The organism is Chromatiales bacterium (genome assembly GCA_014762505.1).
In the GTDB taxonomy this organism is placed as follows: domain Bacteria; phylum Pseudomonadota; class Gammaproteobacteria; order SpSt-1174; family SpSt-1174; genus SpSt-1174.
Genome location: JABURS010000029.1, coordinates 56,701 through 113,336, shown reverse-complemented (window position 1 = coordinate 113,336; position 56,636 = coordinate 56,701). Strand labels below are relative to the sequence as shown.

Annotated in this window: 54 protein-coding genes and 1 tRNA gene (2 of these 55 only partly in view); 35 read left to right on the top strand and 20 right to left on the bottom strand. The window is 65.8% G+C overall.

Going from position 1 to position 56,636, the window contains the following annotated elements; translation table 11 throughout:
- The 5 genes from HUJ28_03820 to HUJ28_03800 all read left to right on the top strand — a co-directional run.
- Window positions 1-54, top strand: partial view of a hypothetical protein gene (locus HUJ28_03820; GenBank protein MBD3618576.1) — the 3' portion only. 507 nt of this gene lie to the left of the window's left edge; 54 of the gene's 561 nt are visible here — the last part of the coding sequence; the start codon falls outside the window, past its left edge; it ends in the stop codon at window positions 52-54.
- Window positions 55-81: 27 nt separating this feature from the next.
- Window positions 82-1,053: a prolyl aminopeptidase gene (gene pip / locus HUJ28_03815; protein MBD3618575.1), complete on the top strand. Its 972-nt coding sequence runs from the start codon at window positions 82-84 to the stop codon at window positions 1,051-1,053.
- Complete coding sequence (locus HUJ28_03810; GenBank protein ID MBD3618574.1) at window positions 1,050-1,496, top strand: D-tyrosyl-tRNA(Tyr) deacylase; 447 nt, start codon at window positions 1,050-1,052, stop codon at window positions 1,494-1,496. Before pip ends, HUJ28_03810 begins: the two co-directional genes overlap by 4 nt.
- A gap of 186 nt (window positions 1,497-1,682) precedes the next feature.
- The gene (locus HUJ28_03805; protein MBD3618573.1) at window positions 1,683-2,981 is read left to right on the top strand and encodes an ammonium transporter; all 1,299 of its coding nucleotides are present in this window, start codon (window positions 1,683-1,685) and stop codon (window positions 2,979-2,981) included.
- 3 nt (window positions 2,982-2,984) lie between these two features.
- Window positions 2,985-3,674 carry a hypothetical protein gene (locus HUJ28_03800; GenBank protein MBD3618572.1) on the top strand — a complete coding sequence of 230 codons (690 nt, stop codon included), beginning with the start codon at window positions 2,985-2,987 and terminating at the stop codon, window positions 3,672-3,674.
- A 21-nt stretch (window positions 3,675-3,695) separates the two neighbouring features.
- Here the strand turns inward: HUJ28_03800 and fnr are convergent, their stop codons facing one another.
- Complete coding sequence (fnr, locus tag HUJ28_03795; GenBank protein MBD3618571.1) at window positions 3,696-4,460, bottom strand: fumarate/nitrate reduction transcriptional regulator Fnr; 765 nt, start codon at window positions 4,458-4,460, stop codon at window positions 3,696-3,698.
- A 157-nt stretch (window positions 4,461-4,617) separates the two neighbouring features.
- Between fnr and hisB the strand changes: the two genes are divergently transcribed.
- The 10 genes from hisB (at window position 4,618) to HUJ28_03745 (ending at window position 11,729) form a co-directional block, all read left to right on the top strand.
- A complete protein-coding gene (gene hisB / locus HUJ28_03790; GenBank protein MBD3618570.1) occupies window positions 4,618-5,211 on the top strand; it encodes an imidazoleglycerol-phosphate dehydratase HisB in 594 nt (197 codons plus the stop codon).
- A 74-nt stretch (window positions 5,212-5,285) separates the two neighbouring features.
- A complete protein-coding gene (gene hisH, locus HUJ28_03785; GenBank protein MBD3618569.1) occupies window positions 5,286-5,936 on the top strand; it encodes an imidazole glycerol phosphate synthase subunit HisH in 651 nt (216 codons plus the stop codon).
- A 27-nt stretch (window positions 5,937-5,963) separates the two neighbouring features.
- Window positions 5,964-6,710 (top strand): 1-(5-phosphoribosyl)-5-[(5-phosphoribosylamino)methylideneamino]imidazole-4-carboxamide isomerase, encoded by a 747-nt coding sequence (gene hisA / locus HUJ28_03780; GenBank protein ID MBD3618568.1) that lies wholly within the window; start codon window positions 5,964-5,966, stop codon window positions 6,708-6,710.
- 7 nt (window positions 6,711-6,717) lie between these two features.
- Window positions 6,718-7,485 (top strand): imidazole glycerol phosphate synthase subunit HisF, encoded by a 768-nt coding sequence (hisF, locus tag HUJ28_03775; protein MBD3618567.1) that lies wholly within the window; start codon window positions 6,718-6,720, stop codon window positions 7,483-7,485.
- A 214-nt stretch (window positions 7,486-7,699) separates the two neighbouring features.
- Entirely contained in the window at window positions 7,700-8,086 is a 387-nt protein-coding gene (gene hisI, locus HUJ28_03770; GenBank protein MBD3618566.1) for a phosphoribosyl-AMP cyclohydrolase, read from the top strand.
- Window positions 8,083-8,406: a phosphoribosyl-ATP diphosphatase gene (locus HUJ28_03765; protein ID MBD3618565.1), complete on the top strand. Its 324-nt coding sequence runs from the start codon at window positions 8,083-8,085 to the stop codon at window positions 8,404-8,406. Before hisI ends, HUJ28_03765 begins: the two co-directional genes overlap by 4 nt.
- Before the next feature lie 59 nt (window positions 8,407-8,465).
- On the top strand, window positions 8,466-8,705 hold the full coding sequence (gene tatA, locus HUJ28_03760; GenBank protein MBD3618564.1) for a twin-arginine translocase TatA/TatE family subunit: 240 nt from the start codon (window positions 8,466-8,468) through the stop codon (window positions 8,703-8,705).
- A 59-nt stretch (window positions 8,706-8,764) separates the two neighbouring features.
- Window positions 8,765-9,169, top strand: a complete 405-nt coding sequence (tatB, locus tag HUJ28_03755) for a twin-arginine translocase subunit TatB (protein MBD3618563.1) — start codon at window positions 8,765-8,767, stop codon at window positions 9,167-9,169.
- Window positions 9,150-10,088, top strand: coding sequence for a twin-arginine translocase subunit TatC (tatC, locus tag HUJ28_03750; protein ID MBD3618562.1), 939 nt, complete (start codon window positions 9,150-9,152; stop codon window positions 10,086-10,088). The genes tatB and tatC overlap by 20 nt, the downstream gene beginning before the upstream one ends.
- Before the next feature lie 93 nt (window positions 10,089-10,181).
- Window positions 10,182-11,729, top strand: coding sequence for a 2,3-bisphosphoglycerate-independent phosphoglycerate mutase (locus tag HUJ28_03745; protein MBD3618561.1), 1,548 nt, complete (start codon window positions 10,182-10,184; stop codon window positions 11,727-11,729).
- A gap of 78 nt (window positions 11,730-11,807) precedes the next feature.
- Here the strand turns inward: HUJ28_03745 and HUJ28_03740 are convergent.
- The 13 genes from HUJ28_03740 to HUJ28_03680 form a co-directional block, all read right to left on the bottom strand.
- Window positions 11,808-11,884, bottom strand: a tRNA-Ile gene (locus HUJ28_03740).
- 66 nt (window positions 11,885-11,950) lie between these two features.
- Entirely contained in the window at window positions 11,951-13,816 is a 1,866-nt protein-coding gene (gene rpoD, locus HUJ28_03735; protein ID MBD3618560.1) for an RNA polymerase sigma factor RpoD, read from the bottom strand.
- Window positions 13,817-13,943: 127 nt separating this feature from the next.
- Window positions 13,944-15,701, bottom strand: coding sequence for a DNA primase (locus HUJ28_03730; protein MBD3618559.1), 1,758 nt, complete (start codon window positions 15,699-15,701; stop codon window positions 13,944-13,946).
- A gap of 68 nt (window positions 15,702-15,769) precedes the next feature.
- The gene (gene gltB, locus HUJ28_03725; GenBank protein MBD3618558.1) at window positions 15,770-20,233 is read right to left on the bottom strand and encodes a glutamate synthase large subunit; all 4,464 of its coding nucleotides are present in this window, start codon (window positions 20,231-20,233) and stop codon (window positions 15,770-15,772) included.
- 162 nt (window positions 20,234-20,395) lie between these two features.
- A complete protein-coding gene (locus tag HUJ28_03720; protein ID MBD3618557.1) occupies window positions 20,396-21,967 on the bottom strand; it encodes an AAA family ATPase in 1,572 nt (523 codons plus the stop codon).
- A 7-nt stretch (window positions 21,968-21,974) separates the two neighbouring features.
- Window positions 21,975-23,156 carry a deoxyguanosinetriphosphate triphosphohydrolase gene (locus HUJ28_03715; protein MBD3618556.1) on the bottom strand — a complete coding sequence of 394 codons (1,182 nt, stop codon included), beginning with the start codon at window positions 23,154-23,156 and terminating at the stop codon, window positions 21,975-21,977.
- A gap of 3 nt (window positions 23,157-23,159) precedes the next feature.
- Entirely contained in the window at window positions 23,160-24,242 is a 1,083-nt protein-coding gene (aroB, locus tag HUJ28_03710) for a 3-dehydroquinate synthase (GenBank protein ID MBD3618555.1), read from the bottom strand.
- Window positions 24,243-24,289: 47 nt separating this feature from the next.
- The gene (gene aroK, locus HUJ28_03705) at window positions 24,290-24,823 is read right to left on the bottom strand and encodes a shikimate kinase AroK (GenBank protein MBD3618554.1); all 534 of its coding nucleotides are present in this window, start codon (window positions 24,821-24,823) and stop codon (window positions 24,290-24,292) included.
- 69 nt (window positions 24,824-24,892) lie between these two features.
- The gene (locus HUJ28_03700; protein ID MBD3618553.1) at window positions 24,893-27,070 is read right to left on the bottom strand and encodes a type IV pilus secretin PilQ; all 2,178 of its coding nucleotides are present in this window, start codon (window positions 27,068-27,070) and stop codon (window positions 24,893-24,895) included.
- A 17-nt stretch (window positions 27,071-27,087) separates the two neighbouring features.
- Window positions 27,088-27,612, bottom strand: a complete 525-nt coding sequence (locus tag HUJ28_03695) for a pilus assembly protein PilP (protein MBD3618552.1) — start codon at window positions 27,610-27,612, stop codon at window positions 27,088-27,090.
- Window positions 27,613-27,656: 44 nt separating this feature from the next.
- Complete coding sequence (gene pilO, locus HUJ28_03690) at window positions 27,657-28,265, bottom strand: type 4a pilus biogenesis protein PilO (protein ID MBD3618551.1); 609 nt, start codon at window positions 28,263-28,265, stop codon at window positions 27,657-27,659.
- Window positions 28,262-28,873, bottom strand: a complete 612-nt coding sequence (locus HUJ28_03685) for a PilN domain-containing protein (GenBank protein MBD3618550.1) — start codon at window positions 28,871-28,873, stop codon at window positions 28,262-28,264. Before HUJ28_03685 ends, pilO begins: the two co-directional genes overlap by 4 nt.
- On the bottom strand, window positions 28,873-29,931 hold the full coding sequence (locus HUJ28_03680; protein ID MBD3618549.1) for a pilus assembly protein PilM: 1,059 nt from the start codon (window positions 29,929-29,931) through the stop codon (window positions 28,873-28,875). Before HUJ28_03680 ends, HUJ28_03685 begins: the two co-directional genes overlap by 1 nt.
- 182 nt (window positions 29,932-30,113) lie before the next feature.
- On the opposite strand from HUJ28_03680, the gene HUJ28_03675 reads away from it, so the two are divergent.
- Window positions 30,114-32,618: a penicillin-binding protein 1A gene (locus HUJ28_03675; protein ID MBD3618548.1), complete on the top strand. Its 2,505-nt coding sequence runs from the start codon at window positions 30,114-30,116 to the stop codon at window positions 32,616-32,618.
- Between the two features lie 8 nt (window positions 32,619-32,626).
- On the top strand, window positions 32,627-33,232 hold the full coding sequence (locus tag HUJ28_03670) for a hypothetical protein (GenBank protein ID MBD3618547.1): 606 nt from the start codon (window positions 32,627-32,629) through the stop codon (window positions 33,230-33,232).
- 9 nt (window positions 33,233-33,241) lie between these two features.
- On the opposite strand, the gene hemE is transcribed toward HUJ28_03670, so the two are convergent.
- From hemE to rpsU, 4 genes are all read right to left on the bottom strand, one after another.
- The gene (gene hemE, locus HUJ28_03665; protein MBD3618546.1) at window positions 33,242-34,330 is read right to left on the bottom strand and encodes a uroporphyrinogen decarboxylase; all 1,089 of its coding nucleotides are present in this window, start codon (window positions 34,328-34,330) and stop codon (window positions 33,242-33,244) included.
- A gap of 7 nt (window positions 34,331-34,337) precedes the next feature.
- Entirely contained in the window at window positions 34,338-35,744 is a 1,407-nt protein-coding gene (locus tag HUJ28_03660) for an FAD-dependent oxidoreductase (protein ID MBD3618545.1), read from the bottom strand.
- A gap of 123 nt (window positions 35,745-35,867) precedes the next feature.
- A complete protein-coding gene (locus HUJ28_03655; GenBank protein ID MBD3618544.1) occupies window positions 35,868-36,329 on the bottom strand; it encodes a GatB/YqeY domain-containing protein in 462 nt (153 codons plus the stop codon).
- A 22-nt stretch (window positions 36,330-36,351) separates the two neighbouring features.
- Complete coding sequence (rpsU, locus tag HUJ28_03650; protein MBD3618543.1) at window positions 36,352-36,567, bottom strand: 30S ribosomal protein S21; 216 nt, start codon at window positions 36,565-36,567, stop codon at window positions 36,352-36,354.
- A 163-nt stretch (window positions 36,568-36,730) separates the two neighbouring features.
- Here rpsU and tsaD point away from each other — a divergent pair, with 163 nt between their 5' ends.
- Window positions 36,731-37,738: a tRNA (adenosine(37)-N6)-threonylcarbamoyltransferase complex transferase subunit TsaD gene (tsaD, locus tag HUJ28_03645; GenBank protein ID MBD3618542.1), complete on the top strand. Its 1,008-nt coding sequence runs from the start codon at window positions 36,731-36,733 to the stop codon at window positions 37,736-37,738.
- 3 nt (window positions 37,739-37,741) lie between these two features.
- Here tsaD and plsY read toward each other — a convergent pair whose 3' ends face one another.
- Window positions 37,742-38,335 (bottom strand): glycerol-3-phosphate 1-O-acyltransferase PlsY, encoded by a 594-nt coding sequence (plsY, locus tag HUJ28_03640; protein ID MBD3618541.1) that lies wholly within the window; start codon window positions 38,333-38,335, stop codon window positions 37,742-37,744.
- A 76-nt stretch (window positions 38,336-38,411) separates the two neighbouring features.
- On the opposite strand from plsY, the gene bioH reads away from it, so the two are divergent.
- The 6 genes from bioH to HUJ28_03610 all read left to right on the top strand — a co-directional run bounded on the left by bioH (window position 38,412) and on the right by HUJ28_03610 (window position 45,201).
- The gene (gene bioH / locus HUJ28_03635; GenBank protein ID MBD3618540.1) at window positions 38,412-39,188 is read left to right on the top strand and encodes a pimeloyl-ACP methyl ester esterase BioH; all 777 of its coding nucleotides are present in this window, start codon (window positions 38,412-38,414) and stop codon (window positions 39,186-39,188) included.
- Window positions 39,185-40,084 carry a malonyl-ACP O-methyltransferase BioC gene (gene bioC, locus HUJ28_03630; GenBank protein ID MBD3618539.1) on the top strand — a complete coding sequence of 300 codons (900 nt, stop codon included), beginning with the start codon at window positions 39,185-39,187 and terminating at the stop codon, window positions 40,082-40,084. The genes bioH and bioC overlap by 4 nt, the downstream gene beginning before the upstream one ends.
- 824 nt (window positions 40,085-40,908) lie before the next feature.
- Window positions 40,909-41,979, top strand: coding sequence for a cytochrome c oxidase subunit II (coxB, locus tag HUJ28_03625; protein MBD3618538.1), 1,071 nt, complete (start codon window positions 40,909-40,911; stop codon window positions 41,977-41,979).
- A 22-nt stretch (window positions 41,980-42,001) separates the two neighbouring features.
- Window positions 42,002-43,576, top strand: coding sequence for a cytochrome c oxidase subunit I (ctaD, locus tag HUJ28_03620; protein MBD3618537.1), 1,575 nt, complete (start codon window positions 42,002-42,004; stop codon window positions 43,574-43,576).
- Between the two features lie 164 nt (window positions 43,577-43,740).
- The gene (locus HUJ28_03615; protein MBD3618536.1) at window positions 43,741-44,286 is read left to right on the top strand and encodes a cytochrome c oxidase assembly protein; all 546 of its coding nucleotides are present in this window, start codon (window positions 43,741-43,743) and stop codon (window positions 44,284-44,286) included.
- A 48-nt stretch (window positions 44,287-44,334) separates the two neighbouring features.
- A complete protein-coding gene (locus HUJ28_03610) occupies window positions 44,335-45,201 on the top strand; it encodes a cytochrome c oxidase subunit 3 (GenBank protein MBD3618535.1) in 867 nt (288 codons plus the stop codon).
- Window positions 45,202-45,248: 47 nt separating this feature from the next.
- Here the strand turns inward: HUJ28_03610 and HUJ28_03605 are convergent, their stop codons facing one another.
- Window positions 45,249-45,467: a twin transmembrane helix small protein gene (locus HUJ28_03605; protein ID MBD3618534.1), complete on the bottom strand. Its 219-nt coding sequence runs from the start codon at window positions 45,465-45,467 to the stop codon at window positions 45,249-45,251.
- 71 nt (window positions 45,468-45,538) lie between these two features.
- Between HUJ28_03605 and HUJ28_03600 the strand changes: the two genes are divergently transcribed.
- The 11 genes from HUJ28_03600 to HUJ28_03550 all read left to right on the top strand — a co-directional run.
- Window positions 45,539-46,270, top strand: a complete 732-nt coding sequence (locus HUJ28_03600) for an SURF1 family protein (GenBank protein ID MBD3618533.1) — start codon at window positions 45,539-45,541, stop codon at window positions 46,268-46,270.
- A complete protein-coding gene (locus HUJ28_03595; protein MBD3618532.1) occupies window positions 46,263-46,859 on the top strand; it encodes a cytochrome oxidase assembly protein in 597 nt (198 codons plus the stop codon). The genes HUJ28_03600 and HUJ28_03595 overlap by 8 nt, the downstream gene beginning before the upstream one ends.
- Window positions 46,852-47,886: a COX15/CtaA family protein gene (locus HUJ28_03590; GenBank protein ID MBD3618531.1), complete on the top strand. Its 1,035-nt coding sequence runs from the start codon at window positions 46,852-46,854 to the stop codon at window positions 47,884-47,886. Before HUJ28_03595 ends, HUJ28_03590 begins: the two co-directional genes overlap by 8 nt.
- A gap of 4 nt (window positions 47,887-47,890) precedes the next feature.
- Window positions 47,891-48,820, top strand: coding sequence for a protoheme IX farnesyltransferase (locus HUJ28_03585; protein MBD3618530.1), 930 nt, complete (start codon window positions 47,891-47,893; stop codon window positions 48,818-48,820).
- 164 nt (window positions 48,821-48,984) lie between these two features.
- A complete protein-coding gene (ccoN, locus tag HUJ28_03580; GenBank protein MBD3618529.1) occupies window positions 48,985-50,439 on the top strand; it encodes a cytochrome-c oxidase, cbb3-type subunit I in 1,455 nt (484 codons plus the stop codon).
- 21 nt (window positions 50,440-50,460) lie between these two features.
- Complete coding sequence (ccoO, locus tag HUJ28_03575) at window positions 50,461-51,195, top strand: cytochrome-c oxidase, cbb3-type subunit II (GenBank protein ID MBD3618528.1); 735 nt, start codon at window positions 50,461-50,463, stop codon at window positions 51,193-51,195.
- 51 nt (window positions 51,196-51,246) lie between these two features.
- Window positions 51,247-51,462, top strand: a complete 216-nt coding sequence (locus tag HUJ28_03570; protein ID MBD3618527.1) for a cbb3-type cytochrome c oxidase subunit 3 — start codon at window positions 51,247-51,249, stop codon at window positions 51,460-51,462.
- Complete coding sequence (gene ccoP, locus HUJ28_03565; GenBank protein MBD3618526.1) at window positions 51,446-52,375, top strand: cytochrome-c oxidase, cbb3-type subunit III; 930 nt, start codon at window positions 51,446-51,448, stop codon at window positions 52,373-52,375. Before HUJ28_03570 ends, ccoP begins: the two co-directional genes overlap by 17 nt.
- Before the next feature lie 80 nt (window positions 52,376-52,455).
- Entirely contained in the window at window positions 52,456-53,868 is a 1,413-nt protein-coding gene (ccoG, locus tag HUJ28_03560) for a cytochrome c oxidase accessory protein CcoG (GenBank protein MBD3618525.1), read from the top strand.
- Window positions 53,869-53,892: 24 nt separating this feature from the next.
- The gene (locus HUJ28_03555; protein ID MBD3618524.1) at window positions 53,893-54,720 is read left to right on the top strand and encodes a FixH family protein; all 828 of its coding nucleotides are present in this window, start codon (window positions 53,893-53,895) and stop codon (window positions 54,718-54,720) included.
- A 72-nt stretch (window positions 54,721-54,792) separates the two neighbouring features.
- Window positions 54,793-56,636, top strand: partial view of a heavy metal translocating P-type ATPase gene (locus tag HUJ28_03550; protein ID MBD3618523.1) — the 5' portion only. The gene runs 625 nt beyond the window's last position; only the first 1,844 of its 2,469 coding nucleotides appear in the window; the start codon lies at window positions 54,793-54,795; the stop codon falls past the right edge of the window.

Below are 56,636 nucleotides of genomic sequence, written 5' to 3'. Positions count from 1 at the left end.
CTGGGCGGCATCGCGGCGGCGATTGGTTTCAGGGGCGCGCCCGTGCATGATTAGTGCCTGGCAAACCACAGGCAGACAGGCATGACGCTCTACCCGGAGATACGGCCCCATTACAGCACGCAGCTGGCCGTGGACCACGGCCACCAGCTCTATCTCGAGGAATGCGGCAACCCGGACGGGTTGCCCGTGCTGTTTCTGCACGGCGGGCCGGGCAGCGGCTGCGAGCCGTATCACCGGCGCTTCTTCGATCCCGAGGCCTATCGTATCGTGCTGTTCGACCAGCGTGGCTGCGGGCGTTCCACCCCGCATGCCGCGCTGGCGCACAACACCACCTGGGACCTCGTGCGCGACATCGAGGCCATCCGCGAGCACCTGGGCATCGAGCGCTGGGTGGTGTTCGGCGGTTCCTGGGGCTCGACGCTGGGACTGGCCTATGCCGAGACCCATCCGGAACGGGTGCTGGGGCTGATCCTGCGCGGCATCTTCCTCTGCCGTGACGAGGACATCCACTGGTTCTACCAGGCCGGTACCAGCCGGCTCTTCCCCGATCTGTGGGAGGCCTATCTCGAACCCATCCCGCCGGCCGAGCGGGACGACCTCCTGCATGCCTACCATCGGCGCCTCACCGGCGAGGACGAGGTGGCCCGCATGGCCGCGGCCAAGGCCTGGTCGTTGTGGGAGGGGCGCACCGCCACGCTGGTCGAGAGCCCCTCGGTGGTGGCCCACTTCGACGACCCCTACGTGGCCCTGAGCCTTGCGCGCATCGAGTGCCACTACTTCGTCAATCACGCCTTCCTCGAGCCCGATCAGTTGCTGCGGGATGCGCATCGCCTGTCAGGTATCCCGGGCGTGATCGTGCACGGGCGCTACGACGTGATCTGTCCCGTCGACCAGGCCTGGGCCCTGCATCGTGCCTGGCCGGAGGCCGCGCTGCGCATCATCGATGATGCCGGGCATGCCGCCGGCGAGCCCGGCATCACCCGGGCCCTGGTCGGGGCCACGGTCGATATCGCCGACCGGTTGGGCGTGCGGGCCGCGTTGCCGCCGGCATGATCGGCCTGCTGCAGCGCGTGGATTCGGCCAGCGTCACGGTCGCGGGGGAGGTGGTGGGTGCCATCGACGCCGGCCTGCTGGTGCTGGTCGGGGTGGAGCGGGGTGACACCGAGGCCCAGGCCGATCGCCTGCTGGCGCGGCTGCTCGGCTACCGCGTCTTCGAGGATGCGACGGGACGCATGAACCACTCGCTCGCGGACACCGGCGGCGGGCTCCTGCTGGTGCCGCAGTTCACGCTCGCGGCCGATACCCGCAAGGGGATGCGCCCGAGTTTTACGCCGGCCGCCGAGCCTGCCGAGGGCGAACGCCTGTTCGGTTACCTGCTCGACCAGGCCTGCGCCCGGCATGCCCCGGTGGCCGCCGGCCGCTTCGGTGCCGACATGCGGGTCGGGCTGGTGAACAACGGGCCGGTCACCTTCTGGCTGCAGGTGCCGCCGGCCTGAGAGCGGCGGGCAGGGATGCACTGCGACCGGGCGTGCCGGTCGGTCTGCTGCAGCCGGCTGGTGCAGCGCCGGACCTGATATCTTTCCGATGGGTGATTCCGGGGCGCCATTTGCACTGCGGGCGGGCGCTGGCATGCCGCTTGCAATTCCCTTGTCACATGACAATGACTAGGGAACGGAATCGCCATGACCCCACGCCGACTGACGTCGCTGCTCTGCCTGCTGTCTCTCCTGCCATCCGCTGCCTGGTCCGCCGAGGCGGACCTCAAGCCGGCCATCGATACCCTCTGGGTGGTCACCGCCGGGGCCCTGGTGTTCTTCATGCAGGCCGGGTTTGCCCTGCTCGAAAGCGGCATGTCCCGTGCCAAGAATGCCGTCAATGTGGTGATGAAGAACTTCATGGACGTCTGCCTGGGCAGCCTCGCCTTCTGGCTGGTGGGGTATGGCCTGATGTTCGGCATCAATCCCACCGGCCTGTTCGGCCAGAGCCATTTCCTGCTCGGTAACGGCGAACACCTGGACTACAGCCTGCTGTTCTTCCAGACCATGTTCGCCGCCACGGCCGTCACCATCGCCAGCGGTGCCATGGCCGAGCGCACCCGTTACCAGGCCTACCTGGCCGGTGCCGTGATGATCTGCGCGTTCATCTACCCGGTGTTCGGCAGCTGGGTCTGGGGCAGTCTCTACGACGGCGAGGGCTGGCTGGCGCAGCTCGGCTTCATCGATTTCGCCGGCTCCACGGTGGTGCATTCCGTGGGGGCCTGGGTGGCGCTGGCGGGGATCATCGTGCTCGGTCCACGCCTGGGGCGATTCGGCGAGCAGGGGGAGTCCCGCGCACTGCCCGGGCACAACCTGACCCAGGTGGCGCTGGGCGGCTTCATCCTCTGGCTCGGCTGGTTCGGCTTCAATGCCGGCAGCACCACGGCGGCCGATACCAGTATCGGCCTGATCGCGCTGAATACCCACCTCGCTGCGGCCGCGGGGGCGGTGGGCGTGTTGCTGACGCTGCTGATCCTGCGTCGCCCCATCCTGCTCACGCAGAACGTCAACGGCGCCATCGGCGGGTTGGTGGCCATCACCGCCGGTTGCGCCGTGATGGAGCCGTTGTTCGCCGTGCTCACGGGTCTGGTGGCGGGGTTCGTGGTCGTGCTGGGCACCGATCTGCTCGAGGCCTTCGGGCTGGACGATGTCGTCGGTGCCGTCCCGGTGCACGGGTTCGCCGGTGTCTGGGGTACGCTGGCCGCCGGCATGTTCGTGGCCGGCGACCTGTTCAATCCGGTGCAGATCGCCATCCAGGCGCTGGGCGTGGTGGCCGGCTTTCTCTGGGCCTTTCCGCTGGCACTGGTCATGTACCTGGTCATCAACCGGGTGATCGGCCTGCGGGCGAGCACCCTGGATGAACAGCGCGGGCTCGATTTCAGCGAGCATCACGAGGTGGGGTATCCCGAGTTCCAGCGCGAGATCCTGCACGCGGGCAAGGAGTAGGTCATGGCCGTCGACAAGGGTGCCAGTGCCGAGCGTGTGCGTCGCCGCCGTGCCGTCTATACCGGATTGAAGCCCTTTCTTGGCGAGGCCCAGCTGCAGGATGCCCTGTTGCTGTGGTCGGTCCGCTATGCGGACGGGCCGGTCTACGTCCTGCATGGCTTCGTCTCCGCGGTCTGTGCGCAGACCGGGCTGGAGGCGCGACACGGCGAGGTGTATCGCAGCCTGATGCGGGCGCTGACGGCCGATGAGGCGCAGCTGCTGCCGGACCCGGGCGAACGGGTCGCCCCCGCTGCGTCCGAGCCGTCGTCGCGGGCGACGGAGGTGGCCTCTGCGGCGGCCCGGTCCTCGGCGGGGGCGGTCTTCGTGGTCGTTGCCGGAGGGCTGCTGGACGCCCTGGAGGCCATCGATGCAGAGCGGGCCCTCAAGGTGCGCGTGGACGTGATGGACCGGCTGGGCGAGCTGCATCTGCCGCCACGCGAGGCGCAGGCGGTGAATCGCTGGCTCATGCAGCAGGCCGGCGAACTGGCCGTGGATGCCGCCCCCGCGACCTGGCGGGAGCTGCTGCACCGTCTCTACGTGCGTGCCTGCGAGTTGTTCGGACCGGTGGCCACGGATCGGATGCTGGGCGAGGCGGTGACGCGCGCCGAGCGGTTGCCTGCCGCGCAGGGCTTCCCGCCGCGGAATCTGCTCTAGTGACGGTCCGGGTTCGTCGGCTCAGCCGGTGCGGTTCATCGGTCGCTCGCAGCTGGTGCCGGCGAGCTGGTTGAGGCGGGAGAGGTCGGTGATGTGGATCAGCTTGCGGTCCACGGTCATGATGCCGTCGGCCTGCAGGCGCGAGAACAGGCGCGAGACGGTCTCCACTGCGAGCCCCAGGTAGTTGGCGATGTCGTTGCGGGACATGCTCAGGTTGAACTCGGTGGGGGAGTAGCCGCGCTCCTTGAAGCGGTTGGACAGACCGACCAGGAAGGAGGCGAGGCGTTCGTCGGCGTTCTTCTTGCCGAGCAGGGTCATGAACTGCTCGTCGCTCTTGAGTTCGCGGCTCATGATGCGGAACAGCTGGTGCTGCAGGCCCGGGATGCGCATCGCCAGCGTCTCGAGCTGGTCGAAGGGCATCTCGCAGACACTGGCGGTCTCCAGCGCGCGCGCCGAGCAGGGGTGGGAGTTGTCGTTGATCGCGTCCAGCCCGATCAGCTCGCCCGGCAGGTGGAAGCCGGTGATCTGCTCGCGACCATCGTTGGTCAGGGTGTAGGTCTTCACCGAACCCGAGCGCACGGCGTAGATGGAGGTCAGGCGGTCGCCGGCGCGATACAGGTGTTCGTTGCGCTGCACGGGGCGGCGGGGCTTGAGCATGGACTCCAGGGCGTCCAGGTCGGCGTCGGCCACGCCCATCGGCAGGCACAGGTCGTGCAGGCTGCAGTGCTTGCAGGCCTGCTTGAGGCCGGCGATGCTGACGATATTTCTAGATGCCTTGTCCGACATGCCGCAGTTCCCGCGATCGCGATGTATGAGGGCATTATGGCTAGATTGGCTGATCCTTATCAACAGCCGGGCATCCGGGCCGCTGGTTGCTGATTGCCGTGGCCACATCTGTGGTATCATTTTCGACCCTATTTCAATGCCCGAATCCGCAGGACCCATGGCTGAACGCAACGCGTCCGTTTCCCGCGACACCCTGGAAACGAAGATCACCACCACCGTCAACCTCGACGGCACCGGCAAGGCCTCCTTTGCCACCGGCATCCCGTTCTTCGAGCACATGCTCGACCAGGTGGCTCGCCATGGTCTGATCGATATCGACCTGAAGGCCGAGGGCGACCTGCACATCGACGCGCACCACACGGTGGAGGACGTCGGCATTACGCTGGGCGAGGCCTTCGCCAAGGCGCTGGGCGACAAGAAGGGCATTCGTCGCTACGGCCATGCCTACGTGCCGCTGGACGAGGCGCTGTCGCGCGTGGTGATCGATTTTTCCGGGCGTCCCGGGCTCGATTACCATGTCGACTACCCGCGTGCGCGCATCGGCGATTTCGACGTGGACCTCATCAGCGAGTTCTTCCAGGGCTTCGTCAATCACGCCCGGGCGACGGTGCATATCGACTCGATCCGGGGTCGCAACGCCCACCACATCGCCGAGACCATCTTCAAGGCCTTTGGCCGCGCCCTGCGCATGGCCGTGGAGCCGGATCCGCGCATGCAGGGCATCACGCCCTCGACCAAGGGCATGCTGTAAGCGATGAAATCCACCCGGCGGTGTCCGGCCGGCTAGCGTCACGCCCCGGCACCGTCCTCACGGTCTCTTCGAACATGACGACACTGGCAGTCATCGATTACGGCATGGGCAACCTGCGTTCCGTGGCCAAGGCCTGCGAACACGTGGCCCCGGCCGGCACGCGCGTGCTGGTTACCTCCGATGCGGCCGAGGTGCTGGCCGCCGACCGCGTGGTCTTTCCGGGCCAGGGGGCGGCGCGCGACTGCATGCTGGCCCTGGGGGAACACGGGCTGCGCGAGGCGGTGCGCGAAGCGGCCGCCACCCGGCCCTTCCTCGGCATCTGCATGGGCATGCAGGTGCTGGTGGACTTCTCCGAGGAAAATGCCGGTACCGACTGCCTCGGCCTGTTTCCGGGACGGGTGCGGTACTTCGGCACCGGCCTGCGCGATCCGCACAGCGGCGAGCGCCTGAAGATCCCGCACATGGGCTGGAACCAGGTGCACCAGGAGCGGGCACACCCGCTGTGGGCCGGCATCGCGCAGGACAGCCGTTTCTACTTCGTGCACAGCTATTACCTGGAGCCCGAGGACCGCGACCTGGTCGCCGGCACCACCGAGTACGGCCTGCGTTTTACCTCGGCCATCGCCCGCGCTAACGTATTCGCCATCCAGTGCCATCCCGAGAAAAGCGCCGAGGCCGGCCTGCGTCTGCTGGCCAATTTCGCCGCCTGGGACGGGCGGGCCTAACCAACGTCATCAACAGGGGACGGAACGATGCTGCTGATACCGGCCATCGATCTCAAAGAAGGCAAGTGCGTGCGCCTGCGTCAGGGGCGCATGGAAGACTCCACCGTGTTCTCGGACGACCCGGTGGCCATCGCCACGCAGTGGGTCGACCAGGGGGCGCGCCGTCTGCACCTGGTCGACCTCGACGGGGCCTTTGCCGGCAAGCCCATGAACATGGGCGTGATCGAGGCCATCGCCCGCGCCCACCCGGACATCCCGATCCAGGTCGGCGGCGGCATCCGGGACGAGGACACGGTGCAGGCCTACCTGGACGCCGGGGTGCAGTACACCATCATCGGCACCAAGGCGGTGAGCGCCCCGCACTTCGTCAACGACCTCTGCCTGGAATTCCCCGGCCACATCATCGTCGGGCTGGACGCGAAGGACGGCAAGGTGGCCATCGACGGCTGGTCCAAGCTCTCCCACCACGACGTCATCGACCTGGCGCAGCACTTCGAGAGCGACGGCGTGGCCGCCATCGTCTACACCGACATCTCGCGCGACGGCATGATGCAGGGCGTCAACGTCGAGGCCACACGCCGCCTGGCCGAGGCCATCCACATCCCGGTGATCGCCTCCGGCGGGGTCACCAATATCGATGACATCAAGGCCCTGTGCGAGACCGGCGAAGAGGGCATCCAGGGCGCGATCCTGGGTCGCGCCCTCTACGAGGGCACCCTCGATCTGGCCGAGGCCCAGGCCCTGGCCGACCGTTACGACGCCGCCGGCGGCTGACCTGCGCATGAGCCTGGCCAAGCGCATCATCCCCTGCCTGGACGTCGACAACGGCCGCGTGGTCAAGGGCGTCAACTTCGTCGAGATCCGCGACGCCGGTGACCCGGTGGAGATCGCCCGGCGCTACGATGCCGAGGGGGCGGACGAGCTCACCTTCCTCGATATCACCGCCAGCTCCGACGAGCGCGAGACCATGCTGCACGTCGTGGAGGAGGTGGCCGCCCAGGTCTTCATCCCGCTGACCGTGGGGGGCGGGATCCGCCGCATCGAGGACATCCGTCGCCTGCTCAACGCCGGGGCCGACAAGGTCGCGATCAACACGGCGGCCGTCTTCAACCCCGAGTTCGTGCGCGAGGCGGCCGAGAAGTTCGGCTCGCAGTGCATCGTCGTGGCCATCGACGCCAAGCAGGTGAGCGAGGCCCCGCCGCGCTGGGAGATCTTCACCCACGGCGGGCGCAAGCCCACCGGCATCGATGCCGTCGAATGGGCGAAGAAGATGGCCGACTATGGCGCCGGAGAGATCCTGCTCACCAGCATGGACCGCGACGGCACCCGGCAGGGCTTCGACCTCGCCCTCACCCGGGCCGTGGCCGATGCCGTGCCGGTACCGGTGATCGCCTCCGGCGGGGTGGGCAACCTCGAGCACCTGGCCGAGGGCGTCACCCGGGGCGGTGCCGACGCCGTGCTGGCCGCCAGCATCTTCCACTTCGGCGAATACAGCATCAGCGAGGCCAAGCAGCTCATGGCCGAGCGTGGCGTCGAGGTGCGTCTCTAGCAGGATATTGAAAAAGGGCTTTCCTGCCTTTTTTCAACTCGGCACGTCGCGAAGTGAATTCGCGACGGCCTCCGAACATCAATCACTTGGCGTGATTGATGTTCGCGCAAGCTATCCGTGGCTTGCCTTAGCAGGCCGTTTTTCAACGGCCTGCTAGGCCCAGTGGGCTGTGCTAGACTGACCCGTCCGACCCCTTATCTATCGCGTATCAAGCATGTCCGACAGCTGGCTCGATCAAATCACCTGGACCGCCGACGGCCTGGTGCCGGTCATTGCCCAGGAGGCCGCCACCGGCAAGGTGCTGATGTTCGCCTGGATGAATCGCGAGGCCCTGGCCCGCACCGCCGAGCTGGGCGAGGCCGTGTACTGGTCGCGCTCCCGCGGGCGCCTCTGGCACAAGGGCGAATCCTCCGGTCACGTGCAGAAGGTCCACGAGATCCGCCTGGACTGCGACCGCGATGTCATCCTGCTCGAGGTTGAACAGCTGGGCGGTATCGCCTGTCATACAGGCAGGCACAACTGTTTTTATCACCGCCTCGAGGACGGGCGCTGGGTCGAGGTCGAGCCCGTGCTCAAGGACCCGAAAGAGATCTACGGATGAACGAGACGCAGATCCTCGAGCGCCTGGCCGCGGTGCTCGAAGACCGCAAGCAGGCCGATCCCGACAGCTCCTACGTGGCAAGGCTCTACGCCAAGGGGCTGGACGCCATCCTCAAGAAGGTCGGCGAGGAGGCCACCGAGACGGTCATGGCCGCCAAGGACGGGCAGCCCGACAAGATCGTTTATGAGGTCGCGGATCTGTGGTTTCATACCCTGGTGCTGCTGGCCCAGCAGGGCCTCGGGCCGCGCGAGGTGCTGGCCGAGCTGGACCGGCGCTTCGGCCTCTCCGGCCTGGAGGAAAAGGCGCAGCGCGGGGAATAGACAGGCGCGCCATATCGTCATCCGCGCTGTGTGACGCATTTTCTTAGGAGATTACTGTTATGGGTTTTGGTGGAATCAGTCCCTGGTCGCTGCTGCTCATCCTGGCCATCGTGCTGCTGTTGTTCGGCACCAAGCGCCTGCGCAACATCGGCAGCGATCTCGGTGGGGCGATCAAGAGCTTCAAGAAGTCCGTGAAGGACGGCGAGGACGACACCGCGAAGGCCAAGGTCGAGGACCAGGACAAGCAGGGCCGGGTGATCGACGCCGAGGTCAAGAAAGAAGACAAGGACAAGGCCTGAGGGCCTTCGGTCCGTCGCGCGGCCGCTGAGCCGCGGCGGGACTGATCGGGACGGACGCGATGTTCGACGCCGGGATCACGGAATTCCTGCTCATCATGGTGGTGGCGCTGCTCGTTGTCGGGCCCGAGCGCCTGCCCGGCCTTGCGCGCAAGGCCGGCTACTGGGTGGGCCGTGCCCGCTCCTACGTGCAGAGCATGCGCTCGGACATCGAACGCGAGTTCCAGGCCGACGAATTCAAGCGCATGCTGGGTGAGCAGGAAGAGGAGCTCAACCGCCTCAAGCGCATGATGGACGAGACGCGCGAGCAGGTGAAGCAGGAGGTGGACGACACCGGTTACCTGGTGCGCGCCATCGCCGACGAGTCCCCGGCCAGGGAACCGGCGAACGAGACCGCCCCGCGCATCGAGAAGCCCGCAGATGCCCCCGCCGACGACGCGAGTTCGCATGAGCGAAAGCCGCAATAACCCGGACGCCCAGGAGGAGACGCAGGAGCAGGGGTTTCTCGCCCATCTGTTCGAGCTGCGCGACCGCCTGCTACGCATCGTGCTGGTGCTGGTGGTGGGCCTGCTGGTGTTGCTGCCCTTCTCCCAGGAGATCTTCACCTGGTTCTCCGCCCCGCTGAACGCTCCCATCGTCGATATCGCGCCCAGCCTCGGCGAGGAGGACAAGCTGCCCACCGAGGTGCAGCAGATCAGCACCAAGCCCATGGATCTCATCATGGTGCAGCTCAAGCTGCTGCTGCTGCTGGTCGTGGTGGTGACCCTGCCGTACCTGCTGTACCAGATCTGGGGCTTCGTCGCCCCTGGCCTCTATCGCCACGAGAAGCGGCTGGCCGCGCCCCTGCTGGTGTCCAGCGTACTCCTCTTCTACCTCGGGGTGGCCTTTGCCTACCTCGTGGTGGTGCCGATGGTGATGCGCTTTCTCATCAGCTTCGCCCCCGCGGGCGTGGCGGTGATGCCGGACATCGCCGCCTATTACGACTTCTCGCTGATGCTGTATTTCGCCTTCGGTATCGCCTTCGAGGTGCCGGTGGCCACCGTGCTGCTGGTCGCCAGCGGCATCGCCACGCCCGACGGGCTCGCCGCCAAGCGCCCCTATGTGGTGGTCGGGGCCTTCATCATCGGCATGTTCATGACGCCCCCGGACGTCATCTCCCAGGTGATGCTGGCAGTCCCCATGTGGTTGCTGTTCGAGATCGGCCTGATCGTCTCGCGCGTCTTCCTGAAGAAGCAGGCGGCGGAAGACGCGGCGGACGAGGATGAGTACCGGCCGCTCAGCGACGAGGAGATGGATGCCGAGCTCGATGCCATCGAGCGTGCCGAGGCCGAAGAGGCGCTGCGCGAGCGCCAGATCCGGCCGCCGGAGGACGACGGCAAGCCCTGAATTGCCGGCCCCGTCGCGACTTGATGGGCCGAACTTGCTAGAATTCCCCTTTCCCGCGAGTAATCCACGCTTCCCAGGAGTGCGAAAACGCCCATGGCCGACGAACGCCCAGCGCCCCGACGCCCGACGATCCTCATCATCATGGATGGGGTCGGCGTCAATCCATCCAAGGTGAACAATGCCGTCCACGAGGCGACCACGCCGCGGCTGGACGAGTATTTCTCCCGTTACCCGCATACCTGCATCGAGGCCTCCGGCCGCGCCGTGGGTCTGCCGGTGGGGCAGATGGGCAACTCGGAGGTCGGGCACCTCACCATCGGCTGTGGCTCGGTGGTGCGGCAGGACCTGGTGCGTATCGACGACGCCATCTCCGACGGCAGCTTCGCCGAGAACAGTGCCCTGCTCGCCGCGGTGCAGGCGGCCAAGGCGGCCGAGCGCCCCCTGCACCTGCTCGGGCTGGTCTCCAACGGCGGGGTGCACAGCCACATCAAGCACCTGCTGGCACTGATCAAGATGTGTCGCAAGGCCGGCGTGAAGCCGGTGGTGCACATGATCACCGATGGCCGCGACACGGCACCCAAGTCGGCCACCAGCTTCCTCCCCGAGCTCATGAAGCGGCTGGACAAGGCCGGCGGCTCGATCGCGACCATCTGCGGCCGCTACTGGGCCATGGACCGCGACAACCGCTGGGACCGCACCAAGCTGGCCTGGGACGCCATCGTCAACGGCGAGGGCAAGTCCGTGCCCTCTGCCGAGGCCGGCATCCTGGCCGCCTATGAGGAGGGGCAGACCGACGAGTTCATCAAGCCGCTGATCCTGCCGCATGCCGAGACGGTGCAGCCGGGCGACTCGCTGGTGTTCTTCAACTTCCGCAACGACCGCCCGCGCCAGCTGGCAGAGGCGCTGGCGCTGGAGGCCTTCGACGGCTTCAATCGCGGCGATTACCAGCCGATTACCGTCACCTGTCTCACCGAATACGATCCCAAGCTGCTCTCGCCCATCGGCTTCCCGCCCGAGCGGCCGGCCACCACCCTGGCCGAGGTCGTGAGCCTGGCCGGCTACAAGCAGTTCCACTGCGCCGAGACCGAGAAATATGCCCACGTCACCTTCTTCCTCAACGGGGGGCGCGAGGAGCCGTTCGCCGGCGAGGACCGGGTGATGGTGCCGTCGCCGTCCGTGGATACCTATGACCAGCAGCCGGAGATGAGCGCCGCCCAGGTGGCCGATGAGGTCATCAAGGCCATGGAGGAGCGCAAGTACGCCTTCATCATCGTCAATTTCGCCAACGGCGACATGGTGGGTCATACCGCCGTGCCCGAGGCCGTGGTGCAGGCCGTGGAGGCCCTGGACCGCGAGGTCGGCCGTGTGCTCGACAAGGCGGTGGAATGCGAGTATTCGGTCGTCCTCACCGCCGATCACGGCAACTGCGACGAGTACGTCGATCCGATCACCGGCGAGCCGCATACCCAGCACACCGTCTATCCGGTACCACTGATGGTCATCGACCAGTCGACCTGGCGGTTGGCCACCGGCGGCGGGCTGTCCTGCATCGCCCCCACCGTGCTGCAGCTCATGGGCCTCCCCAAGCCCAAGGCGATGAAGGGCAAGACCATGCTGCTGGAAGAGATCAAGATGGCCTGATCCGCCTGCGTTCATGGCACAAAAAAGGCGCCTGTGGCGCCTTTTTTGTGCCCGTCGGATGGCGGGCCGGGAAGGGAGTGGTGGGCCCGCTCGGACTCGAACCGAGGACCAAGGGATTATGAGTCCCCTGCTCTAACCGACTGAGCTACAGGCCCGAAAGTGGCCAAGCATATAGGCGCAGGGGATCGAAGGCCAGCCTTCGATCCCCTAGCGGACGGGGCTTACTCGAGGTCGAGGAAGCTGCGCAGCAGCTCGGAGCGCGTCGGGTGGCGCAGCTTGCGCAGGGCCTTGGCTTCGATCTGGCGGATGCGTTCGCGGGTGACGTCGAACTGCTTGCCGACCTCTTCCAGCGTGTGGTCGGTATTCATGTCGATACCGAAGCGCATGCGCAGCACCTTGGCCTCGCGCGGCGTGAGGGAGGCGAGTACCTCGCGGGTGGCCTCGGAGAGGCTCTCGGAGGTGGCCGAGTCCACCGGGGACATCACGTTCGCGTCCTCGATGAAATCCCCCAGGTGCGAATCCTCGTCGTCGCCGATGGGCGTCTCCATGGAGATCGGCTCCTTGGCGATCTTGAGCACCTTGCGCACCTTGTCCTCCGGCATCTCCATGCGTTCGGCCAGCTCTTCCGGGGTGGCCTCGCGGCCCATCTCCTGCAGCATCTGGCGGGAGATGCGGTTGAGCTTGTTGATGGTCTCGATCATGTGCACCGGAATGCGGATGGTGCGGGCCTGGTCCGCGATGGAGCGGGTGATGGCCTGGCGGATCCACCAGGTGGCGTAGGTCGAGAACTTGTAGCCGCGACGGTATTCGAACTTGTCCACCGCCTTCATCAGGCCGATGTTGCCCTCCTGGATGAGATCCAGGAACTGCAGGCCGCGGTTGGTGTATTTCTTGGCGATGGAGATCACCAGGCGCAGGTTGGCCTCCACCATCTCCTTCTTGGCACGGCGGGCCTTGGCCTCGCCGATGGACATGCGGCGGTTGATGTCCTTGATCTCGGAGATGCTGAGCTGCGACTCCTGTTCGATCGTGACCAGCTTCTTCTGCGTGCGCAGGATCTCGTCCTTCAGTTCCTTGAGGGCATCGATGTACTTGTGCTTTCCCTTGAGGTGCGAGTCCAGCCACTTCAGGTTGGTCTCGTTCTCGGGGAAGGTGTCGATGAAGGTCTTGCGCGGCATGTGCGCCTGGTTCACGCACAGCTCCATCACGTGGCGCTCGTGGGTGCGGATGCGCTCGATCATGTCGCGCAGCTCGTTGGTGAGCTCGTCGACCAGGCGCGGTACCAGCTTGATCTGCATGAACAGCGAGGCGAGCTCCTCGCGCTGCTTGCGGTACTTGACGTGATGGCCCTTCTGGCCGGCGATCACCGCCTCGTCGTAGAGGGCGCGCAGCTGGGTGAAGCGGGCGCGCGCCTCTTCCGGATCGGGGCCGGTGTCTTCCGGCTCCTCGGAGGAGTCGTCGTCATCGTCGTCGGAGTCGCTGTCCGAGTCGTCATCGCTGCTGTCGGAGCTGGCGGCGGCGCCGTTGTCGTCGTTGGCGGCAGCCGGCTGCGGGATCTCGTCGTCGGCGTTGGGGTCGATGAAGCCGGTGAGCAGGTCGGTGAGCTTCTGTTCGCCCGCGTCGACCTTCTCCCACTCGGCCAGCAGGCGGGCGATGGAGCTCGGGTAGTGGGCGAGCGCGAACAGCACCTGGCTCAGACCGTCCTCGATGCGCTTGGCGATCTTGATCTCGCCCTCGCGTGTGAGGAGTTCCACCGTGCCCATCTCGCGCATGTACATGCGCACCGGGTCGGTGGTGCGACCGAAGTCGCTGTCCACCGAGGCCAGTGCGGCGGCGGCCTCCTCGGCGGCGTCCTCGTCGGCGTTCACCGAGCTGTCGGACAGCAGCAGGCTGTCCGAGTCCGGCGCCTGCTCGTGCACGGTGATGCCCATGTCGTTGATCATGCCAACGATGTCCTCGATCTGCTCCGGATCGACGATGGTGTCCGGGAGGTGATCGTTGACCTCGGCATAGGTCAGGTAGCCCTGTTCCTTGCCCTTGGCGATCAATTCTTTGAGGCGTGACTGCTGCTCTTGTGCCTGGTCCATTCGCGTAGGTGCCTGTGAAATCTGGTGTTGAATGGCAAAAGTGAACCCGACTTTATATCACAAATCGGCGGGTTCTACGAGGGGGCGTGCCCCGGGACGTCCTGTCCGGGAGGCCGGATCCGCCGGTTCAGCGGGTCGCCCGGCGGCTCAGCAGGGCGTTGAGTTCGGCCTTTTCCTCGGGATCCAGCCCCTGGACGCGGGACTTGTGCAGCAGGTGCTCGGTGCGCAGTTCGGCACGTTTCGAGACCAGGCGCGTGATGGCGTCCAGGAACATCCGGCGGAGGGTGTCGTCGTCGCTCGCGGCCGGTTCCCACTCCAGCAATTTTAGTAGATGTGGGTATTCCTGCCGCTCGCGGAAGCGTTCGATCATCGCCGCCGTACTGAGATGGGGGCTGCTGCGGGCGGTTTCAAGCAGCTCCACCAGCAGCTCGCTGCCCGGGATGTCCGGGGTGACCAGCTCCGGCACCGGTTCGAGCGCGGTGGCCAGCGCCGGCTGGATGAGCAGCAGGGCGATGGCCAGGCGTACCGGAGTCATGTGCAGCTGGTGACGCGCGGGGGCGCGCTGGGGGCGGGGCGTGGCCTCGGGCAGGGGCGCCGCGTCCGCGTCGCCGAGGTGGCGCTCCAGGCGTTCCGGACTGAGGTTCAGCAGCCGCGCGAGCTCGGTGAGCAGTTGTTCGCGCAAGAAGCCGGGGGTGAGTTCCCGGATGAGCTTGCGCGCATCGTCGGCCAGGTGGGCGCGCCCCTCGTGGCTCAGCACGTTGTGCCGCTCCCGCAGGCCCTGGATGAGGAAGTCGGACAGGCCCATGGCGCCGTCCACCGCCTTCTCGAAGCCCTCGCGGCCGAGCTGGCGCACCAGGGTGTCCGGGTCCTCGCCCTCGGGCAGGAACAGGCAATAGGCCTCCAGCCCGTCGCGCAGCACCGGCAGGGCATGCTCCAGGGCCCGCCAGGCGGCCTGCCGGCCGGCACGGTCGCCGTCGAAGCAGAACACGACGCTCGGCACCACGCGGTACAGGGTCTCCAGGTGCTCGCCGGTGGTGGCGGTGCCCAGGGTGGCGACGGCGTTGGTGATGCCGTGCTGGGCCAGCGCGATCACGTCCATGTAGCCCTCGACCACGAGGATGCGCTCGAGCCGCGAGGAGGCCTTGCGTGCCTCGTAGAGCCCGTAGAGTTCGCGCCCCTTGTGGAAGATGGGGGTCTCGGGCGAGTTGAGGTACTTGGGTTCGCCCTGGTCGAGGATGCGGCCGCCGAAGGCGATCACCCGGCCGCGCCGGTCGCGGATGGGGAACATCACGCGGTCGCGGAAGCGGTCGTAGTAGCCACCGCTGTCCTTCTGGATCAGCAGGCCGGCCTGGTGCATGGCCGCTGCGGCGCCGCTGCCCAGCTGCTGCAGCAGGCCGTCCCAGCCCGCCGGGGCGTAACCCAGTCCGTAGTCGGCGGCCACCTGGCCGGAGAGCCCCCGGCCCTTGAGGTAGTCCACCGCCCGCGGGCTGTGGCGCAGCTGCTGACGATAGTACTCGGCGGCCTGTTCCATGACGCCGTAGAGGGCCTCGAATTCGCGCTTCGGCCGGGCCGGGGCCTCGCCGCCCTCGCGCGGCACCTCCAGCCCGATGGAGCCGGCCAGCTGCTCGATGGCCTCGACGAAGTCCATGTGCTCGTATTCCATCAGGAAGCCGAGCGCGGTGCCGTGCGCCCCGCAGCCGAAGCAGTGATAGAACTGCTTCTGCGGGCTGACGTAGAAGGAGGGGGTCTTCTCGCTGTGGAAGGGACAGCAGGCGACGTGTTCGCGGCCGCGCTTTTTCAGCGGCACGCGGGCGTCGATCACGTCGACGATGTCGACGCGGGCGAGGAGCTCGTCGATGAAGTGCTGCGGGATGCGGCCGGCCATGGAGGGACAGTGTCAGCCGATCGCCCGCGGGCCGCAAGCGCCTGGCGCCTGCGGCCCGCGATCCACGATCAGGCGGCCTTTTCCAGCGACTGCATCAGCGTCTCGAGTTCGGCGGCCTTGGGCTTGATCAGCCAGAACTTCGGCAGATAGGCGCTGAAGTCGTCGAGGATCTGCTGGCCCCAGGCGCTGCCGGTCTCGGCCACGAACTCGCGGATCAGGCCCTGGAGGTAGTTGCGATGCTCCTCCATGTGCGACGGCACCAGGCGATGCGTGTCGATCAGCTCGTGGTTGTAGCGATCCTGGAAGCTGTTGTCCTCGTCCAGCACGAAGGCGAAGCCACCGGTCATGCCGGCACCGAAGTTCACGCCGGTCTTGCCGAGCACGCAGATCACGCCGCCGGTCATGTACTCGCAGGCGTGGTCGCCCGCGCCCTCGACCACGGCGATGGCCCCGGAGTTGCGCACGCCGAAGCGTTCGCCGGCCAGGCCCGCGGCGAACAGCTTGCCGCCGGTGGCGCCGTAGAGGCAGGTGTTGCCCATGATGGCCGCCTCGTTGGAGCGGAAGCCGCTGCCCTTTGGCGGGGCGATGACCAGCTTGCCGGCCGCCATGCCCTTGCCCACGTAGTCGTTGGCGTCGCCCTCGAGGTAAAGGTGCAGACCGCCGGCATTCCACACGCCGAAGCTCTGCCCGGCGGTGCCCTTCAGGCGCACCACCAGCGGCTTGTCGCTCATGCCGTAGTTGCCGTGACGCAGGGCGATCTCGCCGGAGACACGTGCACCGATGGAGCGATGGGTGTTGCGCACCGCGTAGCTGAACTCGCCGCCGCTTGCCGCCTCGATGGCCGGCAGCATATCGGCCACCATCTGTTCGGCCAGCTCGCCCTTGTCGAAGGGCGCGTTGTGCGGCTCCACGCAGAACTGCGGCTGGTCCGGATCCACGCCGGCATCGGAGAGGATCTGGCTGTAGTCCAGGCGTGCCTGGCGGTCGGTCACGCCCGGCGAGACTTCCAGCAGGTCGGTGCGGCCGATCAGGTCGGTGAGCCGGCGCACGCCGATGCTCGCCATCCAGTGACGGGCCTCCTCGGCGATGAAGCGGAAGTAGTTCATCACCATCTCCACCTTGCCGACGAAGTGGTTCATGCGCAGGACCTTGTCCTGGGTGGCCACGCCGGTGGCGCAGTTGTTCAGGTGGCAGATGCGCAGATACTTGCAGCCCATGGCGACCATGGGGCCGGTGCCGAAGCCGAAGCTCTCGGCGCCGAGGATGGCGGCCTTGATCACGTCCAGGCCGGTCTTCAGGCCGCCGTCGGTCTGCACCCGCACCTTGTCGCGCAGGTTGTTGGCGCGCAGGGTCTGGTGGGTCTCGGTGAGCCCCAGTTCCCACGGGCCGCCGGCGTATTTCACCGAGGTCAGCGGGCTTGCGCCGGTGCCGCCGTCGTAGCCGGAGATGGTGATGAGGTCGGCATAGGCCTTGGCCACGCCGGCGGCGATGGTGCCCACGCCGGCCTCGGCCACCAGCTTCACCGAGACCAGGGCCTTCGGGTTGATCTGCTTCAGGTCGAAGATCAGCTGGGCCAGGTCCTCGATCGAGTAGATGTCATGGTGCGGCGGCGGCGAGATGAGGGCCACGCCGGGCTTGGAGTAGCGCAGCTTCGCGATCATGTCGTTGACCTTGTGCGCCGGCAGCTGGCCGCCCTCGCCGGGCTTGGCGCCCTGGGCGACCTTGATCTGCAGGACCTCGGCATTGACCAGGTAGTGGGGGGTCACGCCAAAGCGCCCGGAGGCGATCTGCTTGATCTTGGACATCTTCTCGGTGCCGTAACGCACCGGGTCCTCGCCGCCCTCGCCGGAGTTGGAGCGCGCGCCCAGGCGGTTCATGGCCTCGGCCAGGGTCTCGTGGGCCTCGGGGGAGAGCGCGCCCAGGGACATGCCCGCCGAGTCGAAGCGCTTGAGGATGGACTCGACCGGCTCCACCTCTTCGAGCGGGATCGGTTTGGCGTCGCTGCGCAGTTTCAGCAGGTCGCGCAGCACCATGGGCGGACGGTTGTTGATCAGGTCGGCATGGGCCTGCCAGTCGCGGTAGTCGCCGGAGACCACGGCCTTGTGCATGGTTTGCACCACGTCCGGGTTGTAGGCGTGGTACTCGCCGCCGTGCACGTACTTGAGCAGGCCGCCCTGGCTGATGGTCTTGCGCAGGTTCCAGGCGCTGCGGGCGAGCTTCTGCTGGTCGGTCTTGAGGTCGGCAAAGTTGATGCCCTGGACGCGGCTTACGGTGCCGGGGAAGCAGCGGTTCACCACCTCCTCGTGCAGGCCGACGATCTCGAACAGCTGCGAACCGCGATAGCTCGCGATGGTCGAGATGCCCATCTTGGACATGATCTTGTACAGCCCCTTGCCGATGCCCTTGCGGTAGGCGTTGGCCAGGGCGGCGCTGTCGCGGTCCTGGATCTCGCCGCGTTCCACCATGCCCTGCAGGCTCTCGTAGGCGAGATAGGGATAGATGGCGGTGGCACCGTAGCCGATCAGGCAGGCGAAGTGGTGCGAGTCGCGCGCGGTGGCGGTTTCGACGATGAGGTTGGCGTCGCAGCGCAGGCCCTCGCGGATCAGGCGGTGATGCACCGCGCCGGTGGCCAGGAGGGCATGCACCGGCAGGCGGCCTTCGGCAATCGCGCGGTCGGACAGCACGATCAGGGTCTTGCCGGCGCGCACGGCGGCCACGGCCTCGTCGCAGATGGCGTCCACGGCCGCGTCCAGCGGTTGGTCGTCGGGCCGGTTGAGGTCGATGGGCGCCGGGGCGTAGCCCTCGCCGAGGTTCAGGATCTGGTTGAAGGCGCGCTCGCTCAACACCGGCGAGTTGATCACCAGGCGGCGGGCGTGTTCCGGCCCCTCGTCGAACAGGTTGCGCTCGGCGCCCAGGCAGGTGCCCAGCGACATGACGATGGACTCGCGGATCGGGTCGATCGGCGGGTTGGTGACCTGGGCGAACTGCTGGCGGAAGCTGTCGTAGGGCGAGCGCACCTGGGCGGACAGCACCGGGAAGGGCGTGTCGTCGCCCATCGAGCCCACGGCCTCCTGGCCGGCCTCGGCGGTGGGGCGCAGGATCTGGTCGCGCTCCTCGAAGTTCACGTTGAACATCTTCTCGTACACGGCCAGGCGTTCCTCGCCCAGGGGCGAGGTGGTGAGCTCGCCGCCCTCCAGCGAGGTCTCGAGGTGGGCCGCATTCTCGTCCAGCCACTTGCGGTAGGGCTGGCGCGACTTGAGCATGTCGTCGATCTGTTCGGGCAGGATCAGCTCGCCAGTCTCGGTATCCACCGCGATCATCTGCCCGGGCTTGAGGCGGCCCTTGCTGACCACGTCCTCCGGGGCGTAGTCGTACACACCGACCTCGGAGGCCAGGGTGATGTGGCGGTCCTTGGTGACCACGTAGCGTGCCGGGCGCAGGCCGTTGCGGTCCAGGGTGCAGGCGGCATGGCGGCCGTCGGTGAGTACCACGCCGGCGGGGCCGTCCCAGGGCTCCATGTGCATGGAGTTGTATTCATAGAAGGCACGCAGGTCGGCGTCCATGTGCTCGATGTTCTGCCAGGCCGGCGGGATCAGCAGGCGCATGGCACGGAAGATGTCCATGCCGCCGGCCAGCAGGACCTCCAGCATGTTGTCCATGCTGGAGGAATCGGAGCCTTCCATGTTCACCAGCGGCAGCAGCTCGGAGAGTTTCGGCAGGTGCGGGGAGGCGAACTTGTAGGCACGCGCCTGGGCCCAGTTGCGGTTGCCGCGCACGGTGTTGATCTCACCGTTGTGGGCCAGGAAGCGGAACGGCTGGGCCAGGCGCCACTGCGGCCAGGTGTTGGTGGAGAAGCGCTGGTGGAACACGCACAGCGAGGACTCCAGGCGCTCGTCCTGGAGGTCCTGGTAGAACACCGGCAGGTTGGCCGGCATCACCAGCCCCTTGAAGGAGAGTACGCGCGCGGACAGGCTGGGGACGTAGAAGACCTCGTCCTGGCCCTTGAGCGCGATCTCCGCGCGTCGGCGGGCGACGAACAGGTGACGTTCCAGCACGGTCTCGTCCATGCCCTCCGGGGCATTGACGAAGACCTGCATGATGGCGGGCAGGGTCTTCAGGGCCTCCTCGCCGCAGGCCTCCGGGTTGGTCGGCACCTCGCGCCAGCCGGCGACGATCAGGCCTTCCTCGCGCAGTTGGGCCTCCAGCACCTCACGGGCACTGGCCGCCTGGGTCGCATCGGTGCTGAGGAACACCATGCCCACGCCATACAGTGCGCCGAGTTCGATGCCGGCCTCGGCGGCGATGCTGCGCAGGAAGCCGTCGGGCTTTTTCAGCAGCAGACCGCAGCCGTCGCCGGTCTTGCCGTCGGCGGCCACCGCGCCTCGATGCGTCAGCCGCTCCAGGGCGTGGATCGCGGTGTCGACCAGCCAGTGACTGGGCTGGTTGTCCATCTGCGCGATCAGTCCGAAACCACAGTTGTCGCGTTCGAATTCCGGGCGATACAGGCCCGCCGGCGCGTGCTTGAGAGTCATTTACGCAGGTCTCCGTTGAATTCGGCCTGGCATTACAGACACGAACGCCCGGCGAAGGGAGGTGGCCGGGCGGTAGCCAAAAGGTCTAGTAGTATAAGGCCGGCGGGGGTTGGCGTTCAATTCGCACGCGCGCAAAAGGGCGTGGCGCCGGGCTGCGGGGCGTCAGCGGGCGGCGAGGATGGCCTCCTGCAGGTCGCCGATACGGCGGATGAAGGGGCGGTTTTTCTGCACGGGCTCGGGGAGGGCGGGGATGGCCCGGCGGGCGGTGTCGGCATCGGGGTAGGTGCCGAGCACCAGGACATGCCAGGTCTGTCCGGCGCGCCGGGTGGGGGCCAGGCCGGCCTCCAGTCCCGGGGCGGCGGTCTCGTAGAAGCGGCGGGCTGCGGCCTCGGTGGAGACGGCGAGTGCCTGGATGGTGTAGTGCTCGGGGTCCTGGCGCAGGAGCCAGAGGGCATCGTGCAGGGTACCGCGGGTCGCCTGCGGGGGCGCGGCCTCCGCGCGGGGGCGGGTGGTGACGGTCGGGGCCGGTGCGGGCCGGGTTTCGGCTTCGGCCCTGGCGGGAGGCGGCTCGGCCGGTTCCGGCAGCACGGGTGGTTCGGAGAAATCGAAGGCCATCCGTGCGGGCGGTGGCTCCGTGACCGGCGGTTCCTCTTCCGGGGGCGTGGTGGATGCGCGGGGCACGGCCTCTTCGGGCGGGCTCGGCAACTCCGATCCGGGGGTGGCCGTGACCGGGGCGGGTGCCGGCGTGCGAGGCGCGGCCGGTGCGGTGGTCTCGGGGGCAGGCAGGGCGAGCCGTTCGCTGCCGGCCTCGATGCGCGGGGTGCTGACCTCCTCCTCGGGGGTGAGCAGACCGGCGATGAGCCCGTAGAGGGCGGCCAGCAGGCCCAGCACGACGAGGGTGATGGCGGCCGGCATCAACAGGCGGCTGGGGAGGGCCGTCGCGCCGTCGTCCCCTGTCCGGGCAGATGACCCTGCGACCGCGGTCTGGAGACGGGCGACGGCCAGCCGGTTGATGTCCCCCGGCAGGCCACCGCTTTGCTGCTGGATCGCCTCGATGTCCTGGGCGCCCAGGGGCATGGGGCCGGTCAGCCCGGCGGCCCGCAGGCGATGCTCGAGGTAGGCGGTGGTCTGTTCGCGGTTGAGGGGGCGTGCGGCGATGGTATAGAGCGTGCCGACGATGCGCAGCCGGCCCTCCAGCAGGGAGAGGGTGGCGTCGATGCCGCGCTCGGCCGCCAGCACCAGGCCGATGGTCTGGCCGAGCCTGTCGTGCATGTGCTGCTTGAGGTTGAGCAGGGTGCCGAGCACCTTGGGCTCGAGGTGGTGGGCGTCGTCCACCACCAGGACGGGGCGCATGCCGTCCTCGCAGAGTGCGGCGAGGAAGCGGTCCAGGGATAGCTGCTTGGGGTCGCCGTGGCGCGGATGCGGTTGCCAGGCCAGGCGCACGGCATGGTCGACGGCGGCCATGCTGGTCTCGGGGCCGGCCTGGATGAGGCAGCAGTGCAGGTCGTCCCCGCGGGCCATCAGCCGCTGCAGCTGGGCGCTCTTGCCGATGCCGTGCTCGCCCTTGATGAGAATGGGTGGGGAGGCGTCGCGCAGATGCTCCAGGCAGACGTTGATCGTCATGTCCAGCGAGGCGTCGCCGAAGGCGAAGGCATCCTGCCACTGGGACAGGAAGGGCTGCTGGTCGAGGCCCAGGCGGTCGAGGCTGTCGGCGGAGAGGATGTGGCTGTCCATGCGGGCCTCAGGAGGTCGTCGCCGGGTCGAAGATGCGACGGTTCTCGGCGATGGCGTAGCGGTCGGTCATGCCGGCGATGTAGTCGGCCACGGCACGGGCCCGGCCCGGCAGTCCCTGCTCGGCCTCGAGGCGCTGCGTGTAGTCCTGGTGCTCGGGTGGAAGCAGGCGCGGGTCCTCCATGAAGGCGGCGAACAGTTCCTGGATGACGCGCTGGGCCTTGGCCGTCATGCGGTGGACGCGGTAATGACGGTAGAGTTCCTTGCGCAGGAAGCGCTTGAGCTCCAGGTTGGCCTCGCGGATCTCGTCGGAGAAGCCGATCAGGGGGGCCGTCTGGGCACGCACCTCGTCGACGCTGGCCGGCGTCGCCGCGGCGATGCGCGACTGGCTGGTCTCCACCAGGTCCACCACCAGGCGGTTGATCATGCGCCGGATGGTCTCGTGGATGCGGCGGCGGTCGACCAGGTCCGGGTAGCGGCGACGCACCTCCTCGTACTGGTCGTTGAACAGGCGGATCTCGCGCAGCGCATCGACGTGGATGAGGCCGGCGCGCAGGCCGTCGTCGACGTCGTGGTTGTTGTAGGCGATCTCGTCGGCCAGGTTGGTGAGCTGGGCCTCCAGCGTGGGCTGTTGCTTGGTGAGGAAGCGCTCGGCCACGGCCCCGAGGCGGCGGGCATCGGGCAGCGAACAGTGCTTGAGGATGCCCTCGCGGGTCTCGAAGCTGAGATTGAGCCCGGGGAAGTCGGCATAGCGCGCCTCGAGCTGGTCGACCACGCGCAGCGACTGCAGGTTATGCTCGAAGCCGCCGAACTCCTTCATACAGGCATTGAGCGCGTCCTGGCCGGCATGGCCGAAGGGGGTGTGGCCAAGGTCGTGGGCCAGCGCGATGGCCTCGGTCAGGTCCTCGTTGAGGCGCAGGGCGCGGGCGATGGAGCGGCCGATCTGGGCGACCTCGATGGAATGCGTGAGCCGGGTGCGGAACAGGTCGCCCTCGTGGTTCACGAAGACCTGGGTCTTGTACTCGAGGCGACGGAAGGCGGCCGAATGGATGATGCGGTCGCGGTCGCGCTGGAATTCGCTGCGGTAGGCGGGCCGTTCCTCCGGGTGCTGGCGCCCGCGCGAGTTGGTGTCGCAGGCGGCATAGGGGGCGGGTCCGTGGGGTTGCGGCGGGGTCTGCGGGCGGCCGGTCATGGCTCAGGCGGCGCGTGACGGCGTGACGGTGGCGCGCAGTGCCGCAGGATCGAAGTCGGCGGTGACCACGGCCTCGCCGATGGCGCGCAGCAGGACCAGGCGCAGGCTGCCGTCGATGACCTTCTTGTCCACGGCCATCAGTTCGAGGAAGCGGTCGGCATCCATCTCGGGCGGCGGTGCGACGGGCAGGCCGCCGCGTGCGATCAGGCGGGTGGCGCGCTCGACGTCGTCCGCGGAGAGCCAGCCCAGGCGGGCCGAGAGCTGTGCGGCCATCACCATGCCGCAGCCCACGGCCTCGCCGTGCAGCCAGGCGCCGTAGCCCATGCCGGTCTCGATGGCATGGCCGAAGGTGTGGCCGAGGTTCAGCAGGGCGCGCTTGCCGCCTTCGCGCTCGTCGGCCGCGACCACGGCGGCCTTGTTCTCGCAGGAGCGGCGGATGGCGTAGGTAAGCGCCTCGGCGTCACGCGCGCGCAGGCGTTCCATGTTCGCCTCCAGCCACGCGAAGAACACGGGGTCGCCGATCAGGCCGTACTTGATGATCTCGGCGATGCCCGCGCTCAGCTGGCGCTCGTCCAGGGTGTCGAGCGTGTCGGTGTCGATGATCACGCACTGGGGCTGGTAGAAGGCCCCGATCATGTTCTTGCCGAGCGGGTGGTTGACCCCGGTCTTGCCACCGACGGAGGAGTCCACCTGGGCGAGCAGGGTGGTGGGTATCTGGATGAAGTTGACGCCGCGCTGGTAACTGGCCGCTGCAAATCCGGTGATGTCGCCCACCACCCCGCCGCCGAGGGCGATGAGGGTGGTGTTGCGGTCATAGCGGTGTTCGAGCAGTTCCGTGTAGATGGTGTTGAGGGTCTCCAGCGACTTGTACTGCTCGCCATCCGGCAGGATGACGGCATGGTGGCGCAGATCGGCCAGGGCCGGTCCCAGCCGGTCCAGATACAGCGGGGCGACCACCTCGTTGCTGACCACCGCGGCGGAGCGACCGTGGATGTGGCGGGCGAGCAGTTCGGGCTGCCCGAGCAGGCCGCTGCCGATATAGATCGGATAGCTGCGTTCGCCGAGTTCGACGTTGAGTGTCTGCATGGTCCAATGGTAAAGCAAGCTGCGGGTTCGCGGAAAGCGCGGCGGGTCTATAACGCCTCGCCCAGGGCCTGGCGCAGCCGCTTGACGATGCGCTGGGCGAGGCTGCGGGCCTGGCCGCGATCGGTGTCGACGACGAGGTCGGCGATCTCGGTGTACAGGGGGTCGCGTTCCCTGAGCAGGGTCTCGAGGCGGGCCCGCGGGTCCGGGGTCTGCAGCAGGGGACGATTGCGGTCGTGCGCCGTGCGGCGCAGCTGTTCGTCCACCGAGGTGCGCAGATAGATGACGAAACCGCGCGCCTTCATGTGGCGTCGGTTCTCCGGCCGCAGCACCGCGCCGCCACCCGTCGCCAGCACGATCCCCTCACGGCCCGTCAGTTCCTCGATCACCGCGGCCTCGCGGTCGCGAAAACCGGCCTCCTGCTCGAATTCGAAGATGGTGGGGATATCCACGCCCGTGCGCTGTTCGATCTCCTTGTCGCTGTCGACGAACTCGCGCCCGAGCAGGTTTGCCAGTCGCCGCCCGACGGTGGACTTGCCGGCGCCCATGGGCCCGACGAGGATGATGTTGCGTTTTGCTGTCATGGTGTCTGGCTGAACAAAACAAAGGCCCGCACGGTGCGGGCCTTCGCAGTATACCGGTTGAATCCGGGTCTAGCGCACCAGCTTGAGATTCTCCGAGATGATCTTCGGTGTGACGAAGATCAGCAGTTCGGACTTGTCGCTGGTCTGCGAGGTACTGCGGAACAGTGCGCCGACCACCGGGATGTCGCCGAAGAAGGGCACGCGGCGCACGTCGCGCGAGGTCTCGGTCTCGTAGATGCCGCCGAGCACCACGGTCTGGCCGTTATCCACCAGCACCAGGGTCTCCACCGAGCGGGTGTCGATGCTCGGGATGCCGGCGAAGAGTTCGCCGACGTTGTCCTTGTGCACGGCGAGGTCCATGTTCACGCGGTCATCCGGGGTGATGGCCGGGGTGACCTCGAGCTTGAGCACGGCCTCCTTGAAGGACACGCTGGCCGCGCCGCTGGAGGTGGCCTCGAGGTAGGGGATCTCGACACCCTGGCGGATCACCGCCTGCTTCTGGTTGGAGGTGATCACGCGCGGGCTGGACACCACCTCGGCCTTGGACTCGGCCTGGGCGGCGGAGAGCTCCAGCTCGAGCAGCAGGCCCAACGGCAGCTTGGCCAGTGCCAGGCCGAAGCTGCCGGCCGGGTTGGTCACGGGCATGTCGACGTTGAGACGGTCGGCCAGCTCCAGGTCCTCGCCGTTGATCTGCTGGGTGGTGCCATTGAGGCTGCCCGAGGTGTAGAGGCGACGGTTGCTGTCGCTGCTCGGGTCGCCCTGGTCGTTCACGCCGAAGCGCACGCCGAGTTCGCGGCTGAAGTCGTCCGAGGCGATGACGATGCGCGACTCGATCAGCACCTGGCGCACCGGGATGTCCAGCTTGCCGATCAGGCGGCGCACGGCGACCAGGGAGGGTTCGGTGTCACGCACCAGCAGGGTGTTGGTGCGCTGGTCGACCATGACCGAGCCGCGCGAGGACAGCACGGTGGCCAGGGCGTTCGAGCCTTCCTCGCCTTCCGCGCCCTCCAGCGCCTTGGAGGCGATGAGCAGGCCGGCAATGTCCGAGGCCTTGGCATAGTTGATCTGGATGAGTTCGGTGCGCAGCGGCAGCAGCTTCTCGATGGACTGCTGGTCCTCGAGCTCCTGCTTTTCACGCGCGGCGATCTCTTCGGCCGGGGCGATCAGCAGGACGTTGCCGTTCTGGCGCATGCCCAGGCCCTTGGTCTTCAGGATGATATCCAGTGCCTGGTCCCAGGGGACGTTCTTCAGGCGCAGGGTGATGTTGCCCTGCACGCTGTCGCTGACCACCACGTTGAGCGAGGTGAAGTCGGCGATGAGCTGCAGCACCGAACGCACCTCGATGTCCTGGAAGTTGAGCGAGAGCTTCTCGCCTTCCCAGACCTGTTCACGACGCTCCTCGACCAGTTCCTCGCGGTATTCCTTGACCTCTACGGTATAGACGTCGTTGCTCTGGTAGGCGAGCTGATCGTAATCGCCGGCGGCCTTGATCACGATGCGGGTGTTGCCGTCGGTCTCGAAGACGTCGATGGTCTGCACGGGGGTGGCGAAGTCGGAGACGTCGAGACGACGCTCCAGTTCCTTGGCCAGGCTGGCGCCGACCACGTTCAGCACGATCTCGCCCTGCTGGTCGCGCAGGTCGACCGGGATGCGCGGATCGGAGAGGTTGATCATGATGCGCGCCTCGCCGTTGCCGCCGCGACGGAAGTCGACGTTGGTGACGCGCTGTTCGTCGCCACGGGTACTGACGGCAGCCGGGGTGCTGGTCTTGCCGGCGCCGGCGGCGGGCATGTCGAAGTTGGCGTCTGCCGCGCTGCTGCCGAGGGCCACGACCACTTCATTGCCCTGCACGCGGGTCTGGTAGCCGACGAGCTGGGCCAGGTTGATGACCACGCGGGTACGGCCCTTGGCGTCCACGGCGGTCACGCTGCGGGTGACGCCGATGCCGATCGGCACGTTGCGTTCCTTGAGGCCGTTGTCGGTGTTCGCGAAATCCAGTGCGATGCGTGCCGGGTCGTCGATGGTGAAGCTGAGCGGTTCGCTGGCCGGTTCGCTGAACTTGAAGGTCAGCTCGACCCGGTCGCCGGGCAGCGTCGAGTAGCTGATGTCCTGCAGCGTGTTGGCGCTGACGGCGGGGGCGACCAGTACCAGTGCGAGCAGGGTCAATGTCAGCCAGAGTCGCTGGGCTGTCGCATAGCGGGCAACCGCCGGGGTCTGGGCAAGCTTCGGGGCAGGGACTGAACTCATTGCTATGTCCTCTTTACTTATTCGCTAATGGCGACAGCAGTTTCGCGTTCGATGTAACCACCGAATTCATCACGAATGTATTCCTTCAGGGTCAGACGGGTGGGCGTGATCGTGATGATCTTGCCGTTGTTCTGTCCCATGTAGTTATCGTGAGTGACACGCTGGATGGTGCCGTCCGGTGTCCTGATCAGTGCCCACAGGGTATTGGCCTGTTCGAGCGTGCCCACCAGCTTGAGGCTGTCGAGCGGGAAGCTTTCCAGGTATTCGCGCGGGCGATCGGCGTCGATCTCCGGGATATTGAGGTTCACCGGTGCCGGCGTTGCCGCAAGAATGCTGGAATCAAAGGGATTACGCGTGTGTTCCGGATAGGCGAAGCTCTCGTAGGGCTTGATGTCCGGGATGGCCTTCGGTGGCGCGGTCTTGCGTGCCTTGACCTCGTCCACGTAGGTGCGCAGGTCGTCCAGGTTGTCGCCACAGCCCGCCAGCAGCAGGGTGCTGAGGACCAGGGTGACCGCCAGGTATTGCCCCTTGGTTCGTTTCATCGCTCTAGGCCCGGTCTGTTTTTGTATGTACTTCATGCGTCGACTCACTCGCCGGACTGTTCGTCGAGATAGCGGTAGGTCTTCGCCTGGGCTTCCATCGTGAGCCGCCCGTCATCCATCGGCTTGATGCTGATGTCATGCAGGGTGACGATGCGCGGCAGGGCGGCCACGCCGCTGACGAAGTTGCCCATCTGGTGGTAACTGCCCACCACGCGCAGCTGGATCGGCTTTTCGGCGTAGAAGCCCTTGCGCACCTCGTTCTCCGGCCGGAACAGATCGATCTCGAGGCCGCTGGCCAGGCCCGTCTGCGAGATGTCGACGATGAGATTGGGGATCTCGGTCTTGCTCGGCAGCTGGCGCAGCATGGCGCCGAAGGAGCGGCGCATCTCCTCGAGCTGCAGCTTCAGCTCCTCGAGGTTGGCCACCTTGCGCTGTTCGGTCTCGAACTTCTGGCGCAGCTGGGTTTCCTTGCGCTCCTCGCGCTCCAGCTGTTCGAGCTGGCCCTTGGTGTGGAAGTAATAGCCCGCGCCGAGCACGGCGATGAACAGCAGGGCGATGATGATGGCCTTGACCGCCGCCGGGGCGCTGCCCAGGTTGTTCAGGTCCAGGCTGTTGATGTCGAAATTCTTGAGTTCGGAAAGGTCCATGCTCATTTACCCCGCTTGGCCGCGGCTGCCTGCGGCGTGGACGTGGCGGCCTCGGCAGCCTCGTCCTCGGCGCCGGGCCGGGTCTGGTCGACGGTCAGGGAGAAGTCGCTGGCGCGCAGGGCGCTGTCATCCTTGGTCTCGATGACGCTGAGCTGCGGGTTCTTCAACCATTCCGAGGCGTCCAGATTGCGCATGTAGGTGGCGACACGGGCCTTCGATTCGGCGCGTCCGCTCATCGTGACGACGCCGTTTTTCTGTGTCAGGGACATCAGGTACATGCCCTCGGGCAGGGTGGTGACCAGCTCGTCGAACAGGTGGACCACGCCGGGGCGGGCGGCCTGCAGCTGCTGGATGATCTCCATGCGGTCCAGCAGGGCCTTCTTGGTGGCCTCGAGTTCCTTGATTTCCTCGGCCTTCTTCTCGAGCAGCTTGATCTCGTTCTCCAGATAGGTGTTGCGGCTCTTCTGGTAGTCGATCATGCCGTTGACGTGCACGTGCGCGAAGAACACGACGATGGCGCCGAGCACGGCCGTGAACCCGGCCAGGGTGAGGAATTCCTGTTGTTTGCGCTTGCGCTCGGCGTCGCGCCAGGGGAGCAGGTTGATATGGGCCATCAGGCGAAACTCCTCCGCAAGGCCAGGCCGCAGGCGAGGATCAGCGACGGGGCGTCGTCTGCCAGGCGCTGCGGATTGATTCGGGATGCGAGCGACATGCGCGAGAAGGGATTGGCGATCGTGGTCGGCGTGCCGATCTGCGATTCGATCATTTCGTCGATGCCGCGGATGGAGGCGCAGCCGCCGGCCAGCACGATGTGGTCGACGGAGGCCATCTGGCTGGCCGCGAAATAGAATTGCAGGAAGCGGTGCACCTGGTTGGCCATGGTCTCCTTGAAGGGCTCCAGGACCTCGGGCACGTAGTTGTCGGGCAGGCCGCCCTCCTTCTTCGCCAGGCCGGCCTCCTCATAGGAGAGGCCGTAGCGGCGCATGATCTCCTCGGTGAGCTGCTTGCCGCCGAAGGGCTGCTCACGGGTATAGGCGAGCTTGCCGTGTTCCATGACGTTGATGCTGGTCATGGTGGCGCCGACGTCGATGATGGCGACGACCTTTTCCTTGGTGGCGTCGAACTCCGGCATCAGCGGGTAGACGTTCTCGATGGTGTAGGCCTCGACGTCCACGATCTTGGCCGTGAGGCCCGCCATCTCGGCGGCGGCCACGCGCATCTCCACGTTCTCGCTGCGCGAGGCAGCCAGCAGCACATCGACGGTCTCGGGGTTCTTCTCGGTAGGGCCCAGCACCTCGAAGTCGAGGTTGACCTCCTCGAGGGCGTAGGGGATGTACTGGTCCGCCTCGAGCTGGATGGAGGTCTCCATGTCGGCATCGCTGAGGCTGGCCGGCATGGTGATGACCTTGGTGATGACGGCGGAGGAGGGCACGGCCAGCGCACAGAGCTTGTTCTTGGTGCCTGCTCGCTTGATGGCCTTGCGCACCGTCTCGGCCACGGCCTCGACTTCCGCAATGTTCTTTTCCACGACGGCGTTGGCCGGCAGCGGCTCGACCGCATGGCTCTCGACCTTGTAGCCGTTACCCGCAGGGCTGAGCTCAACCAGCTTCACCGAGGTGGAGCTGATGTCGATACCCAGGACCGGTACCTTCTTTCTTGTGAACGGGAGCACAGTTTTTCCCTTTAGAGCCGGTGGTTACGAATTATTGCTATATTTTTTATTAGATCCTAGCGCCAACTATATAAAAATACTAGTATAAATTGCAAAGCTTGTTGTCACCCGGGAATTGGGTTTTCATAGCCCCCGGCAGTCTGGACCCGCCCCCATTCGTACCTCACGTAAGCACATAATATATGAAACCTTTTCTGCGTCTTGTCCGCTGGGGTCTCTACCTGGCCCTGGCCGGCGCGATCAGCGGCGCGCTGGCCGTTGGCGGCGCCTATCTCTATTTTGCCCGTGATCTTCCGGATGTCGAGGTGCTGCGTGACATGCGCATGCAGGTGCCTCTGCGGGTATATAGCAAGGACGGCCTGCTGGTGGCGGAGTACGGTGAGAAGCGCCGTGTGCCGCTGGCCATCGAAGACATCCCCGTCACCCTGCGGGACGCCTTTCTCGCTGCCGAAGACGAGCGCTTCTATACCCATCCGGGCGTGGACTATCGTGGCATCCTGCGCGCGGCCATCAGCAACTACCTGACCGGCGATCGTGGCCAGGGCGCGAGTACCATCACCATGCAGGTGGCGCGCAACTTCTTCCTCAGCCCGGAGAAGACCTACACCCGCAAGCTGCGAGAGATCTTTCTGTCCTTCAAGATCGAGAAGGAGCTCAACAAGGACGAGATCCTCGAGCTGTATCTCAACAAGATCTATCTCGGCAACCGGGCCTATGGCGTGGGTGCGGCGGCGCAGGTCTATTACAACAAGACGGTGGATGAGCTGACCCTGCCCGAGATCGCGATGATCGCCGGCCTGCCCAAGGCCCCGTCACGCTACAACCCCATCGTCAACCCCGAACGGGCCATGGAGCGTCGCAACTACGTGCTGCGCCGGCTGCTCGAACTCGACCGGATCGACCAGGCGCAGTTCGATATCGCCGTGGTGGCGCCGCTGACGGCCGGTGTGCACCTCTCCCGGACCGAGATCGATGCCCCGTATCTCGGGGAGATGGTGCGTGCCGTGATGGTGGAACGCTATGGGGAAGAGGCCTATACCGGCGGTTATCGCGTCTACACCACGATCGATGCCGGGGCGCAGGCCGCCGCCAATCGGGCGCTGCGTGCGGGCCTGCTCGACTACGACCTGCGGCATGGTTACCGTGGTCCGGAGGCCCGGCTCGAGCTGCCCGAGCTCCCGGAGGAGGCCGGTGCGGAGGCGCTGGAATCGCTCTTGCAGCCCTACACGGTGGTGGGTGGTCTGCTCCCGGCAGTGGTCGTGTCGGTCGAGGAGCGCCAGGCGCGGGTGTATGTGGATAACCTCGGCTATGGCGTCATCCCCTGGGAGGGCATGCAGTGGGCGAGGCGTTATATCGATGAAAGTACCGTCGGCGGCGAGCTGGAGTCTGCAGGCGAGGTGCTGGCCCCGGGCGACCTGGTACGCGTCGAGCCCTTTGCCAGCCTGCCGGAATCGGTTGCCGGGGATGACGGGAAGGCGCCGACGGACGAGGTGCCGTTGACCTACTGGTCGTTGCGCCAGGTGCCGGTGGTCTCGGGCGCCGTGGTCTCCATGCGGCCCGAGGACGGGGCGCTGCTGGCCGTGGTTGGTGGTTTCGACTTCGAGCAGAGCAAGTTCAACCGGGCCGTTCAGGCGGAGCGCCAGCCGGGTTCCGTCTTCAAGCCCTTTATCTACTCGGCCGCGCTCGAAAAGGGCTTCACACCGGCTACGCTGGTCAACGATGCCCCGGTGGTGTTCGATGACCCGGCCCTGGAGGCCGAGTGGCGACCGGAAAACTACAGCGGCCGCTTCTACGGGCCCACGCGTCTGCGCATGGCGCTGACGAAGTCACGCAACCTGGTATCCATCCGCCTGCTGCAGTCCATGGGGCTCGGCTATGGCTATCGCTACGTGGGGCGCTTCGGTTTCGACATGGGCCGGCTGCCGCGCGACCTCTCCCTGGCGCTGGGCAGCGGCACCATCACGCCGCTGGAGATGGTGCGCGCCTACGGCGTGTTCGCCAATGGCGGCTTTCTGGTCGAACCCTATTTCATCGAGCGCATCGAGGACGGTGTCGGCGAGGTGTTGTTCACGGCGCAGCCGAAAAGGGTCTGTGAGTCAGACTGCGAGGCGGCTGCTGCATCGGGAGACGAGACGGCCGAGGGCGCTACGGAGCCTGCCGAGCCGGCGCCCTGGCTGCCGGCCGAACGGGTCATCCCGCCGCAGAATGCCTACCTGATTACCAGCATGCTGCGCTCGGTGGTGCAGGAAGGTACCGGCGTGCGTGCCATGCAGCTGGGGCGTAACGACCTCTCCGGCAAGACCGGCACCACAAACGATGGCAACGATGCCTGGTTCAGCGGCTTCAACGCCGATGTCGTCACCACCGTCTGGGTCGGTTTCGATCAGCTGCAGCCGCTCGGCCGCGGCGAGACGGGCGCCTCGGCCGCCCTGCCGATCTGGATCGGTTACATGGGCGAGGTGCTGGCCGGACGGCCCGAGCACACGCTGCCACAGCCCGACGGCATGGTGACGGTGCGTATCGACCCGGAGACGGGCCTGCTTGCCGGCAGTGACAACCCGGATGCCATCTTCGAGACCTTCCGTGCCGACAACCTGCCCGAGGCCGAGCTGTCGCTGGGTGGCGAGGACGGGGAGACCGCCGGCGGCGGCAATGGTACGCTCGAGGTGCCCGAACAACTGTTCTGAGGGGTGCTATGACGCGTAACAGTCATGCCCTGGAGCGCGAGCGGCTGCTGATCGCGGAAGAGGCCGCCCGTCTCGTGCTCGACGAGGGTCTGGAAGACTTCGGCCTTGCCAAGCGCAAGGCCGCCGAGCACCTGGGGCTGGGGGCCACCCGCAACCTGCCCAGGAACGTCGAGGTGGAGGCGGCGGTGCTGGAGCGGCAGAGTCTGTTCCAGACCGAGGAGGAGCGGGCCCACGTCGCGCATCTGCGCGCCACGGCACTGGAGGCGATGCGCCTGTTCGCCGACTACTCCCCCCGCCTGGTCGGTTCGGCCCTCAAGGGAACGGCCCATGCCGCCCAGCGCATCACCCTGCACCTGTTCGCCAACTCGGTGGAGGAGGTGTGCTTCCTGCTCATGGACCGGCGGATTCCCTATGACCTGGGTTCGCGGCGGCTGCGCTTCGGCGGGGAATTGCAGGAGCTGCCCAGCGTCTCCTTCGTCGCCGATGACGTGGAGATCGAGGCGGTGGTGTTCTCGGTGGACGGGATCCGCCAGGCGCCCTTGTCGCCGGTGGATGGGCGGCCCATGCGGCGGGCCAGCCTGGAAGACGTGGAGGCCCTGCTGCGCGAGGCCTGAGCGCGCGGGTCAGCGCTGGCCGAGCACCGCGTCGCGGCTGTGGAAGCGCTGGCCGATCTCGTGCACGCTGTCGACCAACACCTTCACGTGGTCCGGATCGATGTGCTGGTGGATGCCGTGCCCCAGATTGAAGACGTGGCCACTGCCCTCGCCGAAGTCTTCCAGCACCTTGCGCACCTGGGTACGGATGCGCTCGGGCGAGGCGTAGAGCACGGCAGGGTCGAGGTTGCCCTGCAGGGCAACGCGGTCACCCACGCGCCGGCGGGCCTCGCCGATGTTGGTCGTCCAGTCCAGTCCCAGGCCGGTGCAGCCGGTATCGGCCATGGCCTCCAGCCACTGTCCCCCGCCCTTGGTGAATAGCGTCACCGGCACGCGCCGGCCGTCGTGCTCGCGTATCAGCTGGTCGACGATGCGCTGCATGTAGTCCAGCGAGAACTCGCGATAGGCCTCGGGCGTGAGCGCGCCACCCCAGGTATCGAAGATCATCACCGCCTGTGCGCCGGCGCGGATCTGCGCGTTCAGGTACTCGGCCACGCTCACCGAGAGAACCGACAGCAGCTGGTGCAGTAGCCCCGGCTGGTCGTAGAGCATGCCCTTCACATGGGCGAACTCCTTGCTGGAGCCACCTTCCACCATGTAGGTGGCGAGCGTCCAGGGGCTGCCGGAAAAGCCGATCAGTGGCACGCGGCCATCGAGCTCGCGGCGGATGGTGCGCACGGCATTCATCACGTAGCCGAGGTCGTCCTCCATGTCCGGGACGCCCAGCGCCTTGATGGCAGCCGCGTCGCGCACCGGGCGTGCGAACACCGGTCCCTCGCCCTGGGCGAAGGACAGGCCGAGGCCCATGGCGTCCGGGATGGTGAGGATGTCGGAGAAGAGGATGGCCGCGTCGAGATCGAAGCGTTCCAGCGGCTGCAGCGTGACCTCGCAGGCGAGGTCGGCGTTGCGGCACAGGTCCATGAAGCTGCCGGCCTGCGCGCGGGTGGCCCGGTATTCGGGCAGGTAGCGCCCGGCCTGGCGCATGATCCACACCGGCGTGGTATCGACCGGCTCGCGCAGCAGGGCGCGCAGGAAGCGGTCGTTCTTCAGTTCACTCATGGGGCGCTCAGACGCCGAGGTAGTCGAGGATGCCTTCGGCGGCGTTGCGGCCCTCGAAGACGGCGGTGACCACCAGGTCCGAGCCGCGCACCATGTCGCCGCCGGCAAAGACCTTGGGATTGCCGGTCTGGAACTTGAATTCCTGCTCGGCCGGGGCCTTCACGCGGCCGCCCTCGTCGATCTCGATGCCGTGCTCGGCGAACCAGTTCGAGGGGCTGGGGCGGAAACCGAAGGCGATGATGACGCGGTCGGCCGGGATGATCTCCTCCGAACCCGGCACCACCTCGGGGCGGCGACGGCCGCGCTCGTCCGGTTCGCCCAGGCGGGTGCTCACCACCTTCACGCCCTCGACGCGCCCTTCGCCCACGATCTCCACCGGCTGGCGGTTGAAGAGGAATTCCACGCCTTCTTCCTTGGCGTTGGCCACCTCGCGTCGCGAGCCCGGCATGTTTTCCTCGTCGCGGCGGTAGGCGCAGATCACCTTGGCGGCACCCTGGCGCACCGAGGTACGGTTGCAGTCCATGGCCGTGTCGCCGCCGCCGAGTACCACCACGCGCTGACCGCGCATGTCGACGAAGTCCGCCGGCGACTTCTCGAAGCCCATCTCGCGGTTGATGTTGGAGATGAGGAAGGGCAGTGCCTCGTGCACGCCCTCGAGCTCCTCGCCCGGGAAGCCGCCCTTCATGTAGGTATAGGTGCCCATGCCGAGGAACACGGCATCGTACTCGTCGAGCAGGTCCTGGAAGCCCACGTCCCTGCCGATCTCGGTATTGAGGCGGAATTCCACGCCCATGCCTTCCATCAGCTCGCGGCGGCGCTGCACCACTTCCTTTTCCAGCTTGAAGGGCGGGATGCCAAAGGTGAGCAGGCCGCCGATCTCCGGGTAGCGGTCGAACACCACGGGCTTCACGCCATTGCGGGCCAGGATGTCGGCGCAGCCGAGCCCGGCCGGGCCGGCGCCGATGATGGCAACGCGCTTGCCGGTGTCGACCACGTGCGAGAGATCGGGGCGCCAGCCGGCCTTGAGGGCCTCGTCGGTGATGTATTTCTCGATGGAGCCGATGGTCACGGCGCCGAAGCCGTCGTTCAGCGTGCAGGCGCCCTCGCAGAGGCGGTCCTGCGGGCAGACGCGGCCGCAGACTTCAGGCAGGGAGTTGGTCTTGTGCGAGAGCTCGGCGGCCTCGAACAGGTTGCCCTCGGCAATCAGCTTGAGCCAGTTGGGGATGTAGTTGTGGACCGGGCACTTCCACTCGCAGTACGGGTTGCCGCAGGCGAGGCAGCGACCGGCCTGGTGCTTGGCGGTCTCCGGGTCGAACTGGCCGTAGATTTCCTTGAATTCGCGAATGCGGACCTCGACGGACGTCTTCTTCGGGTCCTGTCGCGGGATTTCCAGGAATTGCATCGGATTGGCCATGTCGTTACCTAATGCTCGCCAGTTCAGCAAAAACCGGCGGCCAGGGGCCGCCGATGACCGGGTTCTTAAGATTGGGTGACGCGGGGCGGACGCGCAACCCCGCGAGGGGCGGGGTTATCGCCGTCAGGCGGACAGCCGGGCCTTGATCTGGGCGCTGACTGCTGCCATGTCGGCGCGTCCCTGGGCCTTGGGCTTGATGATGCCCATCACCTTGCCCATGTCGCGGACGCTCTCCGCGCCCGTCTGCGCGATCGCCTCGTCGATGAGCTGGGCAATCTCGGCCTCGCTCAGCTGGGCGGGCAGGTAGGTCTGGATGATCTCCAGTTCCTGCCGTTCCTTCGACGCCAGGTCGTCACGCCCGGCCTGCTCGAACTGCTCGATGGATTCCCGGCGCTGCTTGCACATCTTGTCCAGCAGGGGGAGCAGGTCGTCGTCGGTAAGCGCGCTGCGCGTGTCGACCTCGACCTGCTTGATGGCGGCCAGCACGAGGCGAATCGTGGCCAGACGCTCCTTCTCGCCGGAGCGCATGGCCGTCTTCATGTCCTCGGTGATGCGCGCCTTGAGCGGAGAGGCGGTCTCGGGCATGAGCCTGGGGTGCTCGCGGTGCTTAGTAGAGACGCACGCGGCGCGCGACTTCGCGCTGGACCTTCTTCGCGTGGCGCTTGACCGCGGCGGCCTGCTTGCGCTTGCGGGTCTCGGTCGGCTTTTCGTAGAACTCGCGACGGCGGACCTCGGTCAGCACGCCGGCCTTCTCGCAGGTGCGCTTGAAGCGACGCAGCGCGACTTCGAAGGGTTCGTTCTCTTTAACACGTACGTGAGGCATTAAAATCACCAATCCTGATGAGTGTTTGGGTTTCTGCAGAAACCAGTCGGAATAAGGAACCGCGCATTATAGCCACGCCGGGCGAAAATGCAAAAGCTGTGCGCCTCCCGTGGCATAATGGCCGGCCGTGAATCCCCCTGAACTGGACCAGACGAGGACCGCCGTGCGGGTACTGGGTATCGAGAGCTCCTGTGACGAGACCGGCGTGGCCGTGTACGACGGCGAACGCGGCCTGCTGGCACACCGTGTCTACAGCCAGGTGGCGCTGCATGCCGAGTACGGCGGCGTGGTGCCGGAGCTGGCCTCGCGCGACCACATCCGCAAGACCCTGCCGCTGATCCGCGAGGTGCTGGCGGCGGCCGACAGCGGGCCCGGGGACCTGGACGGCGTGGCCTACACGGCCGGGCCGGGCCTGATCGGCGCCCTGCTGGTCGGCGCCTCCATCGGCCGGGCGCTGGCCTTCGCCTGGGGCGTGCCGGCGGTGGGGGTGCACCACATGGAGGGGCATCTGCTGGCCCCCATGCTGGAGGAGGCGCGTCCCGATTTCCCCTTCGTCGCCCTGCTGGTCTCGGGCGGGCACACCCTGCTGGTGCGCGTGGAAGGGGTGGGGCGCTACGAGATCCTGGGCGAGAGCCTGGACGACGCCGCCGGCGAGGCCTTCGACAAGGCTGCCAAGCTGCTCGGTCTGCCCTATCCCGGCGGCCCGGAGCTCGCGCGCCTGGCCGAGACGGGCGACCCCGGCCGTTTCCACTTCCCGCGGCCCATGACCGACCGGCCCGGCCTGGATTTCAGCTTCAGCGGGCTCAAGACCTTCGCGCTCAATACCCTGCACGCCCACCCCGAGGCGAAGGCCGATATCGCGCGGGCCTTCGAGGACGCGGTGGTGGAGACGCTGGCCATCAAGTGCCGGCGGGCGCTGCGCGAGACCGGCGTAAAAGGGCTGGTCGTGGCCGGCGGGGTGGGGGCCAACCGCCGCCTGCGGGTGCGGCTGGCGGAGATCGCCGGGCACGAGGGGGCGCGGCTCTATTATCCGCGGCCCGAGTTCTGCACCGACAACGGGGCCATGATCGCCTACGCGGGCTACCTGCGGCTGGCGGCCGGCGAGCACGACGTGGCCACGATCCGCGCGCGGCCGCGCTGGCCGCTGTCCGAGCTGCGGGTGCCCGCCTGACGGCTACTTCTTCGCGCCGATGCGCCCCTCGGTGCCGTCGAGCAGGTTGCGGATGTTGCTGCGGTGGCGCCAGAACACCAGCACGGCCATGAGGGCGGCGGCCACGGTCAGTGCCGTCGAGCCCGTGATGAGCCAGGCGTAGAGGGGCGCGAGCAGCGAGGCGGTCAGGGCCGACAGCGAGGAGATGCGGGTGAGGAAGGCCATCGCCAGCCAGGTGACCAGTACCGCCAGCCCCAGTCCCCAGTGAAAGCCCAGCGACACGCCCAGTGCGGTGGCCACCCCCTTGCCGCCCTTGAAGCCGAAGTACACGGGATAGAGGTGGCCGATGAAGGCCGCGAGACCGATCGCGGCCAGGGCCCAGTCGGCCACGCCCAGGGCGTGGCCGACCAGCACCGGGACGAGCCCCTTGAGCATGTCGCCCAGAAGCGTGATGATGGCCGCCTTTTTGCCGCCCTCGCGCAGCACGTTGGTCGCGCCCGGGTTGCCCGAGCCCACCCCGCGCGGGTCCGGCAGGCCCATCAGGCGGCAGGTGATGATGGCGGTCGCTACCGAACCGAGCAGGTAGGCGGCGACGATCAGCAGACTGTTTTCCAGCATGGCGGCTCACGTCCGGAAGGTGTGGGGCGCCGATGATAACCGCAGAAGACGGGTGACGGCGAGCGCCGGCCCGGGGATGGAAGGATCTTTGAGCGATACCCGACTGCATGTCAGCGTGACCGGTGAGGGTCCCGACCTCGTCCTGCTGCACGGCTGGGGGCTGCACGGTGGCGTCTGGTCGACGCTGCTGCCGCGACTGGCGGCGCACTACCGGGTGAGCGTGATCGATCTGCCCGGTCACGGGCGCTCGCCCGGGCGCCTGGGTGGCCTCGAACAGGCCGCCTCGGCCGTGCTGGCGGCGGCCCCGCCGGCCGCTGCCTGGGTCGGTTGGTCCCTGGGCGGCATGATCGCCACGGCGGCCGCGGCGCAGGCGCCGGAGCGGGTGACGCGGCTGCTGCTGGTGGCCAGCAACCCCCGGTTCACGCAGCAGCCGGACTGGCCCTGCGCCATGGCCCCGGCGACGCTGGCGGCCTTCGCCGATGGCCTGGCGACGGATTTCGAGGCCACGCTCGGCCGCTTTCTCACCCTGCAGTTTCGCGGCGTGAAGGGGGCGGGCGAGACCCTGCGCGGCCTGCGTGCCGGGCTGGCGGCCCACCCGCCGGCGGCGGAGAGCCTGCGCGATGGCCTGGCCATGCTCGGCGGTGCCGACCTGCGGCCGGCGCTGGCGGGTTACCCCGGGCCGGTGGCAGCCGTGCTGGGCGAACTGGATACCCTGGTCCCTGTCGCGGTGGCGGCATCGCTGACCGCCCTGCGCCCTGACATGGCGATCACCGTCATCGAGGGGGCCGGTCACGCCCCCTTTCTGACGCACCCGGGCCGTTTTCTCGCTGCCCTGGAGGGCGTGCCGGCGTGAGCGACAGGCCCTGGCATATCGACAAGCACCGCGTGCGACAGTCCTTCGATGCCGCCGCGCGCGCCTACGACGAGGCCGCCGTGCTGCAGCACGAGGTGCGCGGCCGGCTGCTGGAGCGGCTCGATTACATGAAGATCGCGCCGGGCCGCGTCCTCGATGCCGGCACCGGTACCGGCCGTGCCGCGGATGCCCTGCTGCGCCGCTACCCGAAGTCGCAGGTGATCTCGCTGGATCTCGCCTACGGCATGCTGCAGATCGCCCGGCGCCGCGGACGCTGGCGCCGCCGCCCCCTGCCGGTGAATGCCGATATCGAGGCCCTGCCCTTCGCCGACGGCAGTTTCGACCTGGTCTTTTCCAATCTCACCCTGCAGTGGGTCGAGGACATCGACCGCGTGTTCGCCGAGCTGCGCCGGGTGCTCGCCCCGCAGGGGCTGCTGCTGTTCACCAGCTTTGGCCCCGATACGCTCAGGGAGCTGCGCGATGCCTGGTCGCGTGTGGACGATCATCCGCACGTGAACGCCTTCCTCGATATGCATGACGTGGGCGATGCCCTGGTGCGGGCCGGCTTCGCCGACCCCGTGATGGACATGGAGATGCTCACCGTCACCTACCCGCAGGCGCGTCAGCTCATGCGGGATCTCAAGCGGATCGGTGCGGGTAACGCCCTGCACGAGCGTGCGCGGGGGCTGACCGGCAAGTCGCGCCTGCGGGCGGTGGAGGCGGCCTACGAGGCGTATCGGACCGGGCAGGGGCTCTTGCCCGCGAGCTACGAGGTGGTGTACGGCCATGCATGGGCGCCGGATGCACCGCCCCCGTCTTCCGGGGCTGGCGGGCGCCCCATCGGTATTCCCGTGCGGGTGCAGTCGCTGCCCTCAGGGGGCAAGGTGCAGGAATAGAAAATTGGCAAAAATGCCCGTCAATGGATGATTTGCCCAAATTCACTCATAGAAATTATAAAAAAGTATTATTCAGGAATTTTATAAAGGTTGGTTATCAACAATTCCGTTGATCAATGAATATGTTTAATTCATTGATATTTATGAGAAATAAAACTTTTGACCCGCATAAAATAGTTTTTGAGCGCAAAGAAATATATAAAAATACTAATACGCTCAATTAATCAAAGATATTGTTCTGCCAGAATCGCTGAGCTAGCATGCCTCGTAACTGGAGGGGATTCCCATAACAAAATAATCACGGAGGGGACCCGGAGGCGCATGGTAGCGAACCACCAAGACAATCAGGCCCTTTGGCGCCGGTTTCATCACCGGCTCGGGGTGCTGTTGTGCAAAGTCCTCCGGTGTTCAGCACCTGTCACCCCCGGCCATCTGTTGCCGGCCTCCCCGTCTTTCATGCCAGTCGTCCGGCATCCCGTCCTTGCCCTGACCCTATGTCTTGCCGCCATCCGCCATGGTGGGTGGTGTTTGTCGTCCCTGCCGATCTGCATGCGACGACACCCGTGTCACGTCCATCGTCCTTCCTGCCGTGGTGCCATGGCCGGCTGGGCTGCGGGCTGACCGGGCGAGCAGGGCACGGGAGCGCCCGCTGGCGGGCGCGTCCTCTCAAAACAAGAACAACGACATAACAACAAACGGATCGCAACAGGATTCGGCAAAACCGAGTGGCGCCACGGCACCACTCAACCACCACTTAGGAGGGACGCATGAAGAATGCGCAGTTGAAACCGGCAGTGGCCGCGTTGTCAGGCATCGCCCTGGCCATGTCAGCCGGAGGGGCCTTCGCGGACTGGGAAGTGAACATGCCGCGGGGCGTGACGGAGATCAGCAATACCGTCTACGACCTGCACATGCTGATCTTCTGGATCTGCGTTGTCATCGGCATCGTCGTTTTCGGGGCGATGTTCTACAGCATCGTCAAGCACCGCAAATCCAGGGGCGTACAGGCGGCCCAGTTCCACGAGAGCACCACGGTGGAGATTCTCTGGACCCTGGTGCCCTTCCTGATCCTCGTAGGCATGGCCATTCCGGCCACCAAGACCCTGATCGCCATGGAAGACACGAGCAATGCCGACATGACCATCAAGGTCACCGGCTATCAGTGGAAGTGGCACTACGACTACATGGACGAGGGCATCGGCTTCTTCAGCAATCTCGCCACGCCGCGTGCCGCGATCGAGAACCGCGCCGATAAGGGCGAGCATTATCTGCTGGACGTGGACAACCCGATCGTGGTGCCGATCAACAAGAAGATCCGTTTCCTGGTCACGGCGAACGACGTGATCCATGCCTTCTGGGTGCCGGATCTGGCCATGAAGAAAGATGCCATCCCGGGTTTCGTCAACGAGCTGTGGACGCGCATCGATGAGCCGGGCGTGTATCGCGGTCAGTGTGCCGAGCTGTGCGGGAAGGACCATGGTTTCATGCCGATCGTGGTCGTCGCGATGGAGGAGAACGAGTATCTCGACTGGGTGGCCGAGCAGAAGGCGGCGCGTGAAGCCGAGCTGATGGCCTCAGACAAGGAATGGGGCAAGAGCGACCTCATGGCCCGCGGCGAGAAGATCTACAACACCAACTGCGCCGCCTGTCACCAGGCCAATGGCGAGGGCATGGGCAGCGTGTTCCCGGCGATCAAGGGCAGTGCCGTGGCCACCGGGGAAATCAAGGGGCATGTGGATCTCGTCATGAACGGGGTACCGGGCACGGCGATGGCCGCCTTCGGCCCGCAACTCAGCGACGTCGATCTGGCTGCTGTGATCACGTACCAGCGAAACGCCTTCGGTAACGATACCGGCGACGTGATCCAACCCACCGATATCAAGGCGGCGCGCTGAGCGCGACGGGAGGAATCTGATCATGAGTGCTGTGATTTCCGAAACGCATCACCACGAAGAGCATCCGAGCGGCATCAAGCGCTGGCTGTTCACCACCAACCACAAGGATATCGGCAGCCTGTACCTGATGTTCGCGCTGCTGATGTTCTTCATCGGCGGGGCGATGGCCCTGGTGATCCGTGCCGAACTGTTCGAGCCCGGGTTGCAGATGGTCGAGCCGCAGTTCTTCAACTCCATGACCACCATGCATGCGCTGGTGATGATCTTCGGTGTGGTCATGCCGGCCTTTACCGGGTTGGCCAACTGGCTCATCCCGATGATGGTCGGGGCCACCGACATGGCCCTGCCGCGCATGAACAACTGGAGCTTCTGGATCCTGCCGTTCGCCTTCGCCATGCTGCTGTCCACGCTCTTCATGGATGGTGGTGGCCCGGCGGGTGGCTGGACCATGTATCCCCCGCTCATGCTGCAGACCGGCGATGCATTCCCCTTCGTGATCTTCGCCATCCATCTGATGGGGATCTCGTCGATCATGGGTTCCATCAACGTGATCGCGACCATCCTCAACATGCGAGCACCGGGCATGAACCTGATGAAGATGCCCCTGTTCGTATGGACCTGGCTGATCACCGCCTATCTGTTGATCGCCACCATGCCGGTGCTGGCGGGGGCGGTTACCATGCTGCTCACCGACAAGTACTTCGGTACCAGCTTCTTCAGTGCGGCCGGTGGTGGTGACCCGGTGATGTTCCAGCACATCTTCTGGTTCTTCGGGCATCCGGAGGTGTACATCCTGATCCTGCCGGCCTTCGGTATCGCCTCGAGCATCATCCCGACCTTTGCCCGCAAGCCGCTGTTTGGCTATGCCTCCATGGTCTATGCCACGGCGAGTATCGCCTTCCTCTCCTTCATCGTGTGGGCGCACCACATGTTCACGGTGGGGATGCCGCTGGCCGGTGAGCTCTTCTTCATGCTGACCACGATGATGATCGCGGTGCCGACCGGGGTGAAGGTGTTCAACTGGGTGGCGACCATGTGGAAGGGGGCGATGACCTTCGAGACGCCCATGCTCTTCGCCCTGGGCTTCGTCATCATGTTCACCATTGGCGGTTTCTCGGGGTTGATGCTCGCCATCGCGCCGGTGGATTTCCAGTATCACGACACCTATTTCGTGGTGGCGCATTTCCACTACGTGCTGGTACCGGGGGCGGTCTTCTCCATCATTGCCGCCGTGTATTACTGGCTGCCGAAGTGGACCGGTCACATGTATAACGAGACGCTCGGCAAGTGGCATTTCTGGCTGTCGACGATCTTCGTCAACCTGACCTTCTTCCCGATGCATTTCGTCGGTCTGGCCGGCATGCCGCGGCGTATTCCCGATTACGCGCTGCAGTTCGCCGACTTCAACGCCATCGCCTCGATTGGTGCCTTCGGCTTCGGCTTTGCCCAGCTGCTGTTCGTCTATCTGATCTTCCAGACGATACGGGGCGGCGAAAAGGCTACCGATCAGGTATGGGAAGGTGCGCATGGGCTGGAGTGGACGCTGTCCTCCCCGCCGCCCTATCACAGCTTCACGACGGCGCCTGAAATCAAGTAGCGAACCAGCCGGGCGGTCGTTGCGGCCGCCCGGCAACAGGAGGCGATATGCAGGATACACGACAGCAACACCGCATCCGTATCACCCTGGCAATACTCGCGCTGGTTGCGATTGGCTTCTATGTGGGATTTTTCATCCTCATGGGCACTCGTTAGGGGCGCGTGATGAAAGGGCGCTACGCAACCTACCGAACCCCGTTCAAGCTCGGCATCTTCGTGCTGGGGATGTTCGGTTTCGGTTTTGCCCTGGTGCCGCTTTATAACGTCTTCTGCGAGATCACCGGGTTGAACGGCAAGACGGGCGTGGTCGATGAGTCCGTGGTGGCGAGTTATGCCTTCGATCCGGATCGCGAGATCGTGGTCGAATTCGTGACCAGTCTCAATCAGGGTTTGCGTTGGGAGTTTGCGCCGGAAGTGACGAAGATGAAGGTACATCCCGGCAAGGTCTACACGGTGAATTTTCATGCCCGTAATCTCACGGACAGGGATGTCACCGGCCAGGCCATTCCCAGCGTGGCGCCCAATGCCGCCTCCCGCTATTTCAGCAAGACCGAGTGTTTCTGTTTTACGCAGCAACTGTTTCAGGCAGGGGAGGGCCGTGACATGCCGGTCAGCTTCGTGATCAACCCGAAGCTGCCGGCCCATGTCACCACCATCACCCTTTCATATACGTTTTTTGATACGGATCAAAAGATTGCCCTGCACGACTAGGGCGGGATCCGTGCAACGGATGGGATAACAACCAAAGGGGGTTTTACCATGGCTCATGCACAAGGGCAGTATTACATCCCGCATGGCAGCCACTGGCCCATCGTCGGCTCGGTCGGTCTCACGACCCTGCTGGTGGGCTTTGCATCCTGGCTCAATGGTGCGGATTTTGGCCAATTGCTGATGCTGGTGGGCGTCGTCATCACGCTGGTGATGATGTTCGGCTGGTTCGGCACCGTGATCAGGGAGAGCCAGTCTGGCGCCTACAACGCGCAGGTGGACCTCAGCTTCCGCTGGGGGATGTTCTGGTTCATCTTCTCGGAGGTGATGTTCTTCGCGGCCTTTTTCGGCGCGCTGTTCTACGCCCGGCAGTATTCCGTGCCGTGGCTGGGTGGCGAAGGCGACGGCGTGTCGACCAATGCCGTGCTCTGGCCAAACTTCGAGGCGGCCTGGCCGACCGGCGGTCCGGGTGAGGTCGGCGGGCAGTTCGAGATCATGGGTGCCTGGGGTATCCCGGCACTCAATACGGCCATCCTGCTCACCTCGGGTGCGACCATCACCTGGGCGCATCATGCGCTGAAGGAAGACAAGCGCGGCCAGCTGGCGCTGGGGCTCCTGCTGACCGTGTTGCTGGGTGCGATCTTCCTGGGCTTCCAGGCCTATGAGTACATGCATGCCTATGCGGATCTCAATCTCAAGATGAGCTCGGGCATCTACGGCTCTACCTTCTTCATGCTCACCGGCTTCCACGGTCTGCACGTGACCATCGGTGCCATCATGCTGACCGTGATGCTGATCCGGGTGCTGAAAGGCCATTTCACATCGAAGAATCACTTCGCCTTCGAGGCGGCAGCCTGGTACTGGCACTTCGTCGACGTGGTGTGGCTCGGCCTGTTTATCTTCGTTTACTGGCTGTAGCGGGATCGGCCCGGGGCGTGCATGCGCCCCGGGCTGCCCTGGTCGGATTACTGCGGCGGGGCGAAGGGGCTGTGAGGCTCGATCAGGCCGGCCCAGTAGCCGATGAGCAGCAGGAGAAACGCGGCGATCGAGACCGCGATGCGTATGGTCAGGGCCCGGGCGGTGCGTTTTGAATCCCCCTGGTCCTTGAGCAGATAAAACAATGCGGAACCCAGGCTGCCGAGGATGACCGCAAACAAAAGCAGAATCGCGATTTTTATGATCATGGAACGCTCCGGATGGATTGCAGGCAGAAGTATAACGCAGCCTGTTGTGTGCGGCTTGTGACGTCGGCGGCATGCGTCCTGGACCGTTCCGTTTCTCACCTGGCCTGCTCCCGAGTATTGCCGTGATGCTGTTGCTAGGCCTGTTTCTGACACTGGGGTTCTGGCAGCTCGGACGCGCAGAGGAAAAGCGCGTATTGCTCGAGCGTTTCGAGGCGAGCCGGGCGGGACAGTCCCTGTATGCCGATGCGCTCTCTGCGGGAGATGTCGATGCCTTGCGCTATCGCCGGGTTGTCCTTCGCGGGCGGTATCTCCCCGAGCGGCAATTCCTGCTCGACAACCAGGTGCGCAATCGTCAGGCGGGGTTCGAGGTGCTCACGCCGTTTCGTCTCGTCGATGGCCGGGTGGTGCTGGTGAACCGGGGCTGGCTGCCGATGGGTGCGCGACGCGACGTGTTGCCGGATATCCCTGTGACCGGGGCGCCGGTCGAGATAGAGGGCTGGATCTACATCCCGTTTGGCGAGGCCTACAGCCTGGGTGATGTCGATGACCCGGCTGCCGGCTGGCCGCGCATCGTGCAGAGCCTGGATTTCGATGTCTTCGCGCAGCGTCTCGATATGCCGCTGCTGCCGATGACGATACGTCTGTCGGCCGAGGCGCCCGCAGGCTATCTGCGCGACTGGGAAGTGGTGCCCATGACGCCGGCCAAGCACATTGCCTATGCAGTGCAGTGGTTCGGTCTGGCGGCGGCGTTGGTCGTCATCTATGTGGTCGTGAATCTCAAGCGAGAGGATGCACATGAGTGAACAGGTGTTGAGAAGCGAAGGCGTGTCGGTGACGCGTTCACGCTGGTTGTTGCTGGGGGTGATCGCCGCCTTCGTCGGCCCCCTGCTGCTGGCCTACCTGCTGATGATGGTGCTGGAGTGGGCGCCGCCGACGCACACGAACCACGGCCGGCTGATCGAGCCGCTGGTGTCGGTGGAAGGTCTGCCGGCCGTTGACCGCAACGGCAGTGTGCTGCCGGCCGATTACTGGGAGGGACACTGGACCCTGGTGTTCTATGCCGATGGGGCCTGCGACCTGGCCTGCGAGGCGGCCCTGTTCAAGGCCCGGCAGACACGCCTGGCGCTGGGGCGCGATGCCCCGCGCGTCCAGCGGCTTTATCTCCAGGCCGCGCCGAATGCGCACCCGGGCGAGCGTCTCCTGCAGGAACACCCGGGCATGCCGCTGGCGAGACTCGGCGCTGACGAGGACGGCCTGGCGGGGCTGCCGGCGCAGCAGCTCTATCTCGTCGATCCGATGGGCAACATCGTGCTCGGCTATGACGACAATGCGACCGCCAAGGGCCTCATGAAGGATCTCAAACGTCTGCTGAAGGTGTCCAAAGTTGGCTAGTGACCGTCTGCATCGGCTGTTCCGCCGGCTCGCCCAGTTCGCCACGGTCTTCGCCATAGTGGTGGTGATCCTCGGGGCCTACACCCGGCTGTCGGATGCCGGCCTGGGTTGTCCCGACTGGCCTGGCTGTTATGGTCACCTCGGTGTGCCGCAGGCCGAGCATGAGGTGGCGCGCGCCAATGCCACCTTCCCGGAGCGTCCGGTGGAGGCGCCCAAGGCCTGGAAGGAGATGGTCCATCGCTACTTCGCCGGCACGCTGGGGCTGCTGATCCTGGGGCTGGCCGTGCTGGCACTGGTGAATCGCCAGCACGTCCGGCAACCGGTCCTGCTGCCGCTGCTGCTGCTGGGGCTGGTGATCTTCCAGGCCCTGCTTGGCATGTGGACCGTCACCCTGCAGCTCAAGCCGGTGGTGGTCATGGGGCATCTGCTGGGTGGCTTCGCCACGCTCTCCCTGCTCTGGTGGCTGGCGATCGGCGGCCGTGAAACGCCGCTGCTCGCGCGCAACGGGCACCGGCGATTCCTGCCCTGGGTGACTCTGGGGCTGGTGATCCTGGTGGGGCAGATCGCGCTCGGCGGCTGGACCAGTTCCAACTATGCGGCGCTGGCCTGCCCGGACTTCCCCCAGTGTCAGTCACGCTGGTGGCCCGAGATGGATTTTCGTGAGGGCTTCGTGCTCTGGCGTGGCCTGGGCGTGAACTACGAATTCGGTGTGCTGGACCATCCTGCGCGTACTGCCATCCATTACACCCATCGACTGGGGGCGCTGGTCACCGCGCTCTACCTCGGTCTCCTGGCGATTGGCCTGCTCTTCGGCCGCCGTAGCGACGGCCTGCGCGGCGCGGCCCTGGTCGTCCTGCTGGTGCTGGGCGCGCAGGTCACGCTGGGGATTTCCAACATCGTCTACCAGCTGCCGCTGTCGGTGGCCGTGGCGCACAACGCGGTCGCGGCCATCCTGCTGCTGTCGCTCCTCACGCTGCTCGCCGCGATCCTGCGGTCGGGGGCTTCGTCCTTTGAACAGCGAGGTTAGAACCATGTCATCACTGATCCGTGCACTGCATCTGCATTCCGGCCACTGGACCCACTGGCGGGACTATCTCGAGCTGTGCAAGCCGAAGGTGGTCGCGCTGATGCTCTTCACGGCCTGGGTGGGCATGCTGCTGGCCTCCCCCGAGGCGATGCCCTGGAACGCGCTGCTGTTCGGCACGCTGGGCATCGGGCTGGTGGCGGGTTCGGCGGCGGCCATCAACCACGTGGTGGACCGTCATGTCGACGGGGTGATGCGCCGCACCCAGCGCCGTCCGCTGCCCACCGGGCACCTGGACGTGCGCCGCTGCCTGACCTTTGCCGGCCTGATCGGCGCCATTGGCATGGCAATCCTGATGCTGCAGGTCAACATGCTCACCGCCGTGCTCACCTTTCTCTCGCTGGTGGGCTACGCCTTCGTCTACACCATGTTCCTCAAGCGGGCCACGCCGCAGAATATCGTCATCGGCGGTGCGGCCGGCGCCACGCCACCGCTGCTGGGCTGGACCGCGGTGACCGGGCAGGTCGATGCCTACGCCCTGGTACTGTTCCTGATCATCTTCACCTGGACCCCGCCGCACTTCTGGGCCCTGGCCATCTACCGCAAGGAGGATTACGCCAAGGTCGGCATCCCCATGCTGCCGGTGACCCACGGGGACGAATTCACCCGCTGGCACGTGCTGTTCTACACCATCCTGCTGGTGCTGGTGACCCTGCTGCCCTACCTGATGGGGGAGAACGGCGTTCTCTACCTGGTCGGTGCGCTGCTGCTCGGCGGGGTCTTCATCCACCATGCGGTGCGCATGCTGCGCTCGCGTGACCCGCGCGATGCGATCAAAACCTTCGTCTTTTCAATCGTCTACCTGATGGTGCTGTTCGCCTTCCTCATTATCGACCGCTTCCTGCCAGTGATCAGCGAGCGACTCGCGCAAATCTGATCTGCCTCAATACGGGCGTCATCCCGGGGTTGTAGGATGCTGGCTGGCATCCTATAACCCACTGTCCTGCTCGGCCTTAATTTGCCATTTGCAAATTTTTCTGTATGCTTCGCAGGCTAAATTTTTGCCTTTTGGACGTTTCACCAGGCTTTAAGGGGCACACGATGGCGCACTCGGCAGTAACATCGACAGACCAATATAATTACGAAATCATCAAGAAATTCGCCATTATGGCCGTTGTTTGGGCCGTTTTGGGCATGGGAGCGGGGGTTTACATCGCCAGCGAGCTGGCCTGGCCGTTCCTGAACTTCGACATCGCGGAGATCACCTTCGGGCGCCTGCGTCCGGTGCATACCACCCTCGTGATCTTCGGCTTCGGCGGTAACGCGCTCTTCGCCACTTCTTATTATGTGGTGCAGCGTACCTCCCAGGCCCGCCTCTACAGCGACGCCCTGGCCGGCTTCACCTTCTGGGGGTGGAACATCGCCCTGCTGCTCGGGATCATCGGTTACATGGCCGGTTATTCCCAGGGCCGTGAATATGCCGAGTTCATCTGGCCGATCGATATCCTGATTGCCGTCACCTGGGTGGTCTACTTCTGGATCTACGTCCAGACCCTGCGCCGTCGTTCCCAGCCGCACATCTACGTGGCGAACTGGTTCTACCTGGCCTTCATCCTGGCCACCGCCCTGCTGCACATCTTCAACAACCTGGCGGTGCCGGTCTCGATGTTCAGCCTGGAATCCTACAGCCTGTTCTCGGGCGTGCAGGATGCCATGACCCAGTGGTGGTACGGCCATAACGCGGTGGGCTTCTTCCTGACCGCGGCCTTCCTCGGCATGATGTACTACTTCGTGCCCAAGCAGGCGGGTCGTCCGGTGTATTCCTACCGCCTGTCCATCATCCACTTCTGGGCGATCATCTTCCTGTACATGTGGGTGGGTGCGCATCACCTGCACTGGACCGCGCTGCCGGACTGGACCTCGTCGCTGGCCGCGACCTTCTCCATCCTGCTGCTGCTGCCGTCCTGGGGTGGCATGATCAACGGCATCATGACCCTTTCGGGCGCCTGGGATAAGCTGCGCTCCGACCCGATCATGCTGTTCCTGATCACCTCGCTGTCGTTCTACGGCATGTCGACCTTCGAAGGTCCGATGATGTCACTGAAGAGCGTCAACGCCCTCTCGCACTACACCGACTGGACCGTCGGCCATGTGCATTCCGGTGCGCTGGGCTGGGTGGCGATGGTGTCCATCGGCTCGCTGTACCACATGGTGCCGCGCCTCTGGGATACGAAGATCTACAGCATCAAGCTGATCTACGTGCACTTCTTCCTGGCCACTATCGGTATCGTGCTCTACATCACCGCGATGTGGGTTGCCGGTATCGGTCAGGGCCTGATGCTGCGTGCCTTCGATGAGTACGGCAACCTGGCCTACACCTTCGTCGAATCCGTGACCTTCCTGCACGGCCCGTACGTGGTCCGCGCCATCGGTGGCATGTTCTTCCTCACCGGTGCCGTGATCATGGCGTACAACTTCTACATGACCGTGCGCGCTGCCAAGCGCGAGCAGGCCGCGATCGAAGCCAAGATCGCCGCCAAGATGGCCAACGCTTAATTCGGGAGTTGTAAGACCATGATGAAGCACGAAAGTATCGAAACGAACGCGGGCCTGCTCATTGTCCTGACCATGCTCGCGATCAGCGTTGGCGGTCTGGTCGAGATCGTCCCGCTGTTCTACATCGACGAGACCATCGAAAAGGTCGAGGGCGTGCGTCCGTACACGCCGCTCGAGCAGCGTGGTCGCGACATCTACATCCGTGAAGGCTGCTACACCTGCCACTCGCAGATGGTGCGTCCGTTCCGCGATGAAGACCTGCGTTACGGTCACTATTCGCTGGCCGCCGAGTCGCAGTACGACCATCCGTTCCAGTGGGGCTCCAAGCGCACCGGTCCGGACCTGGCCCGCGTGGGTGGCAAGTACTCCAACGAATGGCACGTGCAGCATCTGCTCGCGCCGCGTTCGGTGGTGCCGGAATCCATCATGCCGAACTACCCGTGGCTGCTGGAGAACGACCTGGCCTATTCCGACATCGCCAGCCGCATGCGTGCCCTGAAGGCCGTCGGCGTGCCCTACTCGGAGACCGACGAGGAGTACCAGGCCAATGTGGAGAAGTTCGGTGAAGATGTCGCCAAGCTGCTCGACATCAACAGCGCCGAGGCCAATCTCCTGGCCCAGGCACAGTCGGGCAACTATGACGGTATTCCCGGTCGAGTGACCGAAATGGAGGCGCTGGTCGCCTACCTGCAGGTGCTCGGTACCATGGTCGACTTCAGCCGGTACGACGAGGAATACTTCGTCCAGTTCCGTTGATCGCGAACCGGGCCGCCTGCGTGGCGGCCCTGATTTCGAGGGGTGAGCACGTTGCAAGATCTGTGGAACTGGATCACCCAACTGGGTAACAGCAAGATCGTCGCGCTGGTGATCTTCTTCACCACATACGTCGGGATTCTTCTCTACGTATACAGCAGCAAGCGGCGATCGAAGCGACTTGAAAGTTACAAGTACATTCCTCTGCAAGACGAGGAAGGTGCCGACGTAGACAAGAAGGCGGAAAGCAATCATGAGCAACGCGACTGATAAGCAAACCGGTGCCGTGCAGACGACGGGTCATGCCTGGGACGGCGATCTGCAGGAGTACAACAACCCGCTTCCCCGCTGGTGGGTGTGGGCGTTTTACGCGACCTTTGTTTTCGCAATCATTTACTGGATCATCTATCCGGCCTGGCCGGTAGGCACCTCTTTCACCAAGGGGGTGGGCAACAACATCACCTTCACCAACGATGCAGGTGAAACGGTCAGTTCGCACTGGAATACGCGTGCCAAGCTCGCCTATGACATGGAATTCTCGGACGGCGCCGTGAAGCAGCGCGAGTATCTGGAACAGATCATCGGCGCCTCGTATGACGAGATCCTGTCCGATCCGGACAAGGCTGCCTTCATGCGTTCCTATGCCAAGGGCCTGTTCGGTGACAACTGCGCCGCCTGCCATGGTACCGGTGGTACGGGTGTTGTCGGCCTGTTCCCGAACCTGGTGGACGATGCCTGGCTGTGGGGTGGCAGCACCGCCAGGATCGAGGAAACCCTGCGCCAGGGCCGCATGGGCTACATGCCGGCCTTCGCCGCCACCTTCAGCGACGAGCAGCTGGATGCCGTGACCGCCTATGCCCTGAGCCTCTCCGGGCATGAAGGTGATGCCGGGCAGGTCGCCATGGGTCAGAAGATCTTCCAGGGCGAGGAAGGCGGTTGCTACTACTGCCATACCGCAGCGGGTACCGGCCTGCAGTCCGTGGGTGCGGCGAACCTGACCGATTCCATCTGGACCGTGGCCGATGTCAACGGCGCCGAAGGTTACGAGGCCAAGCATGCGGCGGTGCGCAATGTCATCGCCAACGGCATTTCGCGCCACATGCCGGCCTGGGAAGGTCGTCTCTCCGACGGTGAGATCAAGCTGCTCACCGCCTACGTGTACAGCCTGTCGGGCGGCGAATAAGCACACGGTAGTCTACGACGGCGCCTGCGGGCGCCGTCGTTCCCTCCCGCGCCCACCACTCACTTCAACTGGTCGAGGCGATGAGTTCAGAAGAGCAGGTCGAGTTATACGCCAAGCGCATTCCCATCTATCCGCGTTCGGTAAAGGGCCGCTTCCGGCGACTCAAGTGGGGCATTCTTGCCCTGGCCTATGGTGTCTACTTCCTGCTGCCCTGGCTGCGCTGGGAAAGGCCGGTCGGGCCTGACCAGGCCGTGCTCTGGGATCTGCCCGGGCGTCGCTTCTACCTCTTCGATCTGATTGTTCACCCCCAGGACATCTTCTGGCTGGCCTGGCTGCTGGCGATCGCCGCCTTTCTGCTGTTCTTCGTCACCGGTATCGCCGGGCGTGTCTTCTGCGGCTATTTCTGTTTTCAGACCCTGTGGACCGATGTCTTCATCGCCATCGAGAAGCTGACCCAGGGTGAACGACCGGCGCGTATCCGCCTGGCCAAACAGCCCTGGGGTGGTGAGAAGATCGCCCGCCTCGGCGCCACGCATCTCCTCTGGCTGGCCGTCGCCTTCGTGACGGGTTTCAGTTTCACCATGTACTGGGGCAACGCCCCGGAACTGGCCGTTGCCTTCTTTACCGGGCAGGCGCCGTTTGCCGCCTATGCAACGACCTTCTTCCTCATGACGACCACCTACGTCATGGCGGGCCTCGCGCGCGAGCAGGTCTGTACCTACATGTGCCCCTACTCGCGTTTTCAGGCGGCCATGTTCGACAAGGACACGTTGATCGTCTCCTATGACGAGCAGCGCGGGGAAGGTTCGGCAGGCCGCGCCAAGGTGATGAAGGACCTGAAGACGCGGGACGAGCGTCAGGCCAAGGGCGTGGGTGACTGCATCGATTGCGGCTACTGCGTACAGGTCTGCCCGGCCGGAATCGATATCCGCAACGGCATGCAGTACCAGTGCATCCACTGTGCGCTGTGTATCGATGCCTGCGACAGCATCATGGACAAGATGGAGTGGCCGCGCGGACTGATCCGCTACACCTCCGAGCACGCCCTGGAAGGCAAGAAGACACGTCTGCTCAAGTTCAAGACCATCGGTTACGGCATCGTGCTGGCCGTGCTCAGCGGCATGCTCGTCTGGAATATCGCCTCGCAGGCGCCGTATGACGCCAGCGTGAGCCAGATCCGCCAGCCGCTCTATGTGCAGCTGTCCGATGGGCGCATCCGCAATACCTACGAGCTCAAGGCCAACAACAAGACCACGCGTGAACTCGATCTCGTCGTGTCGGTGCAGGGGCTCCCTGATGCGGAACTGGAGACCGGTCGTATCGAGATGCTCGCGGTCGAGCCCGAGAAGAGTGCACGACTGCTGCTGCAGGTGATTGCGCCACGCCCGGCTGGTACGGGCCCGACGCAGCGGGATTTCCAGTTCATCCTGACGCCGGTCGGACGTGATGACGTATCCCCGGTTATCGTGGATGCGCGTTTCCATACACCCTGATTTACAGGTCTATACGGGATAGCCATGTTCTCCAATCTGCTGGTCAGCCTCGGCGCAGGCGTCGCCCTGGCGTTCATCGCCTTCCTGCTCCTGTATCGCTTCACGCGGTTGAGCGGCAAGCATGTGGCGGGGATCGTGATCTTTGCCGTCATTGGTATCTACGTACCGGTATCGATCATGTCCTGGCCCGGTGCCGATGTCTTCGCCATTCATATCGCCCTGTACCTGATCACGCCCTACGGGCTCGGCATCATCACCACCGCGCGCGAGGCACGCGCCCACGAGCAGCGCGAAGGGCGCTGGTTCCACTGGGGTCCGCTGACCCTGGTGCTGTTCTTTATCGGCCTGGTGATCGTCGATTCGACCATCATCACGCTGTCGGACAAGGGCATGAGCCAGCGCATGGCGTCCCTGCTCCTGCCCGAGCCACAGGCCGGTGGTGGCACCATGACTTCCTTCTTTCCAGGAACCGTGGCGCACGATTACCAGAAAAAGGAAGCGCTCTATAACGATTACCTCGTGCGCCTGGAAGAACAGCGGGCCCGCGGCTGGCAGCTGAAGCGTGGTTTCATCGAGGCACCGGTGGCCGGCGAGCCGGCCGTGTTCCGCGTCGCTGTAAGCGACCGCGAGGGCCAGCCGGTCGACGGCGCCGAGGTGGATGTCGAGTTCCTGCGCCCGTCGGACGCACGCCAGGACGCCGCCTACCGGCTCGTCGAGCGTGAGCCCGGTGTGTACGAGACAGAGGTGACGCTGCCGCTGCCGGGGATCTGGAGCGTGGTGCTCACGGTCCAGCGAGGCGACGACCTGCACGAGAGTCGCGGCACCACCACGATCGGTGCCGCCGGTAGCTAGGGCCCCCATATCGGGGTATTGTGGGCGCCTCACCGCGCGCCGCTGGCGTGCGCGCGCCTCGATCCATCCGGCATGACTGAATCCGCGCGTACAGACTGCTACCATTGCGGCCAGCCGATCCCCCCCGGCGTCACGCTGCAGGTGGAGATCGATGGCCAGCAGCGCCCCATGTGCTGCGCCGGCTGCCAGGCCGTGGCCCAGGCCATCGTCGACAACCACCTCACCGACTACTACCGCTATCGTACGGACCGCGCGCAGACGGCCGAAGACCTCGTGCCGCAGGAGCTGCGCGACCTCTCGCTCTACGACCACCCGGAGCTGCAGCGCAGCTTCGTGCATGCCGAGGAGGGCAACGTGCGCGAGGCGGCGCTGATCCTCGAGGGCATCACCTGCGCGGCCTGCGTCTGGCTGAACGAGCGGCACGTGGGCGGCCTGCCCGGCGTGCTGGAGTTTCGCGTCAACTACTCCACCCACCGGGCCCGGCTGCGCTGGGACGACAGCCAGATCCACCTGAGCCAGATCCTCGAGGCCATCGCCGCCATCGGCTACTACGCCCATCCCTTCGATCCCGGGCGGCAGGAGGCGGTATACCAGCGCGAGCGGGGCGCCGCCCTGCGCCGGCTGGCCGTGGCCGGTATCGGTGCCATGCAGGTGATGATGCTCGCCGTGGCCCTCTACATCGGCGAGTCTGACGAGACCCAGGGCGAGATGATGCAGTTCCTGCGCTGGGTGAGCCTGGTGCTCACCACGCCGGTGGTGTTCTATTCCGGCAGCAGCTTCCTCGTCTCGGCCTGGCGTGACCTGCGCCGCCGTCGCTTCGGCATGGACGTGCCGGTGAGCCTCGCCATCCTCAGTACCTATTTCGCCAGCACCTGGGCCACCCTCACGCACAGCGGCCAGGTGTACTTCGAGTCGGTCACCATGTTCGTGTTCTTCCTGCTGGCCGGGCGCTTCCTGGAGATGGGGGTGCGTCAGCGGGCCGGGCAGGCGACCGAGGCGATCAACCGCCTGCTGCCACCCATGGCAACGCGCCTGGGCGAAGACGGCGACGAGCTGGTGTCCGTGCACGACCTCGAGCCGGGCGACCGGGTGCGCATCCGTCCCGGCGAGACCGTGCCGGCCGACGGCACGGTGGTGGACGGGCGTTCCAGCATCGACGAGTCCATGCTCACCGGCGAGAGTCTGCCGCGGGCCCGTGCGGCGGGCGACCCGCTCACCGGCGGCACGCTCAACGTGGAGAGTCCGCTCATCATGCGCGTGGAACGCGTGGGCGAGGACACCACGCTCTCCGCCATCCAGCGTCTGCTCGAGCGCGCCCAGACCGAGCGCCCGCGGCTCGCGCGGCTGGCCGAGCAGGGGACCGGGTGGTTCGTCAGCAACGTGCTGCTGCTGACGGCCGTCGTGGGGCTGGTCTGGTGGCAGTGGATCGATGCCGACCGTGCCTTCTGGGTGGTGGTGGCCATGCTGGTCGCCACCTGTCCCTGCGCGCTGGCACTGGCCACCCCGGTGGCGATCACGGCGGCCACCGGCGCCCTCATGCGCGAGGGCCTGCTGACCACGCGCGGGCACGCCCTGGAGACCCTCTCGCAGGTCACGGATATCGTCTTCGACAAGACCGGCACGCTCACCGAGGGGCGGCTGAGCCTGATTGCCGTGGAACCGCTGGGCGCACGCGACGAAGCGGCCTGCCGGCGACTGGCCGCGATCCTCGAGCGGGATTCCGAACACCCCGTGGCGCGCGTGCTGGCCAGGGGGGAGACGGGCGCGATGCGGGCGCAGGGGCTGACTGCCAGCCCGGGTCACGGCATGGAAGGGGAGGTCGATGGCGAGCGTCTGCGCATCGGCGCGCCGCGTTACGTGCGCGAGCTCGCCGGGGATGACCCGGCGCAGCAGGCCCGGCTGGATGCCCTGGTCGC

Coding starts and splice junctions, on each gene's coding strand:
- pip (MBD3618575.1), top strand. CDS start 82: ATGACGCTCTACCCGGAGATACGGCCCCATTACAGCACGCAGCTGGCC.
- HUJ28_03810 (MBD3618574.1), top strand. CDS start 1,050: ATGATCGGCCTGCTGCAGCGCGTGGATTCGGCCAGCGTCACGGTCGCG.
- HUJ28_03805 (MBD3618573.1), top strand. CDS start 1,683: ATGACCCCACGCCGACTGACGTCGCTGCTCTGCCTGCTGTCTCTCCTG.
- HUJ28_03800 (MBD3618572.1), top strand. CDS start 2,985: ATGGCCGTCGACAAGGGTGCCAGTGCCGAGCGTGTGCGTCGCCGCCGT.
- fnr (MBD3618571.1), bottom strand. CDS start 4,460: ATGTCGGACAAGGCATCTAGAAATATCGTCAGCATCGCCGGCCTCAAG.
- hisB (MBD3618570.1), top strand. CDS start 4,618: ATGGCTGAACGCAACGCGTCCGTTTCCCGCGACACCCTGGAAACGAAG.
- hisH (MBD3618569.1), top strand. CDS start 5,286: ATGACGACACTGGCAGTCATCGATTACGGCATGGGCAACCTGCGTTCC.
- hisA (MBD3618568.1), top strand. CDS start 5,964: ATGCTGCTGATACCGGCCATCGATCTCAAAGAAGGCAAGTGCGTGCGC.
- hisF (MBD3618567.1), top strand. CDS start 6,718: ATGAGCCTGGCCAAGCGCATCATCCCCTGCCTGGACGTCGACAACGGC.
- hisI (MBD3618566.1), top strand. CDS start 7,700: ATGTCCGACAGCTGGCTCGATCAAATCACCTGGACCGCCGACGGCCTG.
- HUJ28_03765 (MBD3618565.1), top strand. CDS start 8,083: ATGAACGAGACGCAGATCCTCGAGCGCCTGGCCGCGGTGCTCGAAGAC.
- tatA (MBD3618564.1), top strand. CDS start 8,466: ATGGGTTTTGGTGGAATCAGTCCCTGGTCGCTGCTGCTCATCCTGGCC.
- tatB (MBD3618563.1), top strand. CDS start 8,765: ATGTTCGACGCCGGGATCACGGAATTCCTGCTCATCATGGTGGTGGCG.
- tatC (MBD3618562.1), top strand. CDS start 9,150: ATGAGCGAAAGCCGCAATAACCCGGACGCCCAGGAGGAGACGCAGGAG.
- HUJ28_03745 (MBD3618561.1), top strand. CDS start 10,182: ATGGCCGACGAACGCCCAGCGCCCCGACGCCCGACGATCCTCATCATC.
- rpoD (MBD3618560.1), bottom strand. CDS start 13,816: ATGGACCAGGCACAAGAGCAGCAGTCACGCCTCAAAGAATTGATCGCC.
- HUJ28_03730 (MBD3618559.1), bottom strand. CDS start 15,701: ATGGCCGGCCGCATCCCGCAGCACTTCATCGACGAGCTCCTCGCCCGC.
- gltB (MBD3618558.1), bottom strand. CDS start 20,233: ATGACTCTCAAGCACGCGCCGGCGGGCCTGTATCGCCCGGAATTCGAA.
- HUJ28_03720 (MBD3618557.1), bottom strand. CDS start 21,967: ATGGACAGCCACATCCTCTCCGCCGACAGCCTCGACCGCCTGGGCCTC.
- HUJ28_03715 (MBD3618556.1), bottom strand. CDS start 23,156: ATGACCGGCCGCCCGCAGACCCCGCCGCAACCCCACGGACCCGCCCCC.
- aroB (MBD3618555.1), bottom strand. CDS start 24,242: ATGCAGACACTCAACGTCGAACTCGGCGAACGCAGCTATCCGATCTAT.
- aroK (MBD3618554.1), bottom strand. CDS start 24,823: ATGACAGCAAAACGCAACATCATCCTCGTCGGGCCCATGGGCGCCGGC.
- HUJ28_03700 (MBD3618553.1), bottom strand. CDS start 27,070: ATGAGTTCAGTCCCTGCCCCGAAGCTTGCCCAGACCCCGGCGGTTGCC.
- HUJ28_03695 (MBD3618552.1), bottom strand. CDS start 27,612: ATGAAACGAACCAAGGGGCAATACCTGGCGGTCACCCTGGTCCTCAGC.
- pilO (MBD3618551.1), bottom strand. CDS start 28,265: ATGAGCATGGACCTTTCCGAACTCAAGAATTTCGACATCAACAGCCTG.
- HUJ28_03685 (MBD3618550.1), bottom strand. CDS start 28,873: ATGGCCCATATCAACCTGCTCCCCTGGCGCGACGCCGAGCGCAAGCGC.
- HUJ28_03675 (MBD3618548.1), top strand. CDS start 30,114: ATGAAACCTTTTCTGCGTCTTGTCCGCTGGGGTCTCTACCTGGCCCTG.
- HUJ28_03670 (MBD3618547.1), top strand. CDS start 32,627: ATGACGCGTAACAGTCATGCCCTGGAGCGCGAGCGGCTGCTGATCGCG.
- hemE (MBD3618546.1), bottom strand. CDS start 34,330: ATGAGTGAACTGAAGAACGACCGCTTCCTGCGCGCCCTGCTGCGCGAG.
- HUJ28_03660 (MBD3618545.1), bottom strand. CDS start 35,744: ATGGCCAATCCGATGCAATTCCTGGAAATCCCGCGACAGGACCCGAAG.
- HUJ28_03655 (MBD3618544.1), bottom strand. CDS start 36,329: ATGCCCGAGACCGCCTCTCCGCTCAAGGCGCGCATCACCGAGGACATG.
- rpsU (MBD3618543.1), bottom strand. CDS start 36,567: ATGCCTCACGTACGTGTTAAAGAGAACGAACCCTTCGAAGTCGCGCTG.
- plsY (MBD3618541.1), bottom strand. CDS start 38,335: ATGCTGGAAAACAGTCTGCTGATCGTCGCCGCCTACCTGCTCGGTTCG.
- bioH (MBD3618540.1), top strand. CDS start 38,412: ATGGAAGGATCTTTGAGCGATACCCGACTGCATGTCAGCGTGACCGGT.
- coxB (MBD3618538.1), top strand. CDS start 40,909: ATGTCAGCCGGAGGGGCCTTCGCGGACTGGGAAGTGAACATGCCGCGG.
- ctaD (MBD3618537.1), top strand. CDS start 42,002: ATGAGTGCTGTGATTTCCGAAACGCATCACCACGAAGAGCATCCGAGC.
- HUJ28_03615 (MBD3618536.1), top strand. CDS start 43,741: ATGAAAGGGCGCTACGCAACCTACCGAACCCCGTTCAAGCTCGGCATC.
- HUJ28_03610 (MBD3618535.1), top strand. CDS start 44,335: ATGGCTCATGCACAAGGGCAGTATTACATCCCGCATGGCAGCCACTGG.
- HUJ28_03605 (MBD3618534.1), bottom strand. CDS start 45,467: ATGATCATAAAAATCGCGATTCTGCTTTTGTTTGCGGTCATCCTCGGC.
- HUJ28_03600 (MBD3618533.1), top strand. CDS start 45,539: ATGCGTCCTGGACCGTTCCGTTTCTCACCTGGCCTGCTCCCGAGTATT.
- HUJ28_03595 (MBD3618532.1), top strand. CDS start 46,263: ATGAGTGAACAGGTGTTGAGAAGCGAAGGCGTGTCGGTGACGCGTTCA.
- HUJ28_03585 (MBD3618530.1), top strand. CDS start 47,891: ATGTCATCACTGATCCGTGCACTGCATCTGCATTCCGGCCACTGGACC.
- ccoN (MBD3618529.1), top strand. CDS start 48,985: ATGGCGCACTCGGCAGTAACATCGACAGACCAATATAATTACGAAATC.
- ccoO (MBD3618528.1), top strand. CDS start 50,461: ATGAAGCACGAAAGTATCGAAACGAACGCGGGCCTGCTCATTGTCCTG.
- ccoP (MBD3618526.1), top strand. CDS start 51,446: ATGAGCAACGCGACTGATAAGCAAACCGGTGCCGTGCAGACGACGGGT.
- ccoG (MBD3618525.1), top strand. CDS start 52,456: ATGAGTTCAGAAGAGCAGGTCGAGTTATACGCCAAGCGCATTCCCATC.
- HUJ28_03555 (MBD3618524.1), top strand. CDS start 53,893: ATGTTCTCCAATCTGCTGGTCAGCCTCGGCGCAGGCGTCGCCCTGGCG.